54 protein-coding genes, 3 tRNA genes and 1 pseudogene (1 of these 58 only partly in view) are annotated in these 54473 nt (G+C 71.0%); 26 read left to right on the top strand and 32 right to left on the bottom strand.

Translation table 11 applies throughout. The features are described 5' to 3' along the window. The 3 genes in view from SNR22_RS24495 to SNR22_RS24505 are tightly spaced (each overlapping or abutting the next) and all read right to left on the bottom strand, a layout consistent with a single transcriptional unit that may run on beyond the window. Positions 1-1192 carry the 5' portion of an O-antigen ligase family protein gene (locus SNR22_RS24495; protein WP_320068999.1) on the bottom strand. It extends 296 nt beyond the left edge of the window, so 1192 of the gene's 1488 nt are visible here — the first part of the coding sequence; it begins with the start codon at positions 1190-1192; its stop codon lies off the left edge, out of view. Continuing rightward, positions 1189-2181: a DUF3048 domain-containing protein gene (locus tag SNR22_RS24500; RefSeq protein WP_320069000.1), complete on the bottom strand. Its 993-nt coding sequence runs from the start codon at positions 2179-2181 to the stop codon at positions 1189-1191. Before SNR22_RS24500 ends, SNR22_RS24495 begins: the two co-directional genes overlap by 4 nt. Continuing rightward, on the bottom strand, positions 2178-4040 hold the full coding sequence (locus SNR22_RS24505; RefSeq protein WP_320069001.1) for a lipopolysaccharide biosynthesis protein: 1863 nt from the start codon (positions 4038-4040) through the stop codon (positions 2178-2180). The genes SNR22_RS24500 and SNR22_RS24505 overlap by 4 nt, the downstream gene beginning before the upstream one ends. A 204-nt stretch (positions 4041-4244) precedes the next feature. On the opposite strand from SNR22_RS24505, the gene SNR22_RS24510 reads away from it, so the two are divergent. Next, on the top strand, positions 4245-5177 hold the full coding sequence (locus SNR22_RS24510; RefSeq protein WP_320069002.1) for a hypothetical protein: 933 nt from the start codon (positions 4245-4247) through the stop codon (positions 5175-5177). 101 nt (positions 5178-5278) lie between these two features. On the opposite strand, the gene SNR22_RS24515 is transcribed toward SNR22_RS24510, so the two are convergent. After that, positions 5279-6259 (bottom strand): sulfotransferase, encoded by a 981-nt coding sequence (locus tag SNR22_RS24515; protein WP_320069003.1) that lies wholly within the window; start codon positions 6257-6259, stop codon positions 5279-5281. A 250-nt stretch (positions 6260-6509) separates the two neighbouring features. On the opposite strand from SNR22_RS24515, the gene SNR22_RS24520 reads away from it, so the two are divergent. Genes SNR22_RS24520 through SNR22_RS24535 form a run of 4 tightly spaced genes read left to right on the top strand, consistent with a single transcriptional unit; the run spans position 6510 to position 9413 of the window. After that, a complete protein-coding gene (locus SNR22_RS24520) occupies positions 6510-6950 on the top strand; it encodes a UDP-N-acetylglucosamine--LPS N-acetylglucosamine transferase (RefSeq protein ID WP_320069054.1) in 441 nt (146 codons plus the stop codon). Between the two features lie 56 nt (positions 6951-7006). After that, the gene (locus SNR22_RS24525) at positions 7007-7543 is read left to right on the top strand and encodes a glycosyltransferase (RefSeq protein WP_320069055.1); all 537 of its coding nucleotides are present in this window, start codon (positions 7007-7009) and stop codon (positions 7541-7543) included. Next, entirely contained in the window at positions 7531-8496 is a 966-nt protein-coding gene (locus SNR22_RS24530; RefSeq protein ID WP_320069004.1) for a sulfotransferase, read from the top strand. The genes SNR22_RS24525 and SNR22_RS24530 overlap by 13 nt, the downstream gene beginning before the upstream one ends. Before the next feature lie 8 nt (positions 8497-8504). Next, positions 8505-9413: a glycosyltransferase family A protein gene (locus SNR22_RS24535; RefSeq protein ID WP_320069056.1), complete on the top strand. Its 909-nt coding sequence runs from the start codon at positions 8505-8507 to the stop codon at positions 9411-9413. A 34-nt stretch (positions 9414-9447) separates the two neighbouring features. Here SNR22_RS24535 and SNR22_RS24540 read toward each other — a convergent pair whose 3' ends face one another. Both SNR22_RS24540 and SNR22_RS24545 read right to left on the bottom strand, forming a co-directional pair. Continuing rightward, the gene (locus tag SNR22_RS24540) at positions 9448-10584 is read right to left on the bottom strand and encodes a hypothetical protein (RefSeq protein ID WP_320069005.1); all 1137 of its coding nucleotides are present in this window, start codon (positions 10582-10584) and stop codon (positions 9448-9450) included. A 105-nt stretch (positions 10585-10689) separates the two neighbouring features. Continuing rightward, positions 10690-11520: a 3'(2'),5'-bisphosphate nucleotidase CysQ gene (locus SNR22_RS24545; protein ID WP_320069006.1), complete on the bottom strand. Its 831-nt coding sequence runs from the start codon at positions 11518-11520 to the stop codon at positions 10690-10692. 244 nt (positions 11521-11764) lie between these two features. Here SNR22_RS24545 and SNR22_RS24550 point away from each other — a divergent pair, with 244 nt between their 5' ends. Next, on the top strand, positions 11765-12859 hold the full coding sequence (locus SNR22_RS24550; protein ID WP_320069007.1) for a PLP-dependent aminotransferase family protein: 1095 nt from the start codon (positions 11765-11767) through the stop codon (positions 12857-12859). A gap of 361 nt (positions 12860-13220) precedes the next feature. Further along, positions 13221-14363: a magnesium/cobalt transporter CorA gene (corA, locus tag SNR22_RS24555; protein WP_320069008.1), complete on the top strand. Its 1143-nt coding sequence runs from the start codon at positions 13221-13223 to the stop codon at positions 14361-14363. 96 nt (positions 14364-14459) lie between these two features. Here corA and SNR22_RS24560 read toward each other — a convergent pair whose 3' ends face one another. Beyond that, entirely contained in the window at positions 14460-15299 is an 840-nt protein-coding gene (locus SNR22_RS24560; protein ID WP_320069009.1) for a hypothetical protein, read from the bottom strand. Between the two features lie 84 nt (positions 15300-15383). Here SNR22_RS24560 and SNR22_RS24565 point away from each other — a divergent pair, with 84 nt between their 5' ends. Together SNR22_RS24565 and SNR22_RS24570 are read left to right on the top strand one after the other, a co-directional pair. After that, entirely contained in the window at positions 15384-15914 is a 531-nt protein-coding gene (locus SNR22_RS24565; protein ID WP_320069010.1) for a peptidylprolyl isomerase, read from the top strand. Positions 15915-15978: 64 nt separating this feature from the next. Then, positions 15979-16890 carry a rhomboid family intramembrane serine protease gene (locus SNR22_RS24570; RefSeq protein WP_320069011.1) on the top strand — a complete coding sequence of 304 codons (912 nt, stop codon included), beginning with the start codon at positions 15979-15981 and terminating at the stop codon, positions 16888-16890. Between the two features lie 94 nt (positions 16891-16984). On the opposite strand, the gene SNR22_RS24575 is transcribed toward SNR22_RS24570, so the two are convergent. Then, entirely contained in the window at positions 16985-17452 is a 468-nt protein-coding gene (locus SNR22_RS24575; RefSeq protein ID WP_320069012.1) for a PH domain-containing protein, read from the bottom strand. A gap of 104 nt (positions 17453-17556) precedes the next feature. Here SNR22_RS24575 and SNR22_RS24580 point away from each other — a divergent pair, with 104 nt between their 5' ends. The 4 genes and pseudogenes from SNR22_RS24580 to SNR22_RS24595 form a co-directional block, all read left to right on the top strand. Next, a complete protein-coding gene (locus SNR22_RS24580; protein WP_320069013.1) occupies positions 17557-18729 on the top strand; it encodes an acetyl-CoA C-acyltransferase in 1173 nt (390 codons plus the stop codon). A gap of 94 nt (positions 18730-18823) precedes the next feature. Further along, positions 18824-19816, top strand: a complete 993-nt coding sequence (locus tag SNR22_RS24585) for an aminoglycoside phosphotransferase family protein (protein WP_320069014.1) — start codon at positions 18824-18826, stop codon at positions 19814-19816. Between the two features lie 85 nt (positions 19817-19901). Then, positions 19902-20411, top strand: a complete 510-nt coding sequence (locus SNR22_RS24590) for a hypothetical protein (RefSeq protein ID WP_320069015.1) — start codon at positions 19902-19904, stop codon at positions 20409-20411. Positions 20412-20493: 82 nt separating this feature from the next. After that, a pseudogene (locus tag SNR22_RS24595) lies at positions 20494-20604 on the top strand (DNA-binding response regulator); the annotation flags it as partial. Between the two features lie 68 nt (positions 20605-20672). Here SNR22_RS24595 and SNR22_RS24600 read toward each other — a convergent pair. Continuing rightward, positions 20673-22892 (bottom strand): hypothetical protein, encoded by a 2220-nt coding sequence (locus tag SNR22_RS24600; RefSeq protein WP_320069016.1) that lies wholly within the window; start codon positions 22890-22892, stop codon positions 20673-20675. Positions 22893-23016: 124 nt separating this feature from the next. Here SNR22_RS24600 and SNR22_RS24605 point away from each other — a divergent pair, with 124 nt between their 5' ends. Both SNR22_RS24605 and soxR read left to right on the top strand, forming a co-directional pair. Then, positions 23017-23724 carry a glycosyltransferase family 2 protein gene (locus tag SNR22_RS24605; protein ID WP_320069057.1) on the top strand — a complete coding sequence of 236 codons (708 nt, stop codon included), beginning with the start codon at positions 23017-23019 and terminating at the stop codon, positions 23722-23724. Positions 23725-23765: 41 nt separating this feature from the next. After that, positions 23766-24251 carry a redox-sensitive transcriptional activator SoxR gene (gene soxR / locus SNR22_RS24610; protein ID WP_320069017.1) on the top strand — a complete coding sequence of 162 codons (486 nt, stop codon included), beginning with the start codon at positions 23766-23768 and terminating at the stop codon, positions 24249-24251. Here the strand turns inward: soxR and SNR22_RS24615 are convergent. Further along, a complete protein-coding gene (locus tag SNR22_RS24615) occupies positions 24238-25215 on the bottom strand; it encodes an NAD(P)H-quinone oxidoreductase (protein WP_320069018.1) in 978 nt (325 codons plus the stop codon). The genes soxR and SNR22_RS24615 overlap by 14 nt on opposite strands. Positions 25216-25478: 263 nt before the next feature. On the opposite strand from SNR22_RS24615, the gene SNR22_RS24620 reads away from it, so the two are divergent. After that, positions 25479-25565 (top strand) — tRNA-Ser (locus tag SNR22_RS24620). A gap of 135 nt (positions 25566-25700) precedes the next feature. On the opposite strand, the gene SNR22_RS24625 is transcribed toward SNR22_RS24620, so the two are convergent. The 12 genes from SNR22_RS24625 to SNR22_RS24680 all read right to left on the bottom strand — a co-directional run bounded on the left by SNR22_RS24625 (position 25701) and on the right by SNR22_RS24680 (position 35285). Then, the gene (locus SNR22_RS24625; protein WP_413775697.1) at positions 25701-27077 is read right to left on the bottom strand and encodes a tyrosine-type recombinase/integrase; all 1377 of its coding nucleotides are present in this window, start codon (positions 27075-27077) and stop codon (positions 25701-25703) included. Continuing rightward, complete coding sequence (locus tag SNR22_RS24630) at positions 27074-27280, bottom strand: helix-turn-helix domain-containing protein (protein WP_320069019.1); 207 nt, start codon at positions 27278-27280, stop codon at positions 27074-27076. Before SNR22_RS24630 ends, SNR22_RS24625 begins: the two co-directional genes overlap by 4 nt. A gap of 233 nt (positions 27281-27513) precedes the next feature. After that, positions 27514-28815 (bottom strand): DUF3631 domain-containing protein, encoded by a 1302-nt coding sequence (locus tag SNR22_RS24635; RefSeq protein ID WP_320069020.1) that lies wholly within the window; start codon positions 28813-28815, stop codon positions 27514-27516. After that, the gene (locus SNR22_RS24640; protein WP_320069021.1) at positions 28812-29702 is read right to left on the bottom strand and encodes a bifunctional DNA primase/polymerase; all 891 of its coding nucleotides are present in this window, start codon (positions 29700-29702) and stop codon (positions 28812-28814) included. Before SNR22_RS24640 ends, SNR22_RS24635 begins: the two co-directional genes overlap by 4 nt. Continuing rightward, a complete protein-coding gene (locus tag SNR22_RS24645; protein WP_320069022.1) occupies positions 29695-29958 on the bottom strand; it encodes a hypothetical protein in 264 nt (87 codons plus the stop codon). Before SNR22_RS24645 ends, SNR22_RS24640 begins: the two co-directional genes overlap by 8 nt. A gap of 11 nt (positions 29959-29969) precedes the next feature. Further along, positions 29970-30269: a hypothetical protein gene (locus tag SNR22_RS24650; protein WP_320069023.1), complete on the bottom strand. Its 300-nt coding sequence runs from the start codon at positions 30267-30269 to the stop codon at positions 29970-29972. Continuing rightward, positions 30266-30505, bottom strand: coding sequence for a hypothetical protein (locus SNR22_RS24655; RefSeq protein WP_320069024.1), 240 nt, complete (start codon positions 30503-30505; stop codon positions 30266-30268). The genes SNR22_RS24650 and SNR22_RS24655 overlap by 4 nt, the downstream gene beginning before the upstream one ends. Before the next feature lie 147 nt (positions 30506-30652). Further along, positions 30653-32851 carry a cell division protein FtsK gene (locus SNR22_RS24660; RefSeq protein WP_320069058.1) on the bottom strand — a complete coding sequence of 733 codons (2199 nt, stop codon included), beginning with the start codon at positions 32849-32851 and terminating at the stop codon, positions 30653-30655. 92 nt (positions 32852-32943) lie between these two features. Next, positions 32944-33849 carry an ABC transporter permease gene (locus tag SNR22_RS24665; RefSeq protein ID WP_320069025.1) on the bottom strand — a complete coding sequence of 302 codons (906 nt, stop codon included), beginning with the start codon at positions 33847-33849 and terminating at the stop codon, positions 32944-32946. Between the two features lie 16 nt (positions 33850-33865). Continuing rightward, entirely contained in the window at positions 33866-34534 is a 669-nt protein-coding gene (locus SNR22_RS24670; RefSeq protein WP_320069026.1) for an NUDIX domain-containing protein, read from the bottom strand. Further along, complete coding sequence (locus tag SNR22_RS24675) at positions 34531-34905, bottom strand: RRQRL motif-containing zinc-binding protein (RefSeq protein ID WP_320069027.1); 375 nt, start codon at positions 34903-34905, stop codon at positions 34531-34533. The genes SNR22_RS24670 and SNR22_RS24675 overlap by 4 nt, the downstream gene beginning before the upstream one ends. Continuing rightward, positions 34905-35285, bottom strand: a complete 381-nt coding sequence (locus SNR22_RS24680) for a DUF6284 family protein (protein WP_320069028.1) — start codon at positions 35283-35285, stop codon at positions 34905-34907. Before SNR22_RS24680 ends, SNR22_RS24675 begins: the two co-directional genes overlap by 1 nt. 209 nt (positions 35286-35494) lie before the next feature. On the opposite strand from SNR22_RS24680, the gene SNR22_RS24685 reads away from it, so the two are divergent. Both SNR22_RS24685 and SNR22_RS24690 read left to right on the top strand, forming a co-directional pair. Next, a complete protein-coding gene (locus tag SNR22_RS24685; protein ID WP_320069029.1) occupies positions 35495-36352 on the top strand; it encodes a GntR family transcriptional regulator in 858 nt (285 codons plus the stop codon). After that, complete coding sequence (locus SNR22_RS24690) at positions 36349-36876, top strand: kinase (RefSeq protein WP_320069030.1); 528 nt, start codon at positions 36349-36351, stop codon at positions 36874-36876. Before SNR22_RS24685 ends, SNR22_RS24690 begins: the two co-directional genes overlap by 4 nt. A 226-nt stretch (positions 36877-37102) precedes the next feature. On the opposite strand, the gene SNR22_RS24695 is transcribed toward SNR22_RS24690, so the two are convergent. The 3 genes from SNR22_RS24695 to SNR22_RS24705 are packed head-to-tail and all read right to left on the bottom strand — an operon-like array spanning position 37103 to position 38840. Beyond that, positions 37103-37384: a hypothetical protein gene (locus tag SNR22_RS24695; RefSeq protein WP_320069031.1), complete on the bottom strand. Its 282-nt coding sequence runs from the start codon at positions 37382-37384 to the stop codon at positions 37103-37105. Next, on the bottom strand, positions 37381-37704 hold the full coding sequence (locus SNR22_RS24700) for a hypothetical protein (protein ID WP_320069032.1): 324 nt from the start codon (positions 37702-37704) through the stop codon (positions 37381-37383). Before SNR22_RS24700 ends, SNR22_RS24695 begins: the two co-directional genes overlap by 4 nt. Positions 37705-37712: 8 nt before the next feature. Beyond that, complete coding sequence (locus SNR22_RS24705) at positions 37713-38840, bottom strand: hypothetical protein (RefSeq protein ID WP_320069033.1); 1128 nt, start codon at positions 38838-38840, stop codon at positions 37713-37715. 1882 nt (positions 38841-40722) lie between these two features. On the opposite strand from SNR22_RS24705, the gene SNR22_RS24710 reads away from it, so the two are divergent. Then, the gene (locus SNR22_RS24710; protein WP_320069034.1) at positions 40723-40956 is read left to right on the top strand and encodes a hypothetical protein; all 234 of its coding nucleotides are present in this window, start codon (positions 40723-40725) and stop codon (positions 40954-40956) included. A 16-nt stretch (positions 40957-40972) separates the two neighbouring features. On the opposite strand, the gene SNR22_RS24715 is transcribed toward SNR22_RS24710, so the two are convergent. Together SNR22_RS24715 and SNR22_RS24720 are read right to left on the bottom strand one after the other, a co-directional pair. Then, positions 40973-41704 (bottom strand): alpha/beta hydrolase, encoded by a 732-nt coding sequence (locus tag SNR22_RS24715; protein ID WP_320069035.1) that lies wholly within the window; start codon positions 41702-41704, stop codon positions 40973-40975. 194 nt (positions 41705-41898) lie between these two features. Further along, complete coding sequence (locus SNR22_RS24720; protein WP_320069036.1) at positions 41899-42426, bottom strand: hypothetical protein; 528 nt, start codon at positions 42424-42426, stop codon at positions 41899-41901. 213 nt (positions 42427-42639) lie between these two features. Between SNR22_RS24720 and SNR22_RS24725 the strand changes: the two genes are divergently transcribed. After that, a complete protein-coding gene (locus SNR22_RS24725; RefSeq protein ID WP_320069037.1) occupies positions 42640-43173 on the top strand; it encodes a YbhB/YbcL family Raf kinase inhibitor-like protein in 534 nt (177 codons plus the stop codon). A 114-nt stretch (positions 43174-43287) separates the two neighbouring features. On the opposite strand, the gene SNR22_RS24730 is transcribed toward SNR22_RS24725, so the two are convergent. After that, positions 43288-43998, bottom strand: a complete 711-nt coding sequence (locus SNR22_RS24730; RefSeq protein ID WP_320069038.1) for a class I SAM-dependent methyltransferase — start codon at positions 43996-43998, stop codon at positions 43288-43290. Positions 43999-44210: 212 nt separating this feature from the next. Between SNR22_RS24730 and SNR22_RS24735 the strand changes: the two genes are divergently transcribed. Then, the gene (locus tag SNR22_RS24735; RefSeq protein ID WP_413775698.1) at positions 44211-46061 is read left to right on the top strand and encodes a hypothetical protein; all 1851 of its coding nucleotides are present in this window, start codon (positions 44211-44213) and stop codon (positions 46059-46061) included. A gap of 15 nt (positions 46062-46076) precedes the next feature. On the opposite strand, the gene SNR22_RS24740 is transcribed toward SNR22_RS24735, so the two are convergent. Further along, positions 46077-46859, bottom strand: a complete 783-nt coding sequence (locus SNR22_RS24740) for an IucA/IucC family C-terminal-domain containing protein (protein WP_320069059.1) — start codon at positions 46857-46859, stop codon at positions 46077-46079. Positions 46860-47179: 320 nt separating this feature from the next. Here SNR22_RS24740 and SNR22_RS24745 point away from each other — a divergent pair, with 320 nt between their 5' ends. After that, entirely contained in the window at positions 47180-48709 is a 1530-nt protein-coding gene (locus SNR22_RS24745; RefSeq protein ID WP_320069040.1) for a peptide deformylase, read from the top strand. 119 nt (positions 48710-48828) lie between these two features. Here the strand turns inward: SNR22_RS24745 and SNR22_RS24750 are convergent, their stop codons facing one another. Then, the gene (locus tag SNR22_RS24750) at positions 48829-49947 is read right to left on the bottom strand and encodes a globin domain-containing protein (protein WP_320069041.1); all 1119 of its coding nucleotides are present in this window, start codon (positions 49945-49947) and stop codon (positions 48829-48831) included. Positions 49948-50150: 203 nt separating this feature from the next. Here SNR22_RS24750 and SNR22_RS24755 point away from each other — a divergent pair, with 203 nt between their 5' ends. Beyond that, complete coding sequence (locus SNR22_RS24755) at positions 50151-50921, top strand: CPBP family intramembrane glutamic endopeptidase (RefSeq protein WP_320069042.1); 771 nt, start codon at positions 50151-50153, stop codon at positions 50919-50921. A 76-nt stretch (positions 50922-50997) separates the two neighbouring features. Here the strand turns inward: SNR22_RS24755 and SNR22_RS24760 are convergent, their stop codons facing one another. Beyond that, positions 50998-52296, bottom strand: a complete 1299-nt coding sequence (locus SNR22_RS24760; RefSeq protein ID WP_320069043.1) for a hypothetical protein — start codon at positions 52294-52296, stop codon at positions 50998-51000. Positions 52297-52622: 326 nt separating this feature from the next. On the opposite strand from SNR22_RS24760, the gene SNR22_RS24765 reads away from it, so the two are divergent. The 3 genes from SNR22_RS24765 to SNR22_RS24775 all read left to right on the top strand — a co-directional run bounded on the left by SNR22_RS24765 (position 52623) and on the right by SNR22_RS24775 (position 53508). Next, positions 52623-52713: transfer RNA gene (locus tag SNR22_RS24765), tRNA-Ser, on the top strand. A 35-nt stretch (positions 52714-52748) separates the two neighbouring features. After that, positions 52749-52821 (top strand) — tRNA-Arg (locus SNR22_RS24770). A 231-nt stretch (positions 52822-53052) separates the two neighbouring features. Next, positions 53053-53508 (top strand): ATP-binding protein, encoded by a 456-nt coding sequence (locus SNR22_RS24775; protein WP_320069044.1) that lies wholly within the window; start codon positions 53053-53055, stop codon positions 53506-53508. Between the two features lie 51 nt (positions 53509-53559). On the opposite strand, the gene SNR22_RS24780 is transcribed toward SNR22_RS24775, so the two are convergent. Next, a partial coding sequence (locus tag SNR22_RS24780) for an IS256 family transposase (protein ID WP_320069045.1) occupies positions 53560-54473 on the bottom strand: 914 nt, incomplete at its 5' end.

Consider the following 54473-nt stretch of genomic DNA (forward strand, 5'->3'; position numbering starts at 1 on the left):
GCATGTTCCACAGTTGGCCGTTGCTGCCCAGTTCCCGGTTGCCGCACTGCTTGCAGTCCGCCGACTTGCCGATCGCGATCGACCGGTTGCTGCCGATCAGCGCCCGGTTGCCGCCGTAGCCGAGCACCGGCGAGTGGTTCGCCGCCTCCACCGCCCCGTTGGAGAGGGTGGTCCGGATGTCGTCGCTGTGCCCGTTCGCCATCCGCTCGTTGAGCAGGTTGCCCAGCGGGGAGGCGAGCACGGCCACCCCGATCAGGCCGGTGGCCAGCGCCAGCCCGACCAGGACGACGACCCGTCCGCGCAGCGCCAGCCGCAGCGCCACGTACACCGCACCGACGACCAGGCCGATCCACAGCCCCCGGTTGAGCGAGTAGACGATCGGGAAGATGGCGGCGGCCACCACCAGGTACCCGGTGAGCCTGCGCGGTCCACGCCCGAGAATCACCCAGCCGACGATGAACCAGATGAGCAGGATCGCCATGTTCTCGCCCCAGGTGTTGGTGTATTCGAAGGGGGCGGCCGGGCGGGGCGAACTGGCTTCCCCGGCGAGCACCTCCTGCACCTGGGCGACCTCGACGTGCATCAGCCGGTTGACGAACGGTTCCTTGGCGATGGCGGAGGGAAGGATGTAGTTCAGCGGCGCGACGAACTTGAGCTGGGGAAACAACGCGCCGACGTATCCGCCGACGACGGTGATCACGGCCATGAAGCCGAACAGCTTCAGCAGCCGCTTACGCGGCAGCTCGCGCTCGCTGAGGTTGAGCACGTACAGCATCGTCACGGTCAGTGCCGTGTAGTTCATCACCCGGATGCCCCAGCCGATGTACCGGCCGGACCCGCTCGGGGCGAGCGTGTTGGGTGCGGTGATGCCGAGCATCAACCCGGAGAGCACCACCCAGGCCAGCAGGATCAGCCAGAACCCGAAGCCCGGCGGCACCCTGACGTTGCCGCGCCGATAAAGCTGGAACGCCATCGGGACGGCCAGGATGGCGAAGATGAACGAGGGCAGGCCGAGGGCCCACCAGAGCGGGTAGAGCACGAAGAGCGCGGTCACCGGCCAGGATACGGGCAGCCGCATCGACCAGCGGCGGGCCTCACCGGCCAACGGGCTCTGCGGCGGGTCGGCCGAATACCGACCGGCCCGCGCCGGCTGCGGCCGGGGGTTGGGCCGCAGCGGGGCGGCCGTGGTCATGTCACGCTTACCTTGGCGGTCTTCGGGGCGTAGATCACCCAGGCCGGGCCGGCCTGCGGCCGGACCTGGTAGCCACCCCCGTCGATGACGTTGCAGACCATCTTCTGCCCGGGCTTGCTCCACGTCGCCTTCGCGCTGGACGGCCCGGACACCACCATGGCGGCACCGGAACCGTAGACGTTGGCGCCGGGCAGCGAGCGCGGGCTGGGCTTGCGGACGGTGATCGTGCGGTACTCCATCGTCAGCACGACCACCGCGGCGGCGCTCACCGTGGCCTTGCCGACCCGCCCGCGCCACAACGACTTGGCCGCGTCGTACGTCCAAGTCTGCGTCGGGTGGCCCGGCGCGGTGACGGTCAGTTTGGTGGCCGGGGTGACGCCCTGACTGGCCAGTGGGGTGCCCGGGGTGGAGTGGTCGAAGACCTGGGCCGGCGCGGCGCCGCCCGCGGGGGCAGCCTTGCGCAGCGCGGCCACGGACGCCTGCCCGGACGGGAACGCCGCCGCGCGCTTCGCCGGGGTCACCCCCGGCAGGCCCGCCGCGTCGAATTGGCTGAGGAAGCCGGTGGGCCCGCCGGCGTACCCGACGAACGGGCGCAGCACGCCGACGGTGCGGATGTCCACCGGGCGGATCTCGGCGACCGGGCCCACCCGCGCGGCGTCGCGGGACTGGTAGACCGCGGTCAGGTGCAGGCTCTCCGACTCGGCGAACTCCTGGTAGACCAGGTCGGCCTCGGCCAGCCCGACGGGGCTGGTGCCGGCGGTCACCCGCAGCGGCACCACCACGGCCTGGCGGGCGGCCACCGCCGCGGCGACGGGCTGGCCGGACAGCGGCGCGGCCGGCAGGCTCGGGGTGGGGCTGGGTCGGGGCGCCGGGGAACCCGGGTCCACCACGTTCGTGGCGCCGGGCGGCTGCTCCTCGGCGCAGCCGGTGCCGAGCGCGGCGAGGAGCACCACCGCGAGCGTCGTGCCCAGGGCCCGCCGGCCGTTCACTCCCGGTCCTTGAGCGGGTCGAGGGCCATCGAGTGCCGGCCGGGGTCGACGCCGCCGGTGTCCCGGGCGGAGCGGTAGACGGTGGACTTGCCGGCCGACTTCGACTGGGTCGTCGGCATGCTTGGCGGGGCCTGCCCGGTCGGCGGAACCTGACCGGCCGGTGGGGCCGGCTTGGCCAGGCCGGGAGCCGGGGTCGGGGCCTGCTTGGCCAGGCCGGGCGTCGGCGCGCCGGTGGAGTCCCGGGCACCGGCTCCGGCGCGGGGCAGGATCATCGTGGCCTCGAAGTTCGGTGCCCCGGGCTGGCCCCGCCCAGCCGGGGCCGGGCGGGGCAGGGGCGACGGCGGACCATCCCGGCGGACGGCCGGGGCCTGCGGGTTCCGGGCCGGCGGCTTCGCGGCCGGCGTCGGGGCGCGCTCGGTCAGCCGGGGGGCCAGCACCGCACCGAGGACCGGCGCGTCGACCTGCTCGAACTGTCGCATCGCGGCGGTGATCTCGCTGCTGCGGGTCTGTCCGGCCGCGATCACCAAAATCACCCCGTCGACGTGCCGGGCCAGCGCCTGGGCCTCCACCGCCGCCGTCGGCTGGGCCGTCTCGATCAGCACGTGGTCGAAGCGGGCGGCCAACTCGGCGAGGATCTCCAGCATGGTGGCGACCGGCAGTTCCACCTCGGTGTCGAGGTTGCCGGGGAGTAGCACCCGAAGCTGGTTCAGGCCGGGGGCGGGGGTCAGCGCGGTGAGCGCCGAGACGTCGTGGCGCAGCACGTCGGCCAGGGTGTGTCGGGGCTGCGCCCCGCCGAGCATTCCGGCCAGCGGGGAGTCCCGCTTGGTGGTGACCACCGCGACCTGGGCGCCGGTGCGCGCGTAGGCGGCCCCCAGGTTGCCGACCACGAAGCCGGCCGCCGACCCCGGGGAGGTGTCGGTGAGCAGCAGTTGGCGGCCCCGCCCGGATCTCGGCTCGGGCATGGTCGACAGCAGCACGTTGCGCAGTCGGCCCATCTCCCGGGAGACCTCGTGGGCCGCCGGCAGGATGGTCAGCCCGGTCGACCCGGTGGGCAGTTCCAGCAGCATCGGCAGGCCGAGCCGGTCGGCCACGTCCCGGCCGCGCCGGACCCGGGTGTCCAGCCGGTCCAGCACCAGGGCAAGCACGATGCCGAAGAGCAGCCCGGCACCGAGGCCGCTGGCCAGGTTCAGAGTGGTGTTCGGCGAGCTGGGCTTCCGGGGCAGCGCCGCGTCGGAGATGATCTCGCCCGGGTCGAGCGCGGTGCTCAGCAGCGGGCTCAGCCGGCTGTTCAGGCTGGCGAGCTGGTTGGTCAGCACGTTCCGGTCGGCCTCGGCGCGCGCCCGCTCCACCGAGTTCGACGGGGCCGCGGCGATCTTGCCGGCGACCGCGGCCAACTGCTTGTTGGTCTCGGTGATCTGCTGCTTGAGCGCGGTGGTCTCGTTCTCCAACGACCGGGTGGCGGTGGCCAGCCGCAGATCCAGATACGCCTGGCCGAAGGCGTGCGAACCGGCCTGCGCCGCCTCGGGGCTTCCGGCCTCGTACACGATCTGGAGCACCTGGCTGTTCGGCGGCACGGTGACCGACAGGGACCGCACCAGGTCCTCCGGCGGGATGGTCGTCTTCAACAGCGCCTGGGCGCGTTCGGCCACCACCAGGGAGCGGATCACCTGGGCCTCGGTGTCGAGGTTGACCTTGGCGCCGGGGTTGGCGTCCTGGCCGACCTGGCGGACCAGCAGCGACGTCGTCGAGACGTACGTGCGGGTCTGCACCTGGCTGACCAACATGCCGGCACCCGCGCCGAGCAGCGCGGCCACCACGAGGATCCACCACCGGCGGCGAAGCCACTCCAGGTAGGTCATCAGTGTGGGGCCGTCTGAGTCGCGCAGATCAGCGTGGTGAGGCGAGGGCATCGGGCTGTGTCGCTTCCTTTGGACCGGAACCGGCCAGTCGGCCGCGACGAGCGGCATCACGGCGGAACCCTGAGTCTCCCTGATCCGGGCGGCCAGGGGAAGCCGACGAAGGTTCGCTTTCCACCAGGGGGCCCGGGGAGGCAGGATGGGCACGTGCGGTTTTGCTACCACATCCAGAGCCACCGGTCCCCCGAGCAGATGAATCGGCTGGTCCACGCCGTCAAGCGATACAGCCCGGACAGCGTCGTGCACATTAGCCACGACGTCAACGGCGCCCCGCTGGACCTCGCCGAGCTGCGCTCCCTGTCCGACGTGGTCGTGCAGACACACGAGGGTGGTTACGGTGACTTCAGTCATGTGGACCGCTACATGGCGGCCGTCGACTGGCTGAAGGACGAGGGGGTGCAGGCCGACTGGCTGGTGAACATCACCGGTCAGGACTACCCCCTCCGGCCGCTCGGCGAGTGCGAGGCCGAGCTGGTCGACTCGGGCGCCGACGGGTTCATGGAGTACTGGGACGCGTTCGGCCCCGAGAGTCACTGGCCGAGCAGCCGGGTCCGCTCCCGCTACCACTTCCAGCACCGCCGGGTGATGCCCCTCACCCCCCGGGGCAAGAAGCTGCTCCGGCCGATCCAGGCGGTCAACCGGGTGCAGCCGCTGGTCCGGGTGCACGTGTCGTACGGGCTGGCGGTGGGTCGCCGGGCCCGCACCCCGTTCGGGCCGGACCTACGCCTGCACGGCGGCTCGGCGTTCTCCTCGCTGAGCTGGCCCGTCGTGGCCTACCTGCGGGACTACTTCGACCGGCGGCCGGACGTGGTGGCCTACTTCCGGCGCTGCCTCTCCCCGGTGGAAGCGGTCTTCCAGACCATCGTGTGCAGCGCCGACCGGTTCAACCTGGTCCCGGACTGCAAGCGGTACTTCGACTTCCGGGACAGCACCTTCAACCACCCGAAGTCGCTGACCGCCGAGGACCTGCCCCGGGCGCTGGCCAGCGGGGCACACTTCGCCCGAAAGTTCGACTACGAGCGGGCCCCCGAGCTGCTGGACACCCTGGACGCCCACCTGGCCGCCGCCACCCGTCCCTGAGCGGCAGCGCCACCCGCGGTTGAGCGCCGTCGCAACCCGCCCCTGAGCAGCGCCGTCGCCCGTCACGGGTCGGCGGCGGGCCGCCGCCGGGGCGGGACCCGTCAGCGGTAGCCGTAGCGGCGGCGCAGGGGCCAGGTCAGCGCGCCGACCAGCCGGCGGTGGCCCGGGTCGTACTCCCGGCGCCACTTCTCGTCCAGCGCCAGCGTGATCGGGCCGCTGTGCATCCGGATCCGGCCGCCGGCCACCGCGTGGGAGCCGGCCTGCTCGAACTCGTTGTCCCGCAGGAACTCCAACGGGTCCACGACGCCGGTCACGTCCTCGGTCAGCGCGGCGATCCGGCCCAGCTCCCCGCGCGGGTCGCGGACCAGGTCCTCGTACCGGACGGTGACCCGGGGGACGCCGCGGCGGGCCAGCGCGGCGACCATCGCGTTGACGGTGACCCAGCGCCGGGCGGTCAGCCGGGCCGAGCGCTGGTTCATCCGGCCCTTGGTCGAGGTGCCCTCCGGCAGCTCGACCACCTGGCTCCACGAGTACGCCACCCCGCGCGGGTCGCGCACCACATGCACCAGCCGCAGGTCGATCTGCGGGGCCCGGGCCAGGATGTACGCCAGCGAGGGGCGCTTGGTCGAGTCGACCACCACCTTCGCCCCGGACACGTCGGCCACCGCGCGGTAGAGCTTCGTCAGCAGCTCGGTGTAGCGGTCCAGGTCCCGCTGGAAGGACGGGGACGTCCGGGGGTTCAGGATCAGCGGCAGCCGGCCCGTGGCGTCGACCCGCCGCTGCAACGCCCGCACATCGGCCACGTCGATCCTCGACCACCCGCCGTACGCCCGCTGACCCACCTCGCCCCAGAACGGGCAGGCGTCGAAGTGCTCCCCACAGGCGCAGCGGAAGTTCCGCTCGACCCCGGACTGCCACAGGTAGAACAACTCGCCGACGTCGCAGTGCCCGACGAACTGGCCGAGCATCAGGTCGAGCAGGGTGGAGCCGCTGCGCGGCATCCCGCAGACGTAGAGGACGGTAACCGGTTCGGAAACCGCCCGGGTCTCGCTACCCTGCGTCGCCTCGCCCGTGTCGGTCATCCGCGATCCCTTCGCCCCGGTGGATGTCAGCGGCAGTCTAGGCGGGTGCCCGTGGAGCGGGGCACTGGCGGAAGGGTCCGCTGCCAACCATCCGACAGGTCCGATGATGGTAAGAGCCACTTATGTTTCCGGGCGGGGTGCCGATACATTGTGGCGGCGTCGCGCCGTCCGGTCGACCGCCCTCGGGGGGCGCGTCCCGGGGCGCGGCCACCGGCCGTGGGAGGCGAATGGCGTGGAACCTGGTGAAGTCATGCTCGTCGGGTCCAGCGGGGGGCACCTCGCCCAGCTGGTGGCGCTCGAACCGTGGTACCGCGACCGGGCCCGATCCTGGGTCACCTTCGACACCCCGGACGCCCGGTCGCTGCTCGGCGGGGAGGACGTGGTCTGGGCCCACCACCCCACCACCCGCAACCTGAGAAACCTGGCCCGCAACCTGTGGCTCGCCGTGCGGGTGTTCCGGGGACGGGACGTCGCCGCGGTGGTCACCACCGGTGCCGGGGTTGCCCTGCCGTTCGTGGTGGTGGCCCGGCTGCGCGGCATCCCCGCCGTCTACATCGAGGTGTACGACCGGATCGACACTCCGACGCTCTCCGCCCGGCTGTGCCGGCCCTTCCTCTCCGCGATGCTCGTGCAGTGGGAGGAGCAGCGCCGGCTCTACCCGAAGTCGACCGTGGTGGGGAACCTGCTGTGAGCCTGCCGATCCCCCGCCAGCGCGCCAACTCCCCGGCCCGCCGCACCGTCCTCGCGATGGTGGGCACCGACGTGCACTCCTTCGACCGGCTGGTCGACTGGTTGGAACGCTGGCACGCCGGCCGCGACGACCTCGCCCCGCAGGTCCGCCTCGTCGTCCAGCACGGACGCAGCCGCGCGCCCCGGTTGCCGGACGCGGCCCCGTTCCTGGCCCACGACGAGCTCCAGCGGGCGATGACCGAGGCGGACCTGGTGGTCTGCCACGGCGGGCCGGCCACCATCACCGAGGCCCGCCGGCACGGGCACCTGCCGATCGTGGTCCCCCGGGACCCGGCCCACGACGAGCACGTCGACAACCACCAGCAGCTCTTCGCCCGTCGGCTCGGCACGGCCGGGATGGTCCGGCTGGTCGAGTCCGAGGCGGACCTGGTCGCGGCGCTGGACAAGGGCATCGCCGACCCGCTGGCGTACGCCCTGGCCGCTGACCCGGACCGCAACGATCCCCGGGTCGCCGCCGCCACGGCGGTGGGCCGGATCGTGGAGGACCTGGTGCGTGCCAGCCGGGCGCCGGGGCGGCGCAGGTGGTGGCGGTGAGCGCCCGGGTGCTCTTCGTCGGCGGCCTCGGCCGCAGCGGCTCCACGCTGCTGGAGCTGATCCTCGCCCAGCACCCGGACGTCTGCGCCGTCGGCGAGGTGGTCCACCTGTGGGAGCGGGCGCTCGGCGGCGACGAGCGGTGCGGCTGCGGGGAGCGGTTCACCGCCTGCGACTTCTGGCAGCGGGTCGGTGAGCACGCGTTCGGCGGCTGGTCGGCCGTCGACCGCGACGACGTGCTCGCGCTCAAGGATGCCGTGGACCGGACCCGGCACATCCCCCGGTTGGCCCGGGGCGAGCTGCCCGCCGCCGAGCTGGCGCAGGTGCGTCGCTACGCCGACCTCTACACCCGGATCTACGCGGCCGCGATGGCGGTGACCGGGGCGCAACTCGTGGTGGACTCCAGCAAGCACGCCTCGACGGCGTTCGCGCTGCGCTGGGCCGACGACCTTGACCTGCGGGTGCTGCACCTGGTCCGGGACAGCCGGGCGGTGGCGTATTCGTGGGCGAAGCAGGTGCGCCGGCCCGAGGTGGTCGACGCCGAGGCGTACATGCCGACCTTCTCCCCGTTCACGGTGAGCAAGCTCTGGACGGCGCAGAACGCCGCGTTTCACCTGCTCGCCACCCGGGCCCCGGTGGTCCGGCTGCGCTACGAGGACTTCACCGCCGACCCGCGCGGCGAGATCTCCCGGATCCGCCGCTTCGCCGGTCTGGTCGACACCCCGGAGGCGCTGCGGGTGCTCGACCCGTCGCCCGCGCCGCTGGTGCGGGCGCACAGCATCGCCGGCAACCCGCTGCGGTTCAACGCGGGCCCGCTGCGGGTGCGGCAGGACGACGCCTGGCGGACGGCCCTGCCGTCGCGCAGCCGGGCGATGGTCAGTGCCGCGACGCTTCCGCTGCGGCTGCGATACGGATACGTCGGCCTCGGCCGCCCGGGCTCCACGGAGGCACCATGACCGAGTCGATGAACCAGCACCCGTCGGTGACCGCGGTGGTCCCCACCCGGGACCGCCCGGAACTGTTGCGTAAGGCCCTCGACGCGATCCTCGGCCAGGACTACCCCGGCCCGGTCGACGTGGTGGTCGTCTACGACCAGTCCGAGCCGGACCGTTCGCTGGCCGACGACCCCCGGATCACCGTGCTGGTCAACCAGCGCACCCCCGGCCTGGCCGGCAACCGCAACACGGGCATCCTGGCCGCCACCGGCGAACTGGTGGCGTTCTGCGACGACGACGACGAGTGGCTGCCCGGCAAGCTCGCCGCGCAGGTGGCCGCGCTCGCCGCCGCACCCGACGGAGCGTTCGTGAGCTGCGGCATCCGGGTCGACTACGACGGCCGCCAGGTCGACCGGGTGCTGCCGGTCCACCGGGTGCCGCTGGCCGCCCTGCTGCGGGACCGGCACACCGAGCTGCACCCGTCGACGTTCCTGATCCGCCGCGACGCGCTGCTCGACGGGATCGGCCTGGTCGACGAGGAGATCCCGGGCAGCTACGCGGAGGACTACGAGTTCCTGCTCCGGGCCGCCCGGCACGCCCCGCTGGTGAACCTCGTCGAGCCGTACGTGACGGTGCGCTGGCACAAGCGGTCGTACTTCGCCCAGCGCTGGGAGACCATCTCCATCGCGTTGCAGTGGCTGCTCGGCCGGTACCCGGAGTTCGCCACGGTGCCGGCCGGCGAGGCGCGGGTCACCGGGCAGATCGCCTTCGCCCAGGCGGCGATGGGCAACCGGGGGGAGGCAGTCCGCTGGGCCCGGCGCACGCTGTCGCGCAACCCGCGGGAGCCGCGCGCGTACCTGGCTCTCGCCGTGGCCAGCCGGGCCGTCGACCCCGACCGCATCCTGCGCACGCTGCACAAGCGCGGCCGGGGGATCTGAGCGACGCCCCGGGCCTGGGTGCTGCCGCCGAGCTTCAGGAGGCGGCGCACCAGGCCCGCCAGGCCTCCCGGCTGGGTGCGTCGGAGAGCCGGAAGTCGCCCCCGGAGACCTGGTAGTCGTAGTAGGCCACCCACAGCGGCCGCTGCCCGTCGAGGTACTTGCTCATCGCCCGGATCCAGGTGGCCCGCCCGGTGCCGCTGTCGCCGGCGACCCGGACGCTGCCGGTCTCGGCGAGCCCCCACGGCTTGCCCAGCGCCTTCGACTTGGCGATCATCGGGCCGAAGACCTGCGCCGGGTCGGTGTACCGGTTGAACTTGCCTCCGCTGTTGTAGCAGTCCCAGCCGAGCACGTCGATCGCGCCGCCGCCGGGCCAGTAGTTGTCGAAGGTACGGCCGGAGTTCGGGTTCAACGTCCAGCACATCAGGATCAGCGTGGCGCGCAGCCGGGCGTTGTCGGCCCGGTCGGCAAGGCCGGCGAGGCGCTGCCACGCGGCCCGGAACTGCGCCGCGGTGTAGGAGCCCCGGGCGATGTCGTCCTCCGGCTCGTGGAAGTACGACCAGTAGACGTCCAGGTCGCGGGGGACGGAGCGGAACCAGGCGGCGAGCCGCGTGTCGTGCTTCCCGGCGGCCACCTCGCCGGGTGGCGCCTTGAACGAGACCACCACGGTCCGGTCGGCGGCGTCGGCGCGGCTGCCGGACCAGGACGGCGGCAGCCCGGGGTAGAAGACCCGGACCATCCGCAGTGGCCCGTAGCTGCGGTCGGAGCGGGCCAGCCCGGCGGCGAAGCTCTCCCCGTTCTGGAGGTGGATGCTCGCCCCCGGAAGGGTGTTCCGTCCGCCCGGGAACACACCGGCCTTCGCGCCGCTGCTCGTGCTCGGGCTCGGCGAGCCGGCCTTCGGGCTGCTGCCGAAGCCCTCGGTGCCGCCGGGGGTCGGCCGGGGGACCGGGGCGGCCGGGCCGAGGCCCGCGCCCTTGGATGCGGCGTCGGTGACCACCGGGGCTGGCTGCCCGGGCAGGTCACCGTTGGTGGCCAGGGCGACCGTGGTGCCCAGCGCCACTGCGCCGGCGGCCACCGGCAGCAGCCACCACCGGCCGAGCCGGCGGCGCGGGGGCCGGCCGGGGCCGGCGGTTTGGGTGGCGAGCGTGGGCGCGGCGGTGGGGCCGGGACTCATGACGCTCCTCGGATCGGTGGTGCCGGGCTGTCGCGCGGTCGAGCGACGGGACCCGGCCGGACGGCGACGGGTGGGCCGGGCGAGCCGACTCGCCCGGCCTGCCGGTCAACGGTAGCGGTCGATGGCCGCCAGCAGGTGATCCGCGTGTTCCGGGCGGCAGACCAGCAGGTCCGGAAGGCGTGGGTTGTCCCGGTTGTAACGCAACGGCGAGCCGTCGATCCGGGACGCATGCATGCCGGCGCCGAGGGCGACCGCGACCGGGGCCGCCGAGTCCCACTCATACTGGCCCCCGGCGTGCACGTACGCGTCGACCTCGCCGGTCACCACCGCGCAGACCTTCACCCCGGCCGAACCCATCGGCACCGCCCGGGCACCGATGCCCTCGACCAGTTCGCTCACGAACGCGGGCGGGCGGCTACGGCTCACGGCGATCCGCAGCGGACCGTCGGCCGGGGGCGGGGTCGGCATCCGGGTGCCCAGGACCTGCGGGGCGCCGTCCGCCCCGGTGCGGGCCGGCATGCCGACGGCGCCGGCCACCAGCGCGCCGTCCGGGCCGGCCGAGCGCTGCCAGAGCGCCACGTGCACCGCCCAGTCGTCGCGCCCGGCCTCGGAGAACTCGCGGGTGCCGTCCAGCGGATCGATGATCCAGACCCGGTCCGCGTCGAGCCGGCCCGGCCGGTCCCCGGCGGACGGGTCGCCGGACCAGGCCAGCCGGCTGTCGGTCTGCTCCTCGGAGAGCACCGCGTCGGCTGGTCGCCACCGGGCCAGGGCGGTCGACATCAGGTCATGGGAGGCCTTGTCGCCGGCGTTCTTGAGGGCCGCCGGGTCGGCGAAGCCCTGCTCCGCGCGGAGCGCGGTCAGCACCGCGCCGGCCTCCTGGGCCAGCCACTGCGCGAATGCCTGGTCGTCGAGCCGACCCGTACCGTCCTCGGTCACGTGAACCTCACCACTCCTCCGGTGCCACCGTCGCCCCTCGGCGCCGTGCGGACGCCCATCCTTCGGCGGCCGCGGGGACACGGCCAGCCACCGGTCCGATAATCGACAACGAGAGTGTCGCTCACCGCGGGCACTCTCCGCGTCGGCCGTTCCGCCGCCCGTCGGCCGCCCGTCGGTTGCCCGCATGTTGAACTTGGCGTGTATCCCGGTCGGATCGCCCGGGCCAGGCCCTAGGCTCGTCCGCATGACCGCCGAGCAGCTGATCTCCTTCGCCCGTGGGGCTCCCTCGCTGGACATCGTCGATGTCGAGGGGCTCAAGGCCGCCGCCGTCCGCGCCTTCGACGCCGACCCCGCCGGGGTCACGGCGTACGGGACCTCCGTCGGTTACCCGCCCCTGCGGAAGTGGATCGCCGAGAAGCACGGCGTCGGCGCCGACCAGGTGCTGGTCACCAACGGGTCGCTACAGGCCGACGCATTCCTCTTCGACCACCTGGTCCGGCCCGGCGACGCGGTCGTGGTCGAGCGCCCGACGTACGACCGGACCCTGCTCAACCTTCAGCGGATGGGCGGCGAGATCCACGGCGTGTCGATCCAGCCGGACGGGCTGGACACCGCCGAGCTGCGCAAGCTGTTGGAGGCCGGGGTCCGCCCGAAGCTCGCCCACGTCATCCCGAACTACCAGAACCCGGCCGGGGTGACCCTCTCCCTGGAGAAGCGGCGGGAGCTGCTCGATCTGGCGGCAGAGTACGGCTTCATCATCTTCGAGGACGACCCGTACGCCGACATCCGCTTCCGGGGCGAGCCGCTGCCGTCGATGCTCTCGCTGGACACCCGGGGCGTGGTGGTGCACGCCTCCAGCTTCACCAAGACGGTCTGCCCGGGTGTGCGGGTCGGCTATCTGATCGGGGCGGCGGACCTGATCGCCGACATCGCGAAGAGGGCCACCAGCCTCTACATCTCGCCCGGCATGGTCTCCGAGGCGATCGTGCACCAGTTCTGCGTCTCCGGCGACATCGCCCGGTCGATCGAGACGGTCAGCACCGCACTGGGCGAGCGCGCCCGGGTGCTCGCCGAGTCGCTGCGCCAGCACCTGCCCCAGGCGCGGTTCGTGGAGCCGGATGGCGGCTACTTCCTCTGGGTGGAGCTGCCGGAGGACGTGCTGGTGGACCGGCTCGCCCCGGCGGCGGCCGAGCGGGGTGTGGCGGTGGTGAAGGGCAGCGACTTCCTGCTCGACGGTGGGCAGCACGCGTTGCGGCTGGCGTTCTCGGCGGTCACGGCGGACCGCATCGACGAGGGCGTTCGTCGCCTCGCAGAGGCGATGGCAGCCGTTCGTGGCTGATTTTCTGTCAGATTTCTGACAGAAGTGCGTTGTCGGCCGGGTGGGGGCTCCCGCCCGGCCGGTCCACGGCCCACAATTCTGCGAGCGCCACTCACGTCACTCGGCCCACCTGCCCCGATGCGGGCGGGGGCCGGGTCGGCCGGCGGCGCACGCAGCACCCACCCCGCCCCAAGGGCGCCGGGTGGGCCGGGTCGCCCCTCACCCCCCTGACGCGACTCGGCCCACCCGGCTCCGCCCTACCGGATGCCCGTCCGGCACTCGCTGGGGCGGGGGTCGAGCGAGACCGGGCCGCCCGGGGCGGGCGTAACCTGCAACCTGCGGCGGCGTACGGCCGACGCGGCAGCGCGGGGAGGGGGTCGCCATGTCGGACCGGGCGGAGCGGAGCCGGACCACGTCTCCGGACAGCTTGCGGGTGATCAAGCCCCGGGCCTGGGCTCCCGTGCGGGCGATGACCCGGATCCTCAACGCCGACGGCAGCCAGCGCGCCCCCGAACCGGCCGGGCCGGGCCGCAGCGCGATCATGGACTGCGGGCTCTACGTCGATGGGAAACGGCAGTCCGGCGACTGGCACCCTGCGGAGGCGCTGGCCGCCGCCCGCCGCGAGCGCGGGTTCGTCTGGATCGGTCTGCACGAGCCCGAGTTGGCCGAGATGACCGCGATCGCCGCCACCTTCGACCTGCACGAACTGGCCGTCGAGGACGCGGTGAAGGCCCAACAGCGGCCCAAGCTGGAGCGCTTCGGTGAGGTCAGCTTCCTGGCGCTGCGTACCGCCCGATACTGCGAGCACGCCGAGTTGACCGAGAACTCGGAGGTCGTCGAGACCGGCCAGGTGATGCTCTTCATCGGCCCGAACTTCGTGATCAGCATCCGGCACGGGGATGCCTGTCGGCTCGCCCCGGTCCGCGCCGACCTGGAGGCCAAGCACGAACTGCTGGAGCACGGCCCCTGGGCGGTCGCGTACGCGATCACCGACCGGGTGGTCGACCTCTACCTGGAGGTGGCCGACCGGCTGGAGGACGATCTGGACGTGCTGGAAGCCGACGTGTTCGACCGGCAGAGCAGCGGCCGGATCCAGCGGATCTACCAGATGAAGCGGGAGCTGGTCGAGTTCAAGCGGGCGGTGGTGCCGCTGCAACGGCCGCTGATGACCCTCACCGGCCAGGCCAACCGGGAGATCCCGCAGGAGGTGCGGCGCTACTTCCGGGACGTGCAGGACCACCTCAGCCGCACCGTTGAGCAGGTCAACTCCTACGACGACCTGCTCAACTCGATTCTCCAGGCGCGGCTGGCCCAGGTCACCGTCGACCAGAACAACGACATGCGCAAGATCGCTGCCTGGGCCGCCATCGCCGCGGTCTGGACCGCGATCGCCGGCATCTACGGCATGAATTTCGAGAACATGCCGGAGCTGAAGATGACGTACGGCTATCCGGTCGTGCTCGCCCTCATGCTCACCTTCTCGCTGGCGCTGTACCGCTGGTTCCGCCGCAACGGCTGGCTCTGAGCCGCCGGCACGGTCTCTTCACGCGCCGGGGCCCGCGAACGCCCGCGGCGCGGGACGACGGGGGCCGTCTCCACGCCGCGGGTGGCGGGGCCAGGGTCAGCGACGGCCGCCGGACCCGGCGGTGTTCTCCTTGCCGAGCGCCTTGCTGAGGTCGTCGGCCGGGCGGCCGGAGACATCCCGGGCACCCCCGGCGACCGAGGGCACCTTGTCGTTCGGGTGGATCAGCGGCTGGATGCCCGGGGTGCTGGTGGAGGCGCTGTCGCCGCCGGCCACCGCCGAGCTGCCGGCCCCGGTCGGACCGTCGGCCACCGGCGAGCCACCGGACATGATGGACGAGTCGGTCACCTTCGCGTCGTTCGCCGACGGGGTCTCGACGACCAGGGTGTCCACCTCGTCGCGTACCGGCTCCAGCGTGCGGGTCGGGTCGTACTCGGCCCACTCCTGCTGCTCCCGGCGCCGGCGCATGGCCATCGCGCCGGCCAGGCCGGCGACGGTGCCGGCGGCCAGCAGGCCGGCCATCATCCCGCGCGACGTCTTGCGCTGCTTCTTCCGCCCGAGCTTCGCGCTCTTGGCCTTCACCTTCTTGCTCACCGCCGTCTGCTTGGCGGCGGCGGCCTTCCTGCCGGTGACGACCTTTCCGGCCGCCTCGGACTGCGCGTTGCGAACGGCCAGGGCCAGTGGCGCGAGGGTCGCGACCGTCGACGCGAGACCGGTCGACGCCCGGTCCCGCACGACCAGAGCGGTCGGCGCGACGGCGCCGCGGGCCGCCTGGACCCGCGGGCCGACCGTGGCCCCGGCACCCTTCGCCGCGTACGTGGCGGCCTGCCTCAGATGACCGATGCCCTGGTTCAGCTCGAACTTGGCCAGCTGCCCCTGCGTCTTTCGCCGCCCGATTCCAAACACGGTCCCACCTCCTGGGAGTTGTTCCTCCGTCATCCTCCACCTTCGGATGCCTCCGCACTGCCAGATCGGGCACATGGGAGGATCCGCATGGAACTGACCAACGATTGAGGAGTACCCGTGGCCGAGGCTGTCTACGCCACCTTGCACACCAACGCTGGCCCGATCCGGCTGGAGCTCTTTCCCAATCACGCTCCGAAGACGGTTCGTAACTTCGTGGACCTGGCCGAGGGCAACAAGGAATACACCGACCCGACTACGGGTCAACCGGGCAGTGGCCCGTACTACGACGGCACGATCTCGCACCGTGTCATCAGCGGTTTCATGATTCAGATGGGTGACCCGACCGGCACCGGTCGGGGTGGCCCGGGCTACAAGTTCGGTGACGAGTTTCACCCGGAGCTGCGCTTCGACCGGCCGTACCTGCTCGCGATGGCGAACGCCGGGCCGGGCACCAACGGCTCGCAGTTCTTCATCACCGTCTCGCCGACCCCGCACCTGAACAACCGGCACACCATCTTCGGTCAGGTGGCCGACGAGGAGTCCGTGAAGGTCATCGATTCGATCGCCAGCACCCCGACCGGCCCGAGCGACCGCCCGCTCTCCGACGTCGTCATCGAGCGGGTCGAGATCGAGCGCACCCCGGCCTGACCGGGGGGCGAGGTACCTTTGCTCGCATGACTGAGCGCCCCTCCGGAGCCGGGAGGCTGCTGCCGTGAGTGAGTCCCCGCCGACCACCCCGGTCTGCTTTCGGCATCCCGGCCGGGAGACGTACGTCCGGTGCACCCGCTGCGACCGGCCGATCTGCCCGGACTGCATGCGGGACGCCTCGGTCGGCCACCAGTGCCCCGAGTGCGTGAACGAGGGACGCCGTAGCGTGCGGCCGACGCGTACCGCCTTCGGCGGCGGTACCGTCGGCCGCCACGGCTACGTCACCAAGGCCCTCATCGGGCTGAACGTGCTGCTCATGCTGCTCTCCATCGCCTCCGACCGGGGTGGGGACGCGGCGGCCGGCGGCTCCGGCTTCGGCGGCCTGATGGGCGGCAGCACCCCGCTGACCGACTGGGGCTCGGTGCTCGGTCAGGCCATGTTCCCCGACGGCGGCGTGCACGGCATCGCCCAGGGCGAGTGGTACCGCCTGGTCACCGCGATGTTCCTGCACTACGGCGTGGTGCACCTGCTGCTGAACATGTGGGCGCTCTGGGTGCTCGGCCGGTCGCTGGAGGCCAACCTCGGGCCGCTGCGCTTCGCCGCCCTCTACCTGGTCGCCGGCCTTGGCGGGAACGTGGCCGCGTACGTGTTCAGTGCCGAGAACGCCGCCACGGCCGGCGCGTCCACCGCGATCTTCGGCCTCTTCGCCGCGCTGATCGTGATCGAGCGCCGGATGGGGCGGAGCATCTCCTCGGTGCTCCCGATCCTGGTGATCAACCTGGTCTTCACCCTGACCGTCCCGGGCATCTCCATCCCGGGCCACCTCGGCGGGCTGGTGACCGGCGCGATGGTGGCGCTGTTGCTGGCGTACGCGCCCAGGTCCCGGCGCGGGCTGATCCAGGGTGCCGGCACCGTGCTGGTGCTGGTGGCGCTGCTGGGCATCGCGGTTGTCCGCACGGCGATGCTCACCGGCTGACCCCCGTCCCCGGGTGGGCCGGCCGCAACCCGTCCCGCCCGTGCCCTGATCGGCGCCGTGCCGCCGTAGCAACGGCGGCGTCTGTGCCGTGGAGTCAGGACGCCTCGGCCCGGGCGGCGCGCAGCGCCTCGGCGACCTCGTCGGGCGGGGCGCCCAGGTCGTAACGGCCGAACAGGTGCAGCGACTCGCCCGCGTCGATCTCGAGGAGTTCGGCGGAGAGGCCGAGCCGGGTTCGACGGTCGACGGTGATCGCCTCTACCGCGCCCCAGGCGAGCCGTCGCCGGCCGGCGAAGCCCCGGAGCACCGTGATGCCCGCCGGGTCGACGGCGAGCCGTATCGGCGCCAGCAGGTCCCGCGCCGCCCAGCCGGCCAGCCCGACGGCCGCCACCGCGGCCAGCACGAGTCGCACCCGGTCACCCTCGGCGAAGAGGAGCCCGAGCCCGACCAGCACCGCCGCGCCGACCAGCTTGACCACCGGCAGCACGGGCGGCACCCGCCACTGCCGTACCGCCGACGACGGTTCCGGGCTCGACGACGATTCGGGGCTCCGCTCTGGCCGCATCCCTACAGCATGCCCTGTCGGGGCAGTCCCGGCCCGACGCGCGAGGCCGGTCGGGTCGGGACAGGACGTAGTATCGAAGCCAGTCAGGTTACCGGGGAGTAAATATGAGTGACGCGGTCATCGTCGGTGCGGTGCGGACCCCGGTCGGGCGGCGCAAGGGCAGCCTGGCCATGGTGCATCCGGTCGACCTCTCGGCGCACGTGCTGCGCGCCCTCGCCGAGCGCACCGGGATCGACCCCGAGCAGGTCGACGACGTGGTCTGGGGCTGCGTGTCCCAGGTCGGCGAGCAGTCGTGGAACATCGCGCGCAACGGTGTCCTCGCCGCGGGCTGGCCCGAGTCGGTGCCCGGCACCACCCTGGACCGGCAGTGCGGGTCGAGTCAGCAGGCGCTGCACTTCGCCGCCGCCGCCGTCGCGTCCGGTCAGGCCGATCTGGTGGTGGCCGGCGGCGTCGAGTCGATGACCCGGGTGCCGATGGGCGTCAGCGTCGGCGACGCCTCACCGTTCAGCGACCAGATCCGCGACCGCTACCGGGGGGTCGAGGGCTTCGCCGAGGACTCCCCGCTGCCGTTCAACCAGGGCGTCGGTGCCGAGCTGATCGCCGCCCGCTGGCGCTTGTCCCGGGCCCAGCTCGACGAGTTCGCCCTGGCCAGTCACGAGAAGGCGGCCGTCGCCCAGGATGCCGGGGCGTTCGACCCGGAGCTGGCCCCGATGGTGCTGCCCGACGGCGGCAAGTTCGCCGCCGACGAGGGCATCCGCCGGGACACCTCGTTGGCGAAACTCGGCGAGCTGAAGACTCCCTTCCGGGCCGACGGCGTGGTCACCGCCGGCTCGGCGTCGCAGATCTCCGACGGCGCGGCCGCGCTCGCCGTCACCACCTCCGAGTGGGCCGGCCGGCACGGCCTGCGCCCGCTGGCCCGGGTGCACACCGCCGTGGTCGCCGCCGACGACCCGGTCACCATGCTCACCGCCCCCATCCCCGCCACCGCGAAGGCGCTGCGCCGCGCGGGGCTGGGCATCGAGGAGATCGGGGTGTACGAGGTGAACGAGGCGTTCGCCTCGGTGCCGCTGGCCTGGCTGGCCGAGACGGAGGCCGACCCGGAGCGGCTCAACCCGCGCGGCGGGGCGATCGCCCTGGGCCACCCGCTCGGCGCGTCCGGGGCCCGGATCATGACCACCATGCTTGCGCATATGCGGGACAACGGCATCCGCTACGGCCTGCAGACCATGTGCGAGGGCGGCGGCATGGCCAACGCCACGATCGTGGAGCTGCTCTGACCCGCGCCCGGTGCCGGGGCGGAGAACCTCTCGGCCCGGTCCCGGGGCGGAAAACTCCTCGCCCCGCACCGGCACGGCTTCTACTCTTCGGACCGTGAGCGATCTCTCGACCCCGCCCGCCAACTGGTCCGACCAGCGGTGGCGGGACCTGGCCCAGGCCTGGGTCGGCGACCACCTGGACCGGGCCGGCCACCGGATCACCGGCCCGGTCCAGGCCCGGGTCCGGCCCTGGTCGCTGGTCTGGCGGCTGCCCACCGATGCCGGGGCGTACTGGTTCAAGGCCAACAACGCCGGCACCCGCTTCGAGGCGGGGCTGCTCGACGCGCTGGCCCACCTCGCCCCCGGCCGCGTTCCCGAGCCGGTGGCCGTGGACGCCGGCCGGGGCTGGGCGCTGCTGCCCGACGGCGGCGAGACCCTGCGTGACGCGTTCGCCCGCGAGCGTGACCCGGCCGTCTGGGAACGCGTCCTGACCGGGTACGCCGCGCTCCAGCGCGCGACCGCGCCCCGGGCCGGGGAGTTGCTGGCCCTCGGTGTGCCGGATCACCGCCCGGAGGTGATGCCGGGCCTGCTCGCCGAGCTGCTCGACGACCGGGAGGCCATCCGCGTCGGCGTCCCGGGCGGCCTGGGCCCGCAGGTGTACGAGCGGCTACGGGCGTTCCTGCCGGAGTTCGAGGCGCGCTGTCGACGGCTCGCCTCGTTCGGGGTCCCGGCCGGTGTGCAGCACGACGACCTGCACGACGGCAACGTCTTCGCGGCCGACCACCGCGTCTTCGACTGGGGGGACGCCTCGGTGGCCCACCCCTTCGGCACCCTCCTGGTCACGCTGAACTCGGTGGCGGACTCCTTCGCGTTGCCGGCCGGCGACCCGGTGCTGGTCCGGCTGCGGGACGCGTACCTCGACGTCTGGGCCGACCGGCACGACCGGGCCGAGCTGCGGGAGGCGGCCGGCCTGGCGGTCACCGTGGCCAAGGTGAGCCGGTCACTGTCCTGGCGACGCGCGCTGTCCACCCCCGACCCCGCACGAGCGGAGTACGCCGAGGCGGTGCCCGGCTGGCTCGCCGAGCTGTTCGAGCCGGACAAGCTGTAGGCGGCGGTCCCCTGACCTGGCGGCCGACGGCCGATTGGTGGCCGTGGCCCACATCACGTAACCGCCCGACGTCGTTGAGTAGGTCATGGACGTCTTCTCCCGAACGTTCCTGCCTGCGGCCGCCGACAGCGGGCTGGCGGTGCGGGGCGTCAGCCGGCACATGCCGATCTTCCGCCGCTGCGTCGGTGCCGGCGACGCCACCATCCTGGTGACCCGGTGCAGCCGGCTGCGGCGTCCGGTCGGCGAGTGCCTGCTGCTGCTGACCCACCGGCGACTCGTCGTCACCCGGCAGACCCGGGTGCTGCGCCGCCTGCGCCTGCATCTCAACGCCGACCTGCGCGAGCTCAGCGACGTCACCTGGAGCCCCGACCCTCGGGGGCCCGCGGTGGAGTTGGCAGCCACCGCCATCGACGGCGTCCGGGAGCGATTCCTCATCCGGCTTTCGAACCCCGGGCAGGTGTGGCAGCTCGACGCCCTGCTGCACCACTCGTTCCGGACCCGGCTGCGGCCGGCCCGGGAGCGGCTCGTGGCCACCATCGGCGACGTCCCGGCCGCCGTCCGCCCCACCGCACTACGGCCCGTGGTGGTCCACTGACCGGCTTCCTCACCTGGTGCGAACATTGCCCGGCACCCCGGTCGGGCGTGGGTCGGCAATCATGGGCCGGTGAAATGTCGACGCAGCGCAGCGCGGGCTCGTCCCGGTGGCCTGCGTTCTCGACGTCGCCCTGCCCGGCCTGGCCGGCACCGAGATCTGCCGGCGGCTGCGCGACGCCGGCGACCGGACGCCCGGGGCGTCGGGTACGCCGTCGTTGGCTGAGCCCTCGCCCGGCGGCTGTCCGCCGCCGGGGATCGGGGCTCAGCGGCCGGGCGGGAGGGCATAGCCGACGTAGCCCCGCCAGGAGAGCGGCCAGCCGGCTGGCACGAGTTCCAGGCACGCCGCCCGGTTGCCGGTGCAGACGATCGCGTCGGTCGAGGCGGGCTCGGCCGGCGGACGGTCCGGCAGCACCGACTCCAGCGCCACCAGCTCGGGCGGGCGTCCGTCGGGATCGCGCAGCAGCAGCCACCAGGGGTACTCCCAGTTGTCGTTCTGCTGCACCAACCCGACCCGCCGGGCGCCGGACGCCCGCACCGCGTCGGTCGCCCAGCGGAACTCCTCGGCCCACTGTGGCCGGCGTAGGAAGCGGGTGTCCCACTCCGAGGTGGTGAAGACCGAACCGGTGCCGACCAGCCGGCGCGGGAAGCCGTACGACAGGGCGAGCACCCCGGCCAGCGCGGAGGTGGCCAGCACCGTGACCGCCAGGCCCGCCGCCACCGACCGCCGGCCCGGGGCGCGGCGGCGCAGGAGCGAGTCCAGCCAGAGGCCGGCCAGCGGGGCCGCCAGCACCAGGGCGTAGAGCAGCAGCCGGTTCCCCCACGGCTGCCACTTGATCATCGCCGTGTGCAGCACGACGGCCGTGACCGCCACGACGGCGTACGCGCGCAGCGTGCCGGCCACGGCCGGGCTCATCCGGGCCGGACGGGCCATCGCCAGCACTGCGCCGACCAGCGCCAGCGCGCCGGCCAGCGGGAAGGCCACCCGGTCCTCGTCCGGATACCAGGCGGGCACCGGGAAGACCTCCCGGCCGAAGGTGATGGCCCGGTCCTGGGGGTCCACCCCGATCGCCCGGGCCCCTTCCATGATCACCTCGGCCGAGCCGGCGCGGACCGGCGCGAGCGGTGTGTCCAGCGCGGTGTGCCCGATGCGCAGGGCGTTCACCAGGACCGACGCCGGGTCGTGTCGTTCCATCGGGATGGACTCGCGCAGCCGAGACGGCCCCAGCGGGTGGCCGAACTCGGCCTGCACCCGGGCGAGGAACGGCCCGACCACGATCAGGGCCACCAGCAGCACCAGCATCGACCCGGCCGCGGTCCGGGCCATCCCGGTCACCCGGGACGGGCCAGCCGTCGCGTGCCGCTGGACGCCACCGGCGGGGTACGCCGGACCGGCCGCCACGGTCGCTGCCGCCGCACGGCCCCCGCCCTCGACGACCCCCGCGACCCCCGCGGCGTCGGGCACCCCCGCCCCGACGAGCACCCGCCGGCCGGGATTGCCCCCGTCGACCGGGCCGGGCCGTGCGCCGTCGACCTGCGGCGGACCGCCGAGGTATGCCAGTCGGAGCTGACCGATCCCCCAGAGCAGCAGCAGCGGGCCGGCCCCGATCAGCCCGCTGGTCTTCGTGACCGCGGTCAGCCCGGTCGCCGCGCCCAACAGCAGCAGTGTGCCGATCCCCGCCCGGCGGCGCAGCCCGTCCAGCGCCAGCGTCGCCACACAGGCCACCCAGGCGGCGCAGACCAGGTCGGTCTGGGTGCTGGTCGCCTGGAGCGCCACCATCGGGGTGCTGGCCAGCACGAACGCGGTGAGCAACTGGGCCCGCCGCCCTCCGCCGAGTTGGGCGGTGATCCGGGCGGCGACCAGCAGGCAGCCCACCCCGGCCGCCCACTGAACCAGGTTGTGCGAAGAGTCGCCCCCGGTGAAGAGCCGCAGGTGCAGCAGCAGGTATTCCGCGCCGGGCGGGATGGTCACCTGTCGGTGGATCATGGTGGGCCAGAAGTCCAGGTCACCCTGGGCCACCCAGTGCTCCACCTTCGGCAGGTGATAGGTCTGCGAGTCGAAGTTGTTGGGCTCGGCCAGCAGCGCGATCAGCAACTCCACCAGGACCAGCCCGCCGACCGTGCCGATCAGCAGCCGCTCGCCCCGTCCCGCCGTACGCCACCGGTCGGCCAGCCCCGCCCGGGCGGCGCGGGCGGCGGCGGCCGGACCCCGCCCGCCGTTGCGGTGGCGCCGCAGCCAGACGGCCCCGGCCGCGACGGCGAGCAGGAGCAGCCAGGCGACGGCGAAGGCAGGCAGGGTGAGTAGGCGCAGCGCTCCGAGCAGCTCCACCGTCAGCACCGCGAAGGCGCCGGTGACCACCGCCGCCCGGACCACGGCCAGGCGTAACGGGGCGACCACGTCGGTCCCGCGTGGTCGCAGCGCCACGGTGAACGACAGGACGGCGGCGAGTGGGGCCGCCACGAGCAGGGAGCCGGCTGCCGACATGGCGCGAAGTAAACACCATCCGGCTGGATGCGTGGCACGCGACGCTCGACGGTGGCAAACCCCGCGGCGCTGGCCTGCCAGCTAGGCTAGAGCCGACGTGTATGCCGCCACCGTGGAGATTTCCGTGAAGCTCTCGATCCTCATGCCGGTCTACAACGAGGAAGAACGCATCGCGGATGCCCTCAAGCAGGCATTGGCGGTCGACTACCCGTGCGAGATCGAGCTGGTCGTAGTCGACGACGGCAGTCGCGACGACACCGGCGAGATCCTCAGCCGCGCCGACGACGCGCGGCTGCGGCTGATCACCCACCAGCGCAACGCGGGCAAGGGCGCGGCCATCAAGACGGCGGTCGACAACGCCGAGGGCGAGTACCTGGTCATCCTCGACGCCGACCTGGAGTACGACCCGCAGGACATCCCCAAGCTGCTCGCCCCGGTGCTCGACGGCCGCGCCGAGGTGGTCTACGGCAACCGCACCTTCGGCAGCCACAGCGCTTACAGCTTCTGGTACGTGATGGGCAACAAGGGCGTCACCATGGCGGCCAACGTGCTGTTCAACTCGTACATCGGTGACCTGGAGACCTGCTTCAAGCTGATGCCGGTCGCCCTCTACCGCTCCCTGGACATCCGGTCCCGGGGCTTCGGCATGGAGGCGGAGGTGACCGGCAAGCTGCTGCGCCGGCGCATCCGTCCGTACGAGGTGCCGATCAGCTACCGGGCGCGGGGCCGCGAGGAGGGCAAGAAGATCACCTGGAAGGACGGCGTCGAGGCGATCTGGATCCTCGGCCGGGAGCGCACCCGCCGCCGCCCCCTGGCCGTCCCGCAACGCTAGCCCCCGTCACGTTGAAGGGGCCTTCAACTCAAGGCGACGTGATGCAGGAATCCCTGACCATCGGTCAGCTCGCCGCTCGCAGCGGCGTCGCGCAGTCGGCGCTGCGTTACTACGAGCGCCTCGGCCTGATCCGGGCCGAACGCACCAGCGGCAACCAGCGTCGGTACGCCCGCACCGAGCTGCGCCGGGTGGCGTTCGTCCGGATCTCCCAGCAGGTCGGCATCTCGCTGGAGGAGATCCGGGACGCGCTGGACTCGCTGCCCGCCTCCCGCACCCCGACGGCGACCGACTGGGCCGCGCTGTCCACGGCGTGGCGGGCCCGGCTCGACGAGAAGATCCGGCTGATGGCCAAGCTCCGCGACGACCTGGACGGCTGCATCGGCTGCGGCTGCCTGTCGTTGCAGCGCTGCACCCTCTACAACCCGGAGGACAAGATGTCGAGCGAGGGCCCGGGCGCGCGGCTCCTGCTGCCCCGCGCCGAGCCACCGGCCCACGGCGGGTGCGGACCCTGCGTCACCGGACAGTGAGCAGCACCTTCCCGACGTGGTCGTTGGACTCGACCAGGCGGTGCGCCGTCGCCGCCTCGGCCATCGGCAGCCGCCGGTCGATGACCGGACGGACCGCCCCGGCGGACACCAACGGCCAGACCTTGTCCCGTACGCCCGCGACGATCGCGGCCTTCTCCGCCACGGGCCGGGACCGCAGCGCGGTGGCCGCCACCGAGGCTCGCTTGGCCAGCAACATCCCCAGGTCCAGCTCGGCCTTGCGACCGCCCTGCATGCCGATCACCACCAGCCGGCCGCCGGTGGCCAGCGCGGCCACGTTCCGGCCCAGGTAGGCCGCACCCATGATGTCGAGGATGACGTCCGCGCCCCGGCCGCCGGTAACCCGCCGGACCTCCTCGACGAAGTCCTGCTCGCGGTAGTCGACCGTGTGCGCGGCGCCCAGCTCGCGCAGCCGCTCGTGCTTCGCCGACCGGGCGGTCACCACCACGGTCGCACCGAGCGCGGTGCCGAGCTGGATGGCGAACGTGCCGATCCCGCTGCCCCCACCATGCACCAGCAGGGTCTCGCCCCTCGTCAGCCCGGCGAGCTGGACCACGTTCGACCAGACCGTGCAGGCCACCTCCGGCAGCGCCGCCGCGTCGACCGGGTCGACGCCGTCCGGCACGGGCAGCAACTGCCCGGCGGGCACGGCCACCCGCTCCGCGTACCCGCCGCCGGCCAGCAGCGCGCAGACCTCCTGGCCGACCGCCCACCCGGTCACGTCCGGGCCGATCGCGCTGACAACCCCGGAGCACTCCAACCCGGGGTACGCGGACGCACCCGGCGGGGGCGGATAGTGCCCCTGCCGTTGCAGCAGGTCGGCCCGGTTCACCGCACTGGCCCGCACGTCCACGATCACCTCGCCGGGGCCGGGCTCCGGATCGGGTACCTCCGCCCAGACGAGTGCGTCGGGTCCACCGGGCTCCGGGATCGTGATCGCGCGCATGGTCCAGTCTTACCCGATCCGGCCCCGAGTCCACCCGTGGGCCGGGATCTTCGCCAACCGGCCTCGTCAGGGTGCGAGTGGGCGGCCGTCGGCCGGTGATCCGGTCACTGTGGATCGTCGAAGGCCGTGATTCCGCAGCTCAGCACGGCAGCCGGAGCCTTCCGCGCCCAGTCACGGTCAAGTCCTCGGAGGGAGGGTGGCTCGACCGCCAGTTGGCTTCTGGCAGACTGGAGGGCGGTCGCGTCCCTCGGGGCGTGGTTCCGGGAGGGTTCGCCTAGTGGCCGATGGCGCTGGTCTTGAAAACCGGTAAGGCAGCGATGTCTTCGTGGGTTCGAATCCCACACCCTCCGCTCCCTGGGCAGCGAAAACGCCCCCTGACCAGCGCTGATGCCGGTCAGGGGGCGTTACATCGTTTCTGAATCGGTCTCACTTCGTCCCGCTGGTAGCCGGCGAGTCTCGCTGGTCGTGTCGTATCCGTGTCGGCGCTACCCGGCTTCCTCGGTTTCCAACGCTCCCTCGATCCGCTTCCGGGCCGCTTCGTCCTGGCCGTCGATGCACGAGGCGTAGACCTTCAGCAGGACGTGCACGCTGTGTCCGGCCCACTGAGCGACCTGCGTTGCCGGCACACCCGCGTTGAGCCAGAGCGACACGGCAGCATGCCGCAGGTCGTACGGCCGGTGCGCCAGCGGCGACCGTTGCTGCGCGGGCGTCAACGTTGCTTCTCGGGCCTGCCGCCAGGCTCGTAGGTAGGTGCTTTTCGACACCGGGGTCATCCTGGCACCAGCGGCGTTGAACATCCGGCCGTTGGCGTTCCGGCAGTGCTCCCGTAGGTGGTGCCGCAGGATGCGAACCAGTTCCGGGCAGGCCGGCACGTCGCGGGTCGCCTTCTTCGCCCGGTGTTTCAGTTCCCGGTCTTCGAGCGACGTGCCGCCGTCACTCCAATCCTCGCCCACCTGCTGCGTCGACCCGCTGAGGTGGAGCCACCCCCACCCGGTTTCGGGTAGCTCGCATTCGTCGGCGCGTAGGTGAATCACTTCGGAAGGACGGAGCGCGGCGAAGTACATGCAGGCGAAGAATCCTTCCAAGTGCGGATCGCGATTCCGTACAGCCGAGAGCAGTGAGCGGGCTTGCTCGGGATTCACAACCACTTTCCGATCGACCTGGTCGGTGTTCTTCGGCGCTCGCCATTGAAGGAAGTCCATCGGGTGAGCATCGAGGTAGCGAAGTTCAACGGCGTACTTCAACGCGCTATAGAGAACGGCCCGTTTCCTTGCGACAGTGTTTGCTGCGGCGGGGCGGCCGTCGATCCGGACCGTGAGCGCGTCGAGTGCCTTTCGGGTGGTGGCTGGATTCGCCACATCCGTTAGCGGGAGCGTGTTCGCGGTGAGCCAGCGGATGACCGACGCGAGGTGCTCCGGCGGTAGGCCGTTGTCACGGTCGCGCTGCAACTTGTTGAAGGTCCACGTGTAGAGGGCGTGGCGAAGCTCGGCGGCGTCGGGTGAGTGGCGCGAGGTGGCGAGCAGGGCAAGCGTGGCCGTGGTGAGTGCGTCGGCGATGCTCTTGCGCTGAGTTGCTGCGGCACGCGGCCACTTCATGTCCACGAACGCGACAGCAAGGTCATACCAACTCCGGCTGTTTAGTTCCCGGGCCATCGGCTCCGGTAGCCCGATCTTCTCGTCGAAAGCCGTTCCTTCGCGCTGAGCGACTACCAGTTTCGAGCGGAAGCTTTCGGCGAGCGCGCGGGTGGCGTAGGTGTTCCGGAACGGCTTGCCGGCGACCTTCCATCGAACCGTATAGGACTTTTTCTTGCCGGCGAGTTCGTTGCTCAGGATCGCGTGAATACGTACGTCGTAGCTGCTCATGCTGCCTCTTCGTGGTCGTTAAGCCAGGCGTCGAGGTCGCGCCGCCGGATGCGAAGGCTTCCGTTCGGGTACTTGATGGTTCGGGGTGCCTTCCCGGTCGCCTTCCAGCGGAAGAAGGTCGACTTGGGTACGTCGAGTTCGGCCAGGACTTCGGCCAGGGTGAGGAGTTGGCCGGTGGCGGGGGCGCGGTGAGGGGGAGTCATCCGGTGGCTGTCCTTCCTCGGGCGGGGTGGTGCGGGGGCGCGGTGGAGCGTGTGAGCGGCGTGCGGCCGTTGACCGTTCGGAGTGGAAAGCCGGTGGGTGGTGTCGGCAGAAGGGCTTAGGGGCGGCTGCTGAGAGCGCCGTGGGGCCAAGATTTCGGCCGTCCCGGTGTAGGGCATGGGGTGAAGCGCTCTTAGGGGCGCTGAGGGGGCCGTTTCCGGCGGGTGGTGGCCGGTCATGGGCGGCGGCTGGTGACGCGTAGCCGGGGGGTATCCGTACCATCCGTACCAAGGTCGTTTTGCCTGCTCAGGTGCGGTACGGATTGGGTGCGTGGTACGGATTGATCCGTACCAGGGGCGCGGCCGGGGGTGGTCGTTGGTACGGATTGATCCGTACCAGCGGGGGAATCCGTACCGGGGCTGACCTGCGGAAACGACGTTGGTACGGATGGTACGGATGGGGCGGGGCAGTAGCGTTGCCATGCGTCGGTGAAGGCGTCTCGGGTGTAGCCCTTGGCCTGTCCGACGGGGAAGCGAATCGTGGTCGAGGTGATGCCGAATTCGCGGAGCAGGTCGCCGAGTCGTTTGCCGGTGAGGCCGGTTGGCCCGAATCCTGCCCAGGGTGCTTCGTCGTCGCCGTTGAGGGCGGCGAGTAGGTCGTGGGTGGAGGTGGCGGGCGGTTCGCCGAGCACGGTGAATGCGGTCCGTACGTCGGCGAGTAGCCGCACGCGGGTGGAGACGTTGCCGGCTTCGTCGGCTTCGGCGGTCATGACGGTGACGGCGTGGCGGGCGCGGGCGGGCCAGGTGTCGCCGGCCAGGTCGGCGACGGCTACGAGGGGTTCCCAGGTGTCGGCGGCGCGGTCTTCGACGGGCATGGGTGGTTCCGCGGCTTCGAGGATGGGCAGGTTCGCGCCGAGCCACCCGGCTAGGCGCTGTGCGACGGCGCGCAGGGCGGGGCCGTCGCGGCGGTGTCGGTAGGGGGCGACGGTTTCGCCGGGGGCGCGGCGGCGCATGCGGACGACGACGGCGCGGTCTTCGATGGTGTCGGGCATCGCGCCGATGCCGGCGAGGGCGGCCATGGCGAAGGTGGGGATCTTCTCCAGGCTTTGGGTGTTGTTGTCCCACCGGATCGCGGGCCGGTTGCGTTGGTGACCGGCGTTGAGTAGGCCGCGTAGATCTTCGTTCGCGTCGGCGTTCTTCCCGCCGAAGATGGTGTCCGCTTCGTCAACCAGCAGGGTCGGCGGGTTGTCGGTGCCGATGGCCCGGTACACAGCGGCCGGCGAGGCGTTGACGGTGATCAGCGGGTTGTGGCAGCAGCCCTCGACCACGTCGAGCAGCCGCGATTTCCCGCAGCGCTTCTCCGGTGCCCGGATGACCAGCCGGGGAGCGTGCGCCCACGCGGCCTGTGCGTGGGTGGCGGCGATCCACAGCACGACGGCGTCGACCGCCTCAGCGCTGGGCAGGATGACGTACTTGGTGAGGACGGCGTGTAGGCCGTCGAGGATCGTGGCTCCGTCGACCGGGTCGGTGTGGGTCATGCTGCTACTCCTTCGTCTCGGAAGCCGCCCCGGATGGCGGCGCGTATGTCGCGGTCGGTCTGCGCGGCGGCGCGCCCGGCGTCGGTGAGGGCGGTGATGGCGTCGGCGGGGTCGAGGGCGCCAGCGGCGACCATGCGGGCGACGCCTCGGGCTGCGCCGTAGAGGGTGGTGCGGCGGGTGCCTTCGGCGGCGGTGGTGACCCGGTCGAGCAGCACGGCAAGTAGCCGGTCGGGATAGGAGATGCCCCCCGCCTCACGTACCGGCGTCGGTCCGGTGGCGGCCGGGGTGGGTGGTGCCGGCGGCGGTGAGCAGGCCGTGAGCAGGGCGGGGGGCATCTCCTGCATGGGGTGGCCGGGTATCCACTGGTAGGGGCGTCCGGTGCGCGGGTGGGTCGACGGTGGGAGTACGACGTATCCGCCATCGGCCTTCACGTCGATTCCGGGGCCGAGTCCCTGGCCGGGCTTGCCCTGACTGCACGGCACGTGCCGGCCGGGGTGCCGGTAGTACAGGTGCAGGCCACCCGACCCAGTGCGCACCCGCGCGGTGGGCGGGGTGAGGTCGGCGGCGATCAGCCCGGTAAGGGTGTCGGCTCCGCCGTGATCGGGGTCGACGTCGACCACCACCACCCCGGACGCCGTGCCGGTGCGCAGGGCGAGCTGCCCGCGCGGGACGGCGGCGACGATGCCCGCGACCCGGTGCGGGTCGGTGGTGGCGGCGTAGAAACCGTGGCAGGTCAGGCAGCCGCAGGCATCTCGGTCGTGCCCGGGGTCCTCTTCGGCCTTCGGGCATGCACGGCAGTTGGCTACGGGGCGCTTGGAGCGGCCGAGCATGAACACGGGCCATCCGTGCGCGGCGTAGTCGAGGGCGGCGGCGAGCAGGTCAGGCACCGGGGTTCTCCTTCCGTGTGGCGGGTCGGCGGGTGGCGCGGGCGGTGTCGAGGTCGATCAGCGCGCCGCCCTGGCCGGCGGGTGCCAGACGGGCCGGCGGGGTGTCGGCGGTGGCGGTGAGGGCCAGGCGCAGGAACACCCGGTGGCGGCCGGCGTCTGCGCCGGTAAGCGGGTGCCGGTCGCTGACCTGGGCGACGTACGCGACGCCGGTCAACGTCCGGATGGCGGCGTCGAGTTCGGCCGGCAGGCCGGTCAACCACGCCTCCACTACGCGGCCCGCCGGGGTGTGGGCCGCGCGGCGAGGGCGGCGCGGGTGACGACGTGACGCAGGTCGGCGAGCAGGCCGGCCAACTGGCGGCGGGCGGCCGGCTCGGCGGGGGCCAGGGCGACCCGTAGCCGAATCTCGGCGTGCTGGCGGCCGTCGGCGGCGGCGACCCGGGTCAGGACGGCCCGGCCGTGGCCGGGCAGGTCGACCACGATTGCCTCGGAACGGTGTTCGCCGAGGTTGCAGCGGTGGTCGCGGGCGCACCAGGTGGTGTGACCGTGCCGGCCGGGGCGGGCGGTCACTGGTTGCCTGCCCGGTGCTCGGCGCGGACGTAGTCGAGGAGCCGGCGGCCGATGCGAACACGGATGCCGGTGCCGTCGCAGCGGGGGCAATCGCGTCGGGTGCCGATGGCGGTGCGGTGCGAGCGCCGGCCCTGGCAGCGTCGGCAGCGTCCCCACGGGGACACGGCGCACATGGCCAGGTATGACGCTGCGTAGATGAGGGCGGCGAGGCTAGCGAGCAGCAAGGTGAGGGTCACGGATTGCCTCCACAGGCCGATTTCAGGGTGCAAAGGGCTCACGCCGCTAGGAACTAGGGCGCTGATCAGGGTTGGGGTGGGTTGCTAGCGGGGGTGCTAGGTCTAGCGGGGGGTGCCGCTAGACCTAGCCACCACAGGCCGTCCGGGTTAGGCGGCTTTGTTCCCGCGCCGCTTGTGACGCTCCGCAACCGCATTCGCGATGTCGGCCCGGTCGATGCCGCGCCGGTTCGCGCCCTTGCCGGTGATTGGGTCGGTGCCCCACACCTGCCCCGTGGTGATCCCGTACGGCTTGAGCGCCGCCGTGAGTTGGTCACGGGTCAGGTCGCCGTACGCGTCGGGGCTCAGCTCGGCCAGGCGCTCGGTCAGCGTCTCCGCCCACACCTTGCCCTCGGTCGCGGGGACGACGGTGAGGATGTCGTCGAGCAGGGTGTCCCGGCGGGCGGCCGGGGTCGCCGCGGCCTGGCCGATGGCGTGGCCGGTGAGCGTCCCGGCGGCTTCCCGCAGGGCGCGCGCCCGGTCGGTGACCTTCTCGGCCGTGGGGCCGTCGACGTAGAAGGTGCGGACGATCTGTGCGTCGTCGGCGGCGCCGACGAGGTAGCCGACGCCCTTGTCCTTCTTGGCGAACATGGTCGCCCGGATGCCGTTCTTGTACGCCGAGGTGCCGAGGATCATGTCGTTTTCGATCTGTCCCATGACGCGTAGGCAGAACCGGGTACCGGCGTTCGCGCTGACCCCGGTGGGCAGGCTCTTGGCGTCGGGTCGTTGGGTGGCCAAGACGAGGATGACGCCCAGGGCGCGGCCGAGCTTGATGATCTTCTCCGCCAGTTCGCCGGCTTCCTTGCCGAACTCCGGGTGCGAGAACAGTTCCTGCACTTCGTCGAGGGCGACGACGAGCCAGTGCAGGCCGAGCGTGCGGCGGCGGGCCAGTTCGGGGGTGACCTTGTTGTCCGGGCACACCGCCTTGGGGAGTCCCTTGATGACGGCTGCCCGTCGCTGGCATTCCTTGCGCAGCTCCCGCAACGCCAACAGCCCTTCTTCGGCGGTGTCGTCGTCCTGCCCGGACGCGTACCGCGCCGACACCTTCTCCAGGGGGTCCAAGCCGCCGGTGCCCTTGAAGTCGAAGCACCACAGTTCCGCGTACGGGTCGAGGGCGGCGGCGAGCATGGGCACTTGGGTGGCGGCGGTCTTGCCGTAGCCGGGAATCGACCCGATGAGCAGGTTCGTGTACGGGAGTTCGAAGGAGATGATCCGGCCGCGCGGGTCGGTGCCGAACGGCACCGGCCTGCCCAGGTCGAACCCACCAGCCGCCTTGAGTAGCGGCCACGGCTTCGGCGGGGTGGCGGCCATGTCCTGATCGCCCACCCACAGCAGTAGCCGGCCGGGGTGCACCTCGGGCTGTCCTTCCGGCCACACACAGCCCAGGGGGCGGGTGAGGCCGGCGGCGAGCCGGTCGCGGCGCTCGATCACGTCTCCGGCGGTGACGCCCGGGGGTAGGTCGATGTCGGCCCGCCATCCGGGGCCGTCCCGGGTGATCGGAGCGGTGAACGCGATGGCGCGGGTGCCCTGCTTGGCGATGGCTTGGGTGATGCCGGAGATGCCGAGCACGGCCAGGGCGCGCACCACCACATCCGAGGTGAGCCGGGCCACGCGGGGGATGACCACGGCGGTGTCGAGCAACGGCTTATCGGCCGGCTGACCGAGCATCCCGCACAAGGTGACCAGCAGGGCCAGCACCGCCCACCGCGCCCACGGCGGGGCCAGGGCCACGGCGACGCCACCGGCCAGGGTGACCGCGAGGGTGAACGTGACCACGATGCCCCGCCACCGCACGCGCCGGTCACGCTGCTTCGACAGCTTCAGGTACAGGTCACCGTCGCGGGTTTGCGAGGTCGACTGGCGCATCTGCTCGCCTTCCCAGTCGAACGCCCACCGGACCGCACCGGACACCAGCCGGGCCGCGCCGGCCGGGGTGCGCAAGGCGAGCTTGCCGGCGTACTTCGGCAGCCGCAGCGAGTGGTAGGCGCTGGAGTGCAGGAGGTGCCCCACCGCCCACCGCATCACGTCGACCAGCTCGGCGCGGGAACGCAACCAGGCGGGCAGGATCGGGCGACGTTGCCCGGCGCGGACGCCGTCGAGGGTGAACCGTGGGGACCGTTGCGCGTTCGGGGAGTCGACCAGCGCCGGCCCGCCGTCGCCGTCGCCGTCGCCGTCGGGGTCGGGGTCGGCGGTGGTGCGGGCGGCGCGGGCGGCGTCCAGGTCAACCACGTCGGCGGCGGGGGCATCTCCGGTCACATCGTGCTCGGCGGCCCGCCAGTCGAAACGGTCATCGTCTCGGGGGTTCATGATGGGTGTTCCTCCGTCTGATCAGTTGATGGTCGGGGGAGGGCCGGCGGCGCGGCACTGGTTTCCAGGCCGATGGGCCGCGCCGCCGGGCGTAGCTAGTCGTGGACGCGGACGAGGTGCGCCAGGGCGGCGCCCATGCCCAGCACGGCGACCGGGAGACACGCCACGGCGGTGGTGATCCACCACGGGGCTGAGGTGATTCCGGCGGCTTCGAGTAGGTGGTAGGCGACCTGGCCGAGTGCGCCGACGGCGAGGGATCCGAGCGCGGACCACTTGGCGAACCGGCGGGCGGTGTCCGGTACCCGGCCGGAGAGCCACACGTAGAGGGCGTACGCGCCGTAGGTCTCGACGCCGATCGGCAGGGTGATCGCCGAGTTGATGGAGAACCCGTCGGCGATGCCGGGCAGCGGGTGCACGATGCCGAACCCGGTGAGTCCGCCGAGTCCCACCCACCCGGACCAGATCGCGACGAACGCGGGCAGGGCCAGCAACACCACCGGCCAGGCCACCGCCGACCGGACCGACGCGGCCGACGCGGCCGGGGCGGGCGTGGTGGGCGTGGTGGGCGTGTCCGGGTGACTGACCAACGTGACCTGCCCGTCCTGCTCGGCCGTCGTGATCTCCGCCGGGGCGGCCGGGGTCGGGTCGACCACCGGGGCGGACTCGGGCGTGACCGGACTCGGGACGGGGTCCGGGCCGATCGGCTCGGCGTAGTCCAGCCGGGGCCCGGCCGGGTCGACGGCGTCCGCCTCGGGGGTCAGCAGCGAGCCGCGCAGGATCAGGGCTTTGCGCAGCGTCTCGGCGCGGGTACGGCCGTCGTGCTCGGTCTTGAGGCGGGCGAGGATGTCGTCAGCCTTGGACGCGCCGATGCGGAACTCACGCATGAGCCGGTTACGGGAGGGGAGCTGCTGGCCGGTGGGTAGGGCCAGGTCGCGGGCGGCCGGCAACAGGGCGTCGACGGACTGCGGGTAGCGGGTGCCGTTGATGGTCGGGGCAGTCATGACAGGTGACCTCCGGTCAGCCGTTAAGGACGTCAGCGAGCAAAGCGCGGTGAGCGCGGAACACGGCGCCTCCGTAGACGCGCGCCAGGTGGCCGATCAGGTCGGCGTAGCCGGCGGCGGGTACCCACGCGGCACGACGGGCGTCGTCGCGGCCAGCCACCTCGGGGAGCAGGTAGAAGCCGCTGCCCAGGTCGAAGCGGGTCGGAACGGTCACCATCCACGCCTCATCCGACGCGCGAGGGTCCGGCACGTACCGGGCCGGCATGGTGACGTAGTGGTCCTGGGCGCGGTCCACGACCAGCCCGGTTTCCTCGACCAGCTCGCGGACGGCGGCGTCGGTGAAGTCCTCGCCGGGGTCGACGTACCCGCCGGGCAGCGCCCACCCGTTGCCGTCGCCACGCTCCACCAGCAACAGCCAGCGGCAACCGTGCGCGTCACCGGCCGTGACGATGGCGTCGGCGCAGACCTGCTCGCCCCAGTGGCCGAGCAGGTTGCGGCCGTGGCGGACGCCGGTCGACTCGCACGGGTTGACCGGGCGGCCGTCGATCACCGGGAACGGGATCGCGGCGGCGGCCTGCCGGGCGGGCCAGTCGATGCGGGTCGGGTCCATCTCCGGATCGGCCCACGTGGCGCCGGCCGCGATGCCGGCCAGGACGCTCGGGTCGGTGTAGACGCGGGGGATCATGCCGCAACCTCCATCGGGTACGCGCAGGTCAGGCACTCACCGAGCGAGCGCGGGATGTAGTAGGGGCGGAGTGAGCCGCAGGTGGGGCAGGTGCGGCGAGCGGTCAGCGCCTTGCCGATCGCGCGGAGCTGGGCGGGGGTGGCGGTGCGCTTCGGCTGGGCCAGGTCGACCCGGTGCAGGTATGCGGCACGGGTACCGCCCACGCCACGCCAGAGCACCTGAGCGGCGATCGGCTGCCGACCGGGGCACAACCCGGCCGCGCGCAGTTGACGGCGGGTGGCGTAGCCGGCGGGGGCACCCCTCCACCAAACCGTCGGCATGCCGTACCGATCCCCCTCCGGGTCCCAGTACGCGGCCCTGATGCGCAACATCAGGCGGCCCGGCGCGGGCGCTGACCGGCAGGGCAGCCGTAGACCGCCCGGTGCGACACCTGCTCCGCGCCGCACTTCCGACAGCGCAGAACCTTGCAGCCGTAACGGCACTCCGTCGTCAACCGCACCTCCACCAAGTCGCAGACGTGCGCGGGGCGGGCGGCCACCTCGGCGGCGGCACGGGTAACGCGGGACTCGGCCCGGCGCAACCTGCGCCAGTCCAACGCGGACGGCCCGCCGTTGTCCTCGGCGTAGAGCATCGTGATCTCAGCGTCGACCAAGTCCAGTTCGGCCGCGATCAGCGGCCACTCTCGGTCAATCGCGGCCAGGTCCTCGGTGCTCGGGCTCTCACCAAGGACCAAGGGCAGACGGCTTCTCACCAGTTCGCTCCTTCACAGCGGAGGGTGCCTCGGGCTTACGTTCCGGGGCGGCGGTGAGAGCAAGCTAACAACTGGTAGGTCAACGTGTCAACTGTTAGGTCAGGTTGGGGGTTGATATGGCCTCTGAGCTGGGAAGAGACGCCTAACACCTGTTAGGTCGCTGGTATGCTGGCGGGATTCGCCGCGTGTCCAGCTAGGGAGAGTGTTTGATGGCCACCCCGTCGGCTCCACTGAACCGATCGGACTCGTTGCACGTCCAGGTTGCTCGGAACATTCGGAATGACATCGAATCCGGAGTCCTGCGCGACGGCGCAGTCTTGCCGTCGACTCGGGAGCTAGCCGCGCAATGGAACGTGAGTGTGTTCACTATCTCCGAAGCGATGAAGGTTCTCGCTCGGGATGGCCTTGTTGAGAGCAAGTCGAGATCAAAGCGCGTGGTTCGTGCGCCCGGCCAGTCGCGTGTAACCGAAGTACGGCTAAGGAAGCCAAACGTTGTTCTAGTTGGAGGATATCCCGGCAGCGGAAAAACCGAGCTAGGTCGCATTCTCGCGCGGGAAACGGGTTGGCCCATGCTGGATAAGGACACGCTGACAAGGCCGGTTGTTGAGGCTGCTCTTGAGTTTATCGGCCACTCCCCGAATGATCGAGAATCCAGCGACTACCTTAGCAAGATTCGCCCACGCGAGTACGAGGCGTTGGCGGCGGCGACGCGTGAGAATGTGATGTGCGGAAATAGTGTAATCGTAACTGCGCCGTTCATTCGGGAATTCAACAACGCGGCATGGATTGGCAGATCCGAGGCATCGTACGCGGATATGGGTGCGAGGACGGTGCTTGTGTGGCTCTACTGTGACAAGGAGGTGATGCATACCTACGTGCGGAGGCGTGGCGCTGCTCGCGACGCCGCCAAGTTGGCAGACTGGCCGAACTACATCGCTGACATTGACACCGAGTTCCGACCGCTCGCAGCGCACCACCTTATCGACAACTGCGCCTCCGGCCTCCCCTTGCAGCAGCAGGCTAAGGAGCTTCTTGCCCAACTCTTGGACGGAGAGGAACGCAAGTGAGAGGGACTATCCTTTTTGGTTCGCCCGCTGTCGGAAAGGACACCATTACGGGTGAACTAGCGAAACTGGATTCCCGATTCACGCTTTATCGCCGCATGAAGATCGGCGAGGGGCGCACGGCCGGCTATCGAATGACTACGAAGGCTGAGGCTGATGCGCTCCGCTCGGACGGTAAGATTATCTGGGAGAACAGCCGGTACGGTGCCGTCTATCTTATAGATAGACCCACGCTGTTGGCAGACCTTGCCACAGGAATTCCCGTGGTGCACCTGGGGCAAACACAGGCCGTGCGTGCAGTAGTTAACGCAGTCCCCGAATCGCGCTGGCTGGTTGTGGCTCTCACGTGTCCTAGATCGGTAGCGCTTGAGCGCGTGCGTGCGCGGGGAACCGGCGACACTGAGGCACGGATGCTGGCCTGGGACGAAACCGAAACTCTTTCCGGCGCTGGATTGAAAATCGACACCAACGCCGTCCCGCCCGATCAAGCTGCTCGGTTGATTTCAGATCACGTCACGAGCCTGTGAGTTCATCGGTCGTGCGTGCGCGTGGACGGCCCGCAAGAGGGCCCAGGCTGCGCCAGCCGGCAGCGCTATGCGCCGCTGCTAGCTCGTGATCGACAGGGCAAGCGATGAAGCGGGTGATGCGGAAGGGATGTCACGGTGCGCTCTGGTTGGTCAGCATCAGCCGCTGCCCAGTAGGCAAGTCGCCACCGGCAACAGCGGTCTGAGCCGCCTTCTGCTGCTTACCCAACTAGAAGGAGTCGCGAGTGATGGCGAGGCCGCAGGTGGCGAAGATTCCGGCGGCGACGAGTCCGATGCGTAGCCAGGGCGCGTCTCGGGTGGGTTTCACGCCGATGGACACAGAGATGCCCAGGCATGCGGCGACGACGAGGCAGATAACGACGGTCAGGATGCGGTAGGTCGGCCCGTTTTCTGGCCACCAGGCCCAGGCGCCGAAGAGGGCGGGAACTAGCAGTAGGAGGCTGAGCCCGATCAGCGGGATAGCGATCTTCCAGCGGCTCCACACGCTCATCGGCTCTCCTCGGGGTGCTCGGCGTCGTCTCGGTCGTTCGGGTTCAGCGACGCGGGGTCGGCGTTGCGCAGGAGTTGAGCGTGGCGTTGAATCTCGGTCCGCTGGTCGGGGGTGAGGGCGTCTTGCTTCGTCAGCGCTTCTGTGAAAGCGGTGTCGAGGGCGGCGCCGTGCCAGGAGTGGGTCGCTGCGGCGCGGAGGTCGGCTTCCCCGCTGAGGACGGTACGGGCCAGTGAGCCGAGGGCGTCGTTGGGTCCTCGGGTGCGGGCGAGGGCGGTGAGAACCGCTCGGGCGAGGGGTTCGCGGGTGATGTCGTCGGTCATTGCGGTCCTCACTGGCCGGGGTGCTGGTAGGGCTTCAGGTCGGGTAGGGCGGCGACTTCCATGCCGGCCTTGACGAGGGTGATGGAGCCGGCGATGCCCTTGAAGGTCGCCTCGGCGTTGCCGTAGAAGGTCGAGATTTCGTTGTAGAGGTCGTATGCCTGCCAGGCGTAGTAGGCGGCCACGCTGTAGCCCAGGACGGGGCCGACGCCGGTTTCCAGGGTGGCGGTGCCGATCGCGGCTGCGGCGTTGATGACGATAAGGACGTCGATGAGTTTGCTGATGAGGCCGGTAACTACGGAGTAGAGCTGCTTGGCGGCTTCGGCGGCTCGGGTGTAGAGGTCGGCGTACTGATCGCAGACCGGGTGCAGGGCTTGTGCGGCCGATCCCAGGGTGAGCTGGTATTCCTGTTCGGCTTCTGCGGCGTTACCGCGCCACACCTCGGACACGTCCACGGCACCGGTGATGAGGTTACGGCCGAGGTCGTTCATGGCGGTGCCGATGATTCGCCACGCTGCTGCGCAGTGGACGTAGGAGTCCCAGTCACCGCTGAACGCCTTGCCCCAGCCCTCGAACGGGTCGTGTCCGAACAACCACACGCTGACCTGACGTAGCCAGGCCGTAGGGCTGACCAGATCGGCGAGCGGGTTGATCTGGAACATTTCGATGCTGGTGGCGTAGTTGGGCGGCACCAAAGTCGTGGTGGGTTCGGCCACGTCGGCGAACGGCGAGCGGCTCCTGGTTGGCCAAAGGTCCGGCCGGCCGGGGCTGCTCAGCGTGCTGCGAAGGGTCGCGGTGTCGCGGGCGCCGGGGTAGCTCTGGTCAAGGCGAGCCATCGCCGCGGCGTCGGATGTGGCGTACTTGAGCTGGGCCAGGTTGACTTGAGTGGCCGCGCCTCCGGTCAGGGTCTTCAGCCGTTCCAAGCCCTCCGTCATCCGTCGGTAGGCCATGCGGTGCGGTCCGGCCAGCATGAAGAGCAGGCCCTGTTGGTCGAAGACCAAATCGCAGTGTCGCGTCGTGTAGCCCTGGGCGTCAGCGGCATCGTCAGACGCACGGTGAAGCAGGTTGTAAAGGCCGTTCAAGCCGTCAGGGTCCACGTAAAAGCCGCTCATGATCCCCCGTTGATCGTCGGCAGACACTCCGTAGCATCGTAGGAGCGAGGTTCACGGCGATCAACGGGTCACGCCACTGTGCAACTAGCCCGACACGGACTTTGCCCCCAGCATGCGGCATTGGGCGTAGGCCCTGTCGCTGCTTGCCTGCTCTCATGGCTCGCCGTCAGCGGGAAGCCGGGCCCACGCGAACGACCCCCTGCGGTAACAGGGGGCCGTTCTGTCCGAGGTGCGTACCAAGCTCTTGCCCATGGCTCACATCTCGTTACTCCTAACGAAGCCTCTTCTACTTAGTGGCGCGCTCCCTGCCCTCAGGAGCCGTCAAGATCTTTGAGTATCCGAACAGTATGGACATTTTTCGACGTGATATCCATCTATCAAGTTTCTGGATCTCCGCAGTTGGGGGCGCTGGACTCGCCCACCGGGCATCTTGTCTGGCGATCAGCAGATCGACAGTCCTTGAATGAGTAGATCATCTACGCGAAAACTTATTAGATTACTCACCGTCACGAAAGCTGCGTTGAGAGTCCGGCTTTGCGCTAAAGGTTCACCGCTCCTGGCAACTCTGTGTAAGAGCCCACGTCGCACAAGCCGTGACTCTGAAGATGAATCCTCGTTAGTCGACGTGAGACAGCCCGTAGCGCTTGTCTGGCGGTAACCGGCCAGCGCCCCCTCATTCGGGCTGTCTCACCGTTCGACGCACGGTCCGAGGAAGTACGAATCAACAAGCTCATGGAGGAAAGGTGTCCAAAAGCACCCCTCGCCGGCGAGAGCCGGCACGCTCCATCTCTACGTCTGACCGTCGGAACTCGGAGCCCACGCGGCAACAGTCCGGGCCGGTCGACGATGAGCCTCCACGCGAAGAGCGTTACCTGCTGACACCGAGGTCTCTACTCATCGCGATGATCACCCTCTCCGTCGGCCTTCCCGCAGCGTCAGTCGCCGGCTTGGCCACAGTGACGCAGGTCAGCCCGGCCCTGGGTCTCGGACCCAGCATCGCCTTGGGATTTGCCAGCGGCATCGTCACCCTGGTCATAACCGGTCTGGCGGTAGCCCGCACGCTTCACCAGCTCGTCCGATAGCAAGATCATCAGTGTAGTAGCGCCTCGCCCTGTTACCGCAGGGCGAGGCACTGCTATTGCTCGGAGTCCACGCGCAACAACTTGGGGGCCACTACCGGTTGCTGCGTGACGAACACAACCGGCAGGCACACCAGCAGACACCAGCGCGCGGCAGGGGACCGTCTGCCGAGGTAGGGCGCACCATGCCGGACGGCTAGTACGGGACGAATTCGTTCGGGACGAACGAGGTGGCCTGCTCTAGTCGGCTCCTGCTTCCGGCTCGTCTCAGCCGTCGTCTCGTTCAGCGTCGTCAGCGGAGCGCCGGCCGGGGTCCGTTCGGGCCGTGCATCGCTGCTCATGACCCCAGGTGGGTTTGCTGTACGGAGCTTCTAAGAACGTACGGGCGGGGGGTCATCGTGGCAGGCTGGCCCACGCGCGCGGTCTGAGATCGGCTGCGGACGACACTGCGATTAGGCCAGCGGCAGCAGCCGACGCCGGCCGACAAGGATCTTGATCGTGGACCGCTGGATGGCGGCTTGGAGGTGGCGGGTTAGAACCTAGCCTCGAGTAGCCCGTGTGTCGTATCCGTGTTGCGGAGCGGGCGACAGGCTGCGTATCAGCAGGTCAGGGCCACGAGCGTAGTGGTCTTGAAAACCGGTAAGGCAGCGATGTCTTCGTGGGTTCGAATCCCACACCCTCCGCCCTCTACGCGGGGCACGATTTCTAGTGCCGTGTCAAGCAACGTTTGCCCTGTCGACGACGGCGTGTAGGCGCCGGTCGTCGGTGTGGCGGTTTCGCCAGCTGATGTAGCGGCGGCGGATCATGCTGCTCTGTTCGTTGTGGGTGGCGTGATCGGTACCGTCGAGGGTGAAGTAGCGCAAGGCGGTGAACTGGGCCTCGATGCGGCTGAGTCAGGAGTTGTTGGTCGGGGTGTAGGCGATCTCGACGTTGTTCGCGGCGGCCCAGTCGCCCACGCGCTGGCACCGTTTCGTCGTCAGGTGCGGCGAGAATCTGTCGCAGACGATCGCTATCCTGGCGACGACACGCCGATCGGGAAACGGATTCCGATCGGCGTGTCGTGAACTAAAGGCGGCGAGATCAGCCGAGGTGCCGGGCGAAGAACCGTAGCGTGCTGTCCAGCTCCAATGCGGGGACCTCCCCGTGCTTGCCGGGGTTGGCGTGCAGTGTTTTCTCGGCTGAGGCCAAGGCATCGAACAGTGCCAAGCTCTGGGCCCGCGGCACCCGCTCATCGTCCCACTGCACCAGGAACTCCACCGGGACGGTGATTCGCGCGGCGGCCTTGGCCGATGCCAGCGCCCCGCCCAAGCCCAGCACCGCCGCGTGGACCCGGGGTTCGGCGGCAACGAACGGAACGCCGAGTCCGCAACCCAACGACACGCCCCAATAACCCACCGGACCAGTGCCAACGTGGTCGAGTTCCTGGACCAGGTCCAGGACCGCTCGCCACTCCGGGACGGTCTGGCGAGCTACGAGCGCCTGGAAACCAGCGATCAGCGGAGCTAGATCCTCCCCGGCCTCCACGCGAGTTTGGTTCTCGGTCGCGATCCGGTCGTACTCCTCATCCTTCGGCCGGTCGCCATGGCCGGGTACGTCGACCGCCGCCACCGCGAAGCCACACTCGGTCACGAAGCGGCGCGCATGGGCCACGATGCCGGGGGCCTTCTTATGCTGACCGCCGCCGTGTCCCATCAGGATCAGGGGACGAGAACCGGCGGCACCTGTCGGCGTCCACAGCACGCCCGGAATCTCACCGAGGGTAAAGAGCTGTTCGGAGACGCCGTCGGACGACGTCTGAGAGGTGAAGCGCATAGCGTTTCGAGCCTTTCGGGATGCCTTCTGCGGGCACTCCCTAGACCATGCAAGAGAGGGAGCCCCGACCTGTCACAGCGTTGATCGGTCTCACCTCCTCGGTTCGCAGCAGCGCATAGCGGCACCGAGGTTATCACAGGGGGCTCCTCCGCATGGACGTGGCCAGGGCGAACGTTGTCTGATGCGGCACTAGCTCAACAGCGGAGGTGCATGTCGCACATCGGTGGCGCGTCGATGTCGCAAACCTTCCAGCCGCCGCTGATGCCTCCGTCGTCCCTGGTGCGGAAGCGCCACTCGTGAACGGGGCCCCCGGTGAAAGTGACGCTCCCGGTCGCCGGGTCGATCTGCGTGAACCGGAGGTTCACCCTCGCGGAGACCGTGCCGTCGGAGTCGCTCGTTCGCCAGTCGGATGACTCGACCTTGACGCCGAAGGTGGTGTACGGCTCGACCTGTCGGCGTAGGTCCCGAGCCTCCCGGAACAACTCGTCCCGGTTGTCGCTGCACAAGCATCGGCTGATTGCGAGGCTGTCGCCTGACTCGAACACGGCCCGGAGGTAGGCATTGGCGGCGGCAACCGGTGTGTCCTCGCCTGCCCCTGCCTGGGCAGTCCTCACCACCGCCCGCACGGCCGGCACGCCGACGCAGGCCAAGGCAGCAGCGATGGCGGCGGCGGTCGCGATTCGGGTATGCCACGGCCGGCTAGCAGGAGACATCGCGATCACGAGGCGAGACTACTTACCTGATCATGGTCGGCGATAGGCGCGAACGGTCTTGACGGCAGATCGGCAGGGCCAAATCCGCGGGCGCTACTGCTCTTCGTGGGTTCGGATCCCACGCCCTCCACCGGCGGCTGTCGCGCGTTACCGCGATTCGCGGGGCGCGGCGGGGTAAGAAGGTGCGCAGGAAAACCACGCCCACCGGAAGGACCCGTCCCGATGACCCTGGAACGACCGATCGCCCCGGACCCGTACGAGCTGCTGCCGACCGTTGCATCGTTCACCCTGACCAGCGACGACGTGCACAACGGCGAGCCGATGGACGCCCGGTACGCCCACGGCAGCGTCGGTGGCTCGAACGTCTCCCCGCAGCTCGCCTGGTCGGGTTTTCCCGCCGAGACGAAGAGCTTCGTGGTGACGTGCTTCGACCCGGACGCGCCGACCGGCAGCGGCTTCTGGCACTGGGTGCTGGTCAACCTGCCAGCCTCGGTGACCGAGCTGCCCCAGGGCGTCGACGAGGCCGCCCTGGGCGACGCGCTCAGCGTCCGCAACGACTACGGCACGGCCGGTTTCGGCGGCGCGGCCCCGCCGGCCGGAGACCGCCCGCACCGGTACGTCTTCGCCGTGCACGCCGTCGACGTCGAGCGCCTCGACGTGGGCCCCGATGCCACCCCCGCGTACGTGGGCTTCAACCTCGCCTTCCACACCCTGGCCCGCGCGGTCATCCGCCCCACGTACCAGGTCAAGAACTGAGCCACCCGCCCCGCGATCTTGCACTTGCGGCCTGCGTTTCGCGGCACATGCCCGGATTGCCCGGGCCCAAGGTGCAAGATCGCGTGGGGGTGGGGGTGGGGGTGGGGTGGGGAGTTAGGCGGGGACGCGGGCTACGGCGAAGACGGACTGGCCGAACGGGGGGCGGAACTTTTGTTCCGCCGCCTTGGTGGCGGGGAGGACGAGGGTGTCGTAGACCTTCACCATCGGGCCTTCCTTCGGCATCAGCCGGAAGACCTTGGTCGCCATGAAGTAGCCGATCAGGCCGAGCGCGTTCGCGTAGTGGATCTTCTCCACGGTCAGGCCGGCCTCGGTCATCGCGGCAGCCAGGGTCTTCTTCGTGTACCGGCGGACGTGGCCGGTGGCGATGTCGGCCGGGCCCATCGCGAACTGGAACGCCGGCACGATGATCACCACGTTTCCGCCCGGCCGGACCAGGTCGCGCATGCTGCTCAGCGCGCCCACGTGGTCGTCGATGTGCTCAAGCACGTTGTACGAGACGGCGGCGCTGTAGTCCCCGCGCTCGGAGTGCGGCAGCAGCATCTGCCGGACCTCGATGTTCGGCTCGTCGGCGAGCCGCTCCTTGAGGAGGATTAGCCGGTCCGGGTCGGCCTCGGTGGCGGTGAACCGGGGGAAGTGGGTCGCCCACTCCAGGGCGTAGTCGCCCAGCCCGCTGCCGATCTCGATCGGGTTGTCACCGAGGTGCGGGATGGCCAACTCGACGAACCACCTGCGGTGGTTGACCGCCGTCGCGAGGCCCTCGAGCACCTCGGACTGGACGCGCTGATCCCCAGTGATTTCTGCCATGCGTCGATTCCTCACGGTGTGACTCGACCTGTCCCGGGACCGACAGAGTGAACCATCCGAAGCGGACGGCGGGAAATCGGGGCACCGTGGTGGCCGAAAATGCGGTCGGGGGGTGGGCACGAGATCGGCGGTCGGCGAACCCGGCACATAGTACGGCAGTACCCCGAAACATGTCACGTCAGCGCCATATCATGACTACCCTATGAATTGCTATGACTACTCCTCAATCGGGCCGCTCCGGCGGTGAACCCGGGGGCGAGGCCGGTCCCCCCGAGGTGGCGGGCGTGCCCGACGAGCGGCAACCCGGCGGCACGGCGCTGCGGCGGGGGCGGTGGACGGACGTCTGCGCCGTGCTCAGCTTTGCGCTGATCGCGTTCTGGGTGACTCTTCGCCTCTGGGTGAACCCCTCGCACGGCGTTCGGGACAACCGGTCCGATCAGGCGCTATTCGAGTGGATGATGGCGCACGGCGCACGCGTGGTGACCGATTTCGTATATCCGTTCGGCTCGGACCGGATGAATGTGCCGGACAGCGTCAATCTGATGGCCAACACGTCCGTATTATCCATTTCGCTGCCAATGACGCCGGTCACCGTGCTGTTCGGGCCCCGTACCGCATTCCTGGTCTTTCTCACCGGCGGCATGATCGCCACCGCGACGGCCTGGTACTTCGTCCTTTCCCGGGTGCTGGTCGGCTCCCGGGGGCCGGCCTGGCTCGGGGCGGGGTTCTGCGCGTTCGCCCCGGCGATGGTCTCGCACGCCAACGCCCATCCCAACATCGTCAGCCAGTTCGTGGTGCCGCTGCTCGTCTGGCGCACCCTGCGGCTGCCCGACGGCGGCCGGTGGCTGCGCAACGGGCTGCTGCTCGGGCTGTTGGTCGTCTGGCAGGCCTTCATCAACCTGGAGATCCTGCTGATGACCGCGATCGGGCTCGGCGTGGTGATCGTCGCCCTGGCCCTGGGTCGGGCCGACGTGCGCCGCCAGGCCCGACCGTTCCTCGCCGGCCTCGCGGTCGCCGCCGTCCTCGCCGCCGTCCTGCTGGCGTACCCGCTGTATGTGCAGTTCTTCGGCCCGGGCGCGTACGAGGGGCTCTCCGAACTGATCCGCGGCTACCGCACCGACCTGGCCGCGTTCACCGAGTTCGGGCGGGAGTCGATCGCCGGCGACCCGGAGACCAACGCGAAGCTGGTGAAGAACCCCACCGAGGAGAACGGCTTCTTCGGTTGGCCGCTGGTCGTGCTGGTGGCTGCGCTGGTGTGGTGGCTGCGGCGCAGCCCGGTGGTGCTCGGCCTGACCGCGACCGGCCTGCTCTTCGCCGTGCTCTCCCTCGGTCGGGAGATCCAGTTCGAGGGCCGGTCCACCGGGATCGCCGGCCCCTGGGCGGCGCTGGAGAACCTGCCGATCCTGCACTCGGTGGTGCCCACCCGGTGGGCGCTCGCGACCGTCCCGGTGGTCGGGGTGCTGCTCGCCCTCGGCGCGGAACGGGCCCGCCGGCTCGCCCAGGAACATCCGGCCGCCCGCTCGCAGATCCGCTTCGCCACCGCCACGATGCTGATCATGGCGCTGCTCCCGGCGTTTCCCACCCCGCTGCCCTCGGCCCGCCTCGATCCCGTCCCCGAGTTCGTGACGTCGGGTGCCTGGCGGCCGTACGTGGCCGGCGGGCGCAGCGTGGTGACCCTGCCGCTGCCGGACACCGACTATCCCGACCCGCTGCGTTGGTCGGCGGCGACCGGGCTGGACCTGCCGCTGGCCCGGGGGTACTTCCTCGGGCCGGACACCCGGCCCGGTGCGCCGGAGGGGCGGATCGCCCTGTTCACCGCGCCGCCCCGTCCCACCAGCAGCTTCTTCGCCACGATCCGACGCACCGGTGAGGTGCCGCCGGTCACCGGGCCGGTCCGGATGTCGGCGCTGGAGGACCTGCGGTACTGGCGGGCCGGGGTGGTGGTGCTCGGCCCACACAAGCACGCCGACGCGCTGCGTCGGGGTATGACCGAACTGACCGGCATCCGCCCGACGTACACCGGCGGGGCCTGGATCTGGGACGTCCGTCCGTTAACTAACTGACGTATCCCCTTCGCCTCAGGCGGCGCGGAGGCAGCAGCCCTGGCAGACCTTCGGCCTGGGCAGGGTGAAGGCCAGGCAGCAGGTACGACGCTGGACCGTCGGAGCGCCGGACGGGCCGGGCACCAGCTCGACCAGGTCGGCCAGGTCGAGGGCGTCGAGCAGCGTCTCGACGTGCCGGACGGCGGGGCCGGGCAGCGCGTCGGCGGCCAGCAGCACGCCCTGCGCGATGCCCGAGGCGACGGAGCCGAGCAGCGTACGGGTGCCGATGCGGACCTCCGCCTGAATGGCGGCGGCCAACGGGGCGAGGTGGGCGTCGAGCAGCGACGCGCGGAGCGCGGCCAGCAGCGCCGCCTCGTCGGCGACGACCCGGACCTCGGAAAGCCCGGCCAGGGCGAGCGGGTCGCCGGGGAGCACCGCGATCGTGGTCGACCGGCGCAGTCCGAGAGTGACCAGCGGACGGTGATCCTCGAAGTGCAGGAGCACGTCGGCCGGGTCGAGCAGCGGCACCCGGCGGGCCGCCGCCCAGCCGAGCGCGGCCGGCAGGGCCGTCCAGTAGCTGTAGGCCTTCCAGGCCAGCGCGGCGCAGGCGTGCGGGGGGCCGCCCCAGCGCAGGCTGGCCGCGGCCAGCAGCTCGGGCAGCCGGCTGCCGTCGACCAGGGTGGTGGCCGGGGCCCAGTCGAAGCCGTCGTCGGTCACCACCAGGCCCGGCGCGAGGCCGGGCAGGTCGTCGGTGCCGAACATGGTGCGCAGGGTCGCGGTCACCGGGGCGAGCGGGGTCGTGGCCTCCCGCGTGGGCAGCACCGCAGTCACCCGATCCCCCTCAGCCGCCACTTCACCTTATGAGCTAAGGCTAGCCTAACTGTCGCCTCGCGGGTAGGGGAAGGGTCGATCGCTCCGGGCCGGGAGGCGGCCGTCACTCCGGCTGGGGCGAACCGGTCGTGAGGGCTCCCACGCAGGCGTTCTATCCGGTTGTGGGCGGGGGAAGCGCCGGACTGTTCGAGACGCACACCATTGACGCTCATGGCTGAATTGTCAAGGGGAATGTCGACAAGGTGGCACTTCTGTGCGCGGATGCGTACGGAACGTGAAACTAATACTTCCCAGCGTTGAGGAAGCCGATGACGACCTCCCCCCTCGAGCGGGCCGCCGAATCGTTCGCGGCCGAACTCGCCCGGCAGCGGACCGAGCGGGGGCTGTCCAAGAAGCAACTGGCGACGCTGATGGGCTTCGACCCGTCCTACGTCAGTCACGTCGAGGGGCGTCGGCACCGACCGACCGAGGACTTCGCCCGCCGGGCCGAGGCTGTCCTGGAGGCCAGCGGAGCGATCTGGCAGCGCTTCCGCGAGTACGACGAACTGCGGCACGGCCGGCTCACCCCGTCGCACCGGGAGCACTCCGCCCCCGGCCAGTGGATGCCCCCCGGCACCGGGCTGATCGTGGAACGCGAAGAAGCGATTCTCACCCACACCGACGCCGGCTACCGCTGCGTCATCCGCCGGGAGCTCTACAACGCCGGCACCGAGCCGGTCGCCCGCTACCTGCTCCGGGTCGCCGTCGACCGGTACCCCAACGACCCCGGCCGGTCGAACCGGCACCATCGGGAACACCCCCTCACCTTCGCCGAGCTGCAACTCCAGGCGTACCGGTACGACGGCGGCGAACCCGAGCCGATGCACTGGCGGGCCAAGCACGACCGAGACGCGTCCAAGGAGATCTGGCTGCTCTTCGAGAACGACGAGGGCCGGTTCCCGCTCTACCCCGGCGACCGGGTCACCATCGAGTACGCGTACCAGGTCGGCCAGGAGAAGTGGGGCCCCTGGTTCCAGCGGGCCGTACGTCTGCCGACCCGGCGCCTGTCGGTCCGGCTCGACCTGCCCACGGCGCTGGCCCCCCAGGTCTGGGGGGTGGAAACCTCGCTCTCGGCGGAGGAGGGGCCGCTGCGCCGCCCGATCATCCGGCAGGAGCTCGACGGCCGGGCGATCTTCGACTGGGCCACCGAGGATCCGCCGCTCAACGCCCGGTACCGGTTGCAGTGGCGATTCCGCAGCCGACCGCCGGAAACCGACCCGGGTGGCCCCGTCGGCGGTGGCCCGGCCCGCGCCAGTGACCGGATGCGTGGGCTCGGCATCGTCCAGCGCGGGGCGGACCTGCTGCGCCAGCCGAGCCGCCAGTTCGACCTGCCCACCGACGAGGCGACCGCCCGCGAGGTGGTCGACCAACTCTGCTCGGCCCTGGTCCGCCTCGACGAGCTGCACCCGTTCAGCAAGGGCGTCGGCATCGCCGCCCCCCAGCTCGGTGTCGCCTGGGCCGCGGCCGTGATGCGCCCGCCCGACCGGACGGCCGACCCCGTGGTCCTGCTCAACCCCCGGGTGGTCGAGTCGTCCCCGGATACCGATGAGCAGTACGAGGGCTGCCTCTCCTTCTTCGACCACCGCGGGCTCGTGCCCCGGCCGCTACGCATCGACGTCGAGCACGCCCAGTGGGACGGCAGCCGGATCATCACCTCGTTCGAGTTCGCCATGGCCCGCCTCGTGGCGCACGAGATCGACCACCTGGAGGGCCGGCTGTACGTCGACCGGATGACGCCCGGCGTCCCGCTGGTGCCGGTGGAGGAGTACCGCGAGACCGGTAACCCCTGGCGGTACTGAGACAGCAGGGGGGGGAGGACCGGGTCGCGTGCCCCAGGGGGCGGGGGCACGCGACCCGGTCCTTTTTCGGGGGGAGGAAAGCTTGCTGTGGGCGACCCGGGTCGTCCCGCGAGTGGGTGCTACAGCTCGCCGAAGGTGTCGTAGCGGATGTTCGGCGGCGGGACGTCATCCTCGGCGAGCGCCCGGAGGGTGGAGCGGACCATCCGGGCCGAACCCGACACGTAACAGTCGTGGGCGGTCCACGGGCCGTACCGGGCGATCACCTCGGCGATGTCGCCCTGCTCCCCGTCGAAGTCCGGGTCGTCGCTGCACGCCGGGGTGACCGAGAGCCACGGATGGGCGGCCACCAACTCCCGGAGCCCGGCCAACGCGTACAGGTCGTTGGCGTGCCGGGCACCGTAGAAGACGTGCACCCAGCGGGTCTGGTTCCCGCCGGTCAGCTCCTCGACCAGCGCCTTGACCGGTGCCAGCCCGACCCCGCCGGCGACGCAGAGGACGTCCCGCTCCGAGGAGCGGTCCAGGGTCATCGACCCCATCGGGGCGGCGACGCGGAGCAGGTCACCGGGCTTCGTACGGCGAACCAACACCCCGGACACCCAGCCCGCGCCCGCCGGCGTCTTGACGTGGAACTCCAGGACGTTGCCGTCGTTCGGGGCGTTCGCCACCGAATACGTCCGCCAGACCCGGGGCAGGTGCCGGGGCGCCTCGACGCTGACGTACTGGCCGGCCCGCCAGGGCAGCGGATACTGGAGGGCGCGGACGGTCAGCACGGCCGTGTCCGCGCCGTGCCGCTCGTGGGTCAGCACCTCGGCGTGCCAGAACGGCGGGTTTTCGTCTGCCGCCGCCCCGGCCAGCATCTTCGCGACGATCGCCGCGTACGCGTCCCGCCACGCCTGGTCGTACTCCAGGTTCCAGCTCCCCCCGGCGGTGCTGCGCAGCGCGTCCAGCAGGGCGACGCCCATGGTCCCGTAGTGCGTCGACTCGACGTGGTACTTCCGGTGGTCCCGGCCGAGGGAACGCAGGTACTCGTCGAAGCTCTCCGGGTCGTCCACCACCTGGGTCGCCGTGACGATCGCGTCCAGGATGCGGTCGCCCTGGCCGGTCATCTCCGCGGGGAAGAGCCGGCGCAGCGCGGGGTCGAGGAGGAAGAGCCGGGCGTAGAAGTGACCGCTCAACCGGTCCCGGTCCTCCTCCACCAGGGTCCAGCTCTCCTTCAGCAACCGCGCGACGTTCTCCACAGGCACTCCTCCTCCTGACGGCGGATCGGGCCCGCATAGAATGTCCACGGAGCGTGCATGCCGGTCGCACAGAATGTGCGATCTCCTCATGCCGGCTCGTCCGCCCGGGTCTGCCTCCACTTTGGCCCGCTTCTTTGACCCGTCCTCCGGCCCGTCCTCCGGCCCGCCGTCCGGCTCGTCGTCGGGTCGGGCACAGTGGTGCGGTGACCGTTGAGCTCACCCGCCCGATGCCGCGCCGGGTCCTTGGCACGGAGACGCTGCTGGTGCTCGGGCTCTCGCTCGGGCAGTCGGCGGTCTACGCGCTCGTGTCGATCATCGCGAAGCTGACCGCCGACGGGCCGCTGTCCAGGCAGACCGCCGCGTTGAACACCTCCCAGTCGGCCCGCCCCTGGCTCGACCTGACGTACCAGCTCCTCGGCATCGTCTTCGCGCTGCTGCCGGTGCTGCTGGCCGTACACCTGCTGGCGCGGGATCCCGGCGACCCCGTCCGTACCCTCGGGGTGGACCTGCGCCGGCCCGGCTCCGACCTGGCCCGGGGTGCGGGCCTCGCGGCGCTCATCGGCCTGCCCGGCCTGGCGCTGTTCTGGGCCGCCGCACAGCTCGGCGTCAACGCCACCCTGGTCCCGGCCGGCCTGCCGGACGTCTGGTGGGCGGTCCCGGTGCTGATCCTCGCCGCCGTGCAGAACGCGGTGCTGGAAGAGGTGATCGTGGTCGGCTACCTGGTCACCCGACTGCGCCAGCTCCAGTGGCGGCTCGGCGCGGTGATCGCGGCGAGCGCCGTCCTGCGCGGCTCCTACCACCTCTACCAGGGCTTCGGCGCCTTCCTCGGCAACGCCGTGATGGGCGTGGTCTTCTCCCTCTTCTACCTGCGTACGAAGCGGGTGATGCCGCTGATCGTCGCGCACACCCTGCTCGACGTGGTGGCCTTCGTCGGCTACGCGCTGCTACCGAAGGCGTGGTTCGGCTGGCTCTGACCGTCGCCCGCGCCGGACGGCCGCGGGATGCCGCATCCCGAGTCGATCAGCTCTCGGCTCGGCGATGTTCCCGCCGTCAGTGGGCGCGCGGCGGGCGGTAGGCGTTGACCGCGCGGGCGGCCAGCCGCTCGGCGGCAGCCGAGTCGCCCGTCGCGGCGGCCAGCACCGTCGCGCCCGGCACCAGCCGGGACGCCACCCGCAGCCCCAGCCATCCCCCGGCCTGCGCGGCCAGCGGGGCGGCCAACCGCCGGGCCGCGTCCGCCACCCGGGGCCACGGCTGCTCGTCCGGCCCGATCGCCGCCTGCGCCGCGCCCAGCGCAGCCCGGGCGCTCTCCGCGTCGGCGTGCACCCGGGTCAGCACCAGCAGTTCCACCGCCCGCTCCGGGTCGGCAGGATCCCGGCCGTACGCCGCTGCCAGGTGCAACACCAGGCTGGACTGCGCCCAGAGCACCACCGCCAGCTCCGCGACCGGTGCGAACAGGCCCGCGAGCGCCGCCGTCGCCCCGCCCGCCCCGGCCAACCGGACGAACCGCCGGGTCGCGAGCCGCGCCAGCCCGTCCGGCGTCGCGCCGGGGTAGGTGCTCCGGTGCCACGCGGCCCAGTCGTGGGCGCCCGGACCGAGCGCCCGCACCGCAGCCAGGGCGAGCAGTTCGGGAGCGAAGCCCGGATGGTCGAGCACCCGCAGAGCCGTCGCCCGCAGGCCTGCCCCGGGGGTACGCGGGGACGCCCCTGCCTGCGCTGTCTCCGCCCCGGTGGCAGCGGCCTTCGGGTCGGCGGGCTCCGGCGGGTTGGCCGCGCTCTGGCCCGACGTCTCCCCGGTAGCGGGTTCGGGGCCGGACGGCTCCGCCGCACCGACGGTTTCCGGATCGGGCGTCTTCGCGGCGGTGGTTGCCGGCTCAAGCGTCTTCGCGGCGGTGGTCTCCGGGTCGAGTGTTCCGGCTTCCGTGGGCGTTCCGCGTTCCGTGGCCTTCTTCGGTGTGGCGGTTCTTCTGGGCGGCTTCGCCGTCGGGGCACCCTCGGCCGGGGCCGTTCCGGCAGTCCCCGGGGCCGGGGTCGCCTTCCGGGCGGTTGCCTTCCGAGCGGTGGTCCTGCGGGCGGCTGGTGTCTCGGCGACCGAGCCGGTGACAGTGACGTCCGCCTCAGGGCCCCCGGCCGGCCCCGTCCCGGCCGCTCGGCCCGGGGTCCCGTCGGCGTTGGTGTGCGGCGGGTCACCTGCTCCGGCCGTGGCTCCGGCCGCCTCGGCCGCCTCGGTGGCGGTCGAGATCGACCGCTGCGCGGTGGATCTCGGGGACGGCAACGGAGACGCCGGCGACTCGGGGTCGGGCGGTCGGAAGAGCACGGTGGGAGCCGCCTTGGCCCGGCGCGGTCGGGGCATCGCGGCATCCGGAGCCGCCTCCTCGGCCGGGACCGGGGAGGGCTCGGCAGGCGTGGGCGGTGTGAAGGTCGCGCGTGGGGAACGGCGTCGGCGCGTGCCCTCACCAGGCGTGGGACGGGGCGGGTCGCTCGGCGGCTGCTCCTCCATATCGATGGAGCGTAGCCCTGATTTTGACTCCGCACAGAGGGAAGACGGCCCGGGCGGGGCGCGTCGTCGTCCCTGCCCTGGCCGTCCGCTCAGGCCTGGCCGGTCGCGCTCGGGTAGTCGCTTTGCTCCGGACGGGTGTGGGCCTGTATCCTCGGGCGCGGTGGTCTACGGGCCACCAGGGAGACTTCGCCTAGTCTGGTCTATGGCGCCGCACTGCTAATGCGGTTGGGGTCTTAAAGCCCCTCCCGGGTTCGAATCCCGGAGTCTCCGCGCAAGGCCGGGTGTGTAGACTGGTCGAGCAGCAAGCGCCCGTAGCTCAACGGATAGAGCATCTGACTACGGATCAGAAGGTTAGGGGTTCGAATCCCTTCGGGCGCACAAGATTAAGAGGGGCCTGACCTGCCGAAACGGCAGTCAGGCCCCTCTGCTTGTCCGTCCCTTGTGGTCGGTTGGGTGCTCGGTGGGTGCTCGTGCGACGAGCATCCCTCGCGTCCGGCCCGTCCGAGCGGGTTTTGATCATGGGCTGGTGTGCTGGCCCCATCGTCAACACCGCCTGTCCAGGAGGAGGGGGCAACTCCCCGTTGACGACGGAGAACGGACCTGTCGGCCATGAGCGATCTGACCGCTTACCTGGACATGCCTCTTGGTGTGCACGCGCCCACGGCGGCACGGCGCGCGGTGACCGCCGTCCTGCGCGGCTGGGGTTTCCGGGACGAGGAATGGCTTGAGGTGGCGGCGGTCGTCACCCGCGAGCTGGTCACCAATGCGGTGCGCTACGGCGGTGGCTGCGTCGAGTTCAGGATCGAGGCCCGCCAGGGGCGCGTGGTGCTGTCCGTCGCGGACACCTCACCAGCGCTGCCACGCCACCGCGACCCTGACGTCGACGAAGGACGCGGCATCACCCTGATCGAAGCCTCACCAACCCGATGGGGCGTCCACAACTACGACGACGGAAAGCAGGTATGGGTCGAGCTGACTCCCTGCCCCGGCGTCTCGGTCGACCAACCACGTAGCACCACCGGCCGCCATCATGAACACCACTCGACCCACCGGACGGGTTTGTGACCAGGCGAAGATGCGGCATGAGTTTCGTCCTGACCAGCGCGAGTCACCCGTTCAAGGGCGCGGTTGCCGCTGTCGGCCATCGGTAGGTGTGCTCTTGCCGGCGAGGGCGTTGAGGACTTGCCCCCAGCCGGGGATTCGGGCGGCGATGTTCTGGCCGGCTCGTCGTTTCTCGGTGACGACGAGGTAGAGGACTTTCATCGCGGCTTGCTCGGTGGTGAAGTGGCCTCGCCTGCGGGTGGCTTGTCGGAATCGGCTGTTCAACGACTCGATCATGTTGGTGGTGTTGATCAACTTGCGGATCTCCACGTCGAAGGCGAGGAACGGGGTGAACCGTTCCCAACTGGTCCGCCACAGGCGGATCACCGCTGGATACTTGGTGCCCCAAGTTTCGGTGAACTCCTCGAAGCGCATGCTCGCCGCGTCGATCGTCGAGGCGGTGTAGATACCGCGTAGAGCGGTGGTGATCGCTTGCCAGTCGCGGCGGTTGCTGTAACGCAGGCTGTTGCGCACCAGATGCACGACGCAGGTTTGGTGAGTGGCCAGGGGCCACGCGGACTCGATGGCTTCCGGGAGGCCTTTGAGCCCATCGGAAAAGATGATAAGGACATCGGCGACACCGCGGTTACGCAGCTCGTTCAGGTAGACCAGCCACTGCTTGGCGCCTTCCCCGCCGGTCCCGATCCACATCCCGAGGACGTCGCGGTGGCCGTCCAGGCCGATACCGACCACGACGTAGACCGGCCGGTTAGCGACCTGCCCATCCCGCACCTTGATGACGATCGCGTCGATGAACACGACCGCGTACACCCGGTCCAAGGGCCGGTTACGCCAGCTGTTCAGGTCCTCGACAACCACATCGGTGACCTTGCTAATCAACTCACGGGACACGTCGGCGCCGTAGACCTCGGCCAGATGCGACTGGATTTCTCCGGTGGTCAAACCCTTGGCATACAACGACAGGATCA

The sequence above is a fragment of the Micromonospora sp. RTGN7 genome (assembly GCF_033804645.1).
Lineage (GTDB): Bacteria > Actinomycetota > Actinomycetes > Mycobacteriales > Micromonosporaceae > Micromonospora.

Excerpts from the sequence above, each read along its gene's own strand:
- SNR22_RS24505 (WP_320069001.1), bottom strand. The coding sequence starts at position 4,040 with ATGACCTACCTGGAGTGGCTTCGCCGCCGGTGGTGGATCCTCGTGGTG.
- SNR22_RS24515 (WP_320069003.1), bottom strand. The coding sequence starts at position 6,259 with ATGACCGACACGGGCGAGGCGACGCAGGGTAGCGAGACCCGGGCGGTT.
- SNR22_RS24520 (WP_320069054.1), top strand. The coding sequence starts at position 6,510 with ATGCTCGTCGGGTCCAGCGGGGGGCACCTCGCCCAGCTGGTGGCGCTC.
- SNR22_RS24525 (WP_320069055.1), top strand. The coding sequence starts at position 7,007 with ATGGTGGGCACCGACGTGCACTCCTTCGACCGGCTGGTCGACTGGTTG.
- SNR22_RS24535 (WP_320069056.1), top strand. The coding sequence starts at position 8,505 with ATGAACCAGCACCCGTCGGTGACCGCGGTGGTCCCCACCCGGGACCGC.
- SNR22_RS24540 (WP_320069005.1), bottom strand. The coding sequence starts at position 10,584 with ATGAGTCCCGGCCCCACCGCCGCGCCCACGCTCGCCACCCAAACCGCC.
- SNR22_RS24550 (WP_320069007.1), top strand. The coding sequence starts at position 11,765 with ATGACCGCCGAGCAGCTGATCTCCTTCGCCCGTGGGGCTCCCTCGCTG.
- corA (WP_320069008.1), top strand. The coding sequence starts at position 13,221 with ATGTCGGACCGGGCGGAGCGGAGCCGGACCACGTCTCCGGACAGCTTG.
- SNR22_RS24560 (WP_320069009.1), bottom strand. The coding sequence starts at position 15,299 with ATGACGGAGGAACAACTCCCAGGAGGTGGGACCGTGTTTGGAATCGGG.
- SNR22_RS24575 (WP_320069012.1), bottom strand. The coding sequence starts at position 17,452 with ATGCGGCCAGAGCGGAGCCCCGAATCGTCGTCGAGCCCGGAACCGTCG.
- SNR22_RS24580 (WP_320069013.1), top strand. The coding sequence starts at position 17,557 with ATGAGTGACGCGGTCATCGTCGGTGCGGTGCGGACCCCGGTCGGGCGG.
- SNR22_RS24590 (WP_320069015.1), top strand. The coding sequence starts at position 19,902 with ATGGACGTCTTCTCCCGAACGTTCCTGCCTGCGGCCGCCGACAGCGGG.
- SNR22_RS24600 (WP_320069016.1), bottom strand. The coding sequence starts at position 22,892 with ATGTCGGCAGCCGGCTCCCTGCTCGTGGCGGCCCCACTCGCCGCCGTC.
- soxR (WP_320069017.1), top strand. The coding sequence starts at position 23,766 with ATGCAGGAATCCCTGACCATCGGTCAGCTCGCCGCTCGCAGCGGCGTC.
- SNR22_RS24615 (WP_320069018.1), bottom strand. The coding sequence starts at position 25,215 with ATGCGCGCGATCACGATCCCGGAGCCCGGTGGACCCGACGCACTCGTC.
- SNR22_RS24625 (WP_413775697.1), bottom strand. The coding sequence starts at position 27,077 with ATGAGCAGCTACGACGTACGTATTCACGCGATCCTGAGCAACGAACTC.
- SNR22_RS24630 (WP_320069019.1), bottom strand. The coding sequence starts at position 27,280 with ATGACTCCCCCTCACCGCGCCCCCGCCACCGGCCAACTCCTCACCCTG.
- SNR22_RS24635 (WP_320069020.1), bottom strand. The coding sequence starts at position 28,815 with ATGACCCACACCGACCCGGTCGACGGAGCCACGATCCTCGACGGCCTA.
- SNR22_RS24665 (WP_320069025.1), bottom strand. The coding sequence starts at position 33,849 with ATGACTGCCCCGACCATCAACGGCACCCGCTACCCGCAGTCCGTCGAC.
- SNR22_RS24670 (WP_320069026.1), bottom strand. The coding sequence starts at position 34,534 with ATGATCCCCCGCGTCTACACCGACCCGAGCGTCCTGGCCGGCATCGCG.
- SNR22_RS24675 (WP_320069027.1), bottom strand. The coding sequence starts at position 34,905 with ATGTTGCGCATCAGGGCCGCGTACTGGGACCCGGAGGGGGATCGGTAC.
- SNR22_RS24685 (WP_320069029.1), top strand. The coding sequence starts at position 35,495 with ATGGCCACCCCGTCGGCTCCACTGAACCGATCGGACTCGTTGCACGTC.
- SNR22_RS24695 (WP_320069031.1), bottom strand. The coding sequence starts at position 37,384 with ATGAGCGTGTGGAGCCGCTGGAAGATCGCTATCCCGCTGATCGGGCTC.
- SNR22_RS24700 (WP_320069032.1), bottom strand. The coding sequence starts at position 37,704 with ATGACCGACGACATCACCCGCGAACCCCTCGCCCGAGCGGTTCTCACC.
- SNR22_RS24715 (WP_320069035.1), bottom strand. The coding sequence starts at position 41,704 with ATGCGCTTCACCTCTCAGACGTCGTCCGACGGCGTCTCCGAACAGCTC.
- SNR22_RS24725 (WP_320069037.1), top strand. The coding sequence starts at position 42,640 with ATGACCCTGGAACGACCGATCGCCCCGGACCCGTACGAGCTGCTGCCG.
- SNR22_RS24730 (WP_320069038.1), bottom strand. The coding sequence starts at position 43,998 with ATGGCAGAAATCACTGGGGATCAGCGCGTCCAGTCCGAGGTGCTCGAG.
- SNR22_RS24735 (WP_413775698.1), top strand. The coding sequence starts at position 44,211 with ATGACTACTCCTCAATCGGGCCGCTCCGGCGGTGAACCCGGGGGCGAG.
- SNR22_RS24745 (WP_320069040.1), top strand. The coding sequence starts at position 47,180 with ATGACGACCTCCCCCCTCGAGCGGGCCGCCGAATCGTTCGCGGCCGAA.
- SNR22_RS24760 (WP_320069043.1), bottom strand. The coding sequence starts at position 52,296 with ATGCCCCGACCGCGCCGGGCCAAGGCGGCTCCCACCGTGCTCTTCCGA.
- SNR22_RS24775 (WP_320069044.1), top strand. The coding sequence starts at position 53,053 with ATGAGCGATCTGACCGCTTACCTGGACATGCCTCTTGGTGTGCACGCG.